This is a genomic window from Actinoplanes sandaracinus (assembly GCF_030009775.1).
GTDB lineage: Bacteria > Actinomycetota > Actinomycetes > Mycobacteriales > Micromonosporaceae > Actinoplanes > Actinoplanes sandaracinus.
In genome coordinates this window covers 83,309-139,138 of record NZ_JASCTH010000026.1, presented here as the reverse complement: position 1 = coordinate 139,138, position 55,830 = coordinate 83,309, and the positions used below count along the sequence as shown (strand labels likewise).

The following is a 55,830-nucleotide window of genomic DNA, read 5'->3' as shown; positions in this document are numbered from 1 at the left end:
TGCCCAGGCTGGGCGCGGCGATCGGCGCCAGACCGAAGATCAGCGTCAGGCTACTGAACAGTTTCGCCGCCGCCACGCCCGAGCTGACGTCGCGGACGACCGCCCGGGCGATCACCACGCCCACGCCGCCGGCGAGACCCTGCAGGAGGCGCAGGCCGGTCAGGACCGGCGCCGAGGGCGCCAGGGCGATCAGGAACGAGATGACGGCGTACGCCGCAAGCCCGATCACCAAGGGCCGGCGCCGTCCCCACCGATCCGACAGGGGACCGAAAAAGAGCTGGCCCAGCGCCATGCCGACCAGGCACGAGGTGAGCGACAACTGCACCTCGGAGGCGGAGACCTCCAGGTCACGGGCCATCTCCGGCAGCGCTGGAAGGTACATGTCGAGCGACAGTGGCCCGATCGCGGTGACCAGCCCGAGGATGACGACCAGGAGTGCCCGGCGGGGTGGCCCGGACGCGACCGGACCGGACTGGCGCTGGACGGGGGCTGCTGAGCTCACGAGCGTGAACGTACTTCGCGTCGGTGACGTTGACGCCGCGGTGTGACCAGCGACTCCGCCCTCCGGGTGTCCGGAAGGCGGGATGCGGACGGCCTGGTGCCGCACCGTCCCGGCGCCGTGCCAGACTGTTGCGGTGTTGCGCTGGCTGACTGCAGGTGAATCGCACGGACCGGCGCTCGTCGCGCTGCTGGAGGGTGTTCCCGCCGGCGTCGAGGTGACGAGCGCGGACATCACCCGTGACCTCGTACGCCGCCGCCTGGGCTACGGCCGCGGCGCCCGGATGAAGTTCGAGCAGGACGAGCTCGAGCTCATCGGTGGCGTCCGGCACGGGGTGACCCTGGGCTCGCCGGTGGCGATCCGGGTCGGCAACAGCGAGTGGCCCAAATGGGAGACCGTCATGGCGGCCGACCCGGTGGACCCGGAGGAGTTGGCCGCGCAGGCCCGCAACGCCCCGCTGACCCGCCCCCGCCCCGGTCACGCCGACCTGGCCGGCATGCAGAAGTACGGGCACACCGACGCCCGCCCGATCCTGGAGCGCGCCAGCGCCCGGGAGACCGCGGCCCGCGTCGCCGTCGGCGTCGTCGCGAAGAAGCTGATCAAGCAGGCGCTCGGCATCGACATCGTCTCGCACGTCATCGAGCTCGGCTCGGTCGCCGCGAAACCCGGCGTGATCCCCACGCCCGACGACTTCGACCGGATCGACGAAGACCCGCTGCGCTGCCTCGACCCGGAGGCCAGCGCCCGCATGGTGGCCGAGGTCGACGCCGCCAAGCAGGACGCGGACACCCTCGGCGGCATCGTCGAGGTCCTCGCCTACAACGTCCCGCCGGGCCTCGGCTCGCACGTGCAGTGGGACCGCAAACTCGACGCCCGCCTCGCCACCGCCCTGATGTCGATCCAGTCGGTCAAGGGCGTCGAGATCGGCGACGGGTTCACCCAGGCCCGCTCGCGGGGCTCGGTCGCGCACGACGAGATCGTCCCCACTCCGGACGGCGTGAAGCGGATCACCGACCGGGCCGGCGGCCTGGAGGGCGGCATCACCAACGGGGAGCCGCTGCGGGTCCGCGCCGCGCTCAAGCCGATCTCCTCGCTGAACCGGGCGCTGCAGACCGTCGACATCGTCACCGGCGAGCCGGCCACCGCGATCAACCAGCGTTCCGACGTCTGCGCGGTCCCGGCCGGCGCGGTCGTCGCGGAGGCGATGGTCGCCCTGGTGCTGGCCGAGGCCGCGACCGAGAAGTTCGGCGGTGACTCGGTCGCCGAGATCCGCCGCAACCTCGCGTCGTACCTCGACAACCTGATCATCCACTGATGGCTCCGGTCGCGGTCTTCGTCGGCGTGATGGGCGCCGGCAAGACCACCGTCGGCGCGGCCGTCGCCGCGGCGCTGGGCGTGCCGTTCGCCGACACCGACTCGATCATCGAGGAGCGGGCCGGGAAGCCGATCCCGGAGATCTTCGTCGACGACGGCGAGCCGGCGTTCCGCGCCATGGAGCGCCAGGTGGTCGCCGAGTCCCTGGAGACGTACGACGGGGTCCTCGCCCTCGGTGGCGGCGCCATCCTCGACGAGGGCACCCGCAAGCTGCTCGCCGGGCACACGGTCGTCTTCCTGTCGGTCGAGCTGACCGACGCGATCAAGCGGGTCGGCCTGGGCGCCGGCCGGCCGTTGCTGGCGATGAACCCGCGGGCCACCCTGAAATACCTGCTCGACCAGCGGCGGCCACTCTATCTGGAGGTGGCCACCCATTCGGTCGCCACCGACGGCCGCGACGAGGCCGACGTCGCCGCCGAGGTGCTCGGCCTGCTGCGCTGATCAGGCGGCTGCCTGCGGCGCTTTCTGCAGGGCCACCAGCTCCGACACGGTGGCGAAGCGGAAGCCGCGCGCCTTCAGGCCGGCGAACATGGCGGCGAGGCCGCGCAGCGAGACGAGACGGTGCTCCTTGCCGACGTCGTGCGCCAGGATGATCGACCCCGGGCGGACGTTGTCGACGATGTCACGGATCTGACCGTCGGGGTCGCTCTGGAAGTGCAGCTCCCGCATCAGGTGCGACCACAGCACGATGTCGTAGCCGATATAGTCCGCGGCCAGCACGGTGGACCCGCCGAGATGCCCGTACGGCGGGCGTAGCAGGGTCGCCTGGCGGCCGAACACGGCCTTGATCATGTCGTGGGTGCGGGACAGCTCGTCCATCACGCCGGCCCGGTCCAGCGTGGCGAGGTCGTCGTGCGACCACGAGTGGTTGCCGATCTCGTGGCGGCCCATCCGGTCGCGAACGAGATCGGCATGCGCTTCGAGGTTGCGGCCCACCATGAAGAACGTGGCCGGCACGGCCGCCTGGTCCAGGGCGTCGAGCACCATCGGCGTCCAGTTCGGGCCGGGGCCGTCGTCGAAGGTGAACGCCACCACCGGCTCGGTGGTCTCCACGTAGTAGCGGATGGCGAGGCCGGGGGTGCGCAGTTCGTCGGGCGCGTCCGCCGCGGCGGCGTATCCGCCGCTGAGCGGTGGCCGGTCCCAGCCGAACGCCCGTGGCAGCAGACCCATGCCGGCCGCGCCCAGGGCGGCGCCGCCGGTGGTGAGCAGCGCCGCTCGCATGGCGGCACGCCGGTTCATTCCCATGGACAACGATCCCCCCGCTTCGGACAGAGAGACTATCGGGCTGGAGCAAAACCCGGTACGCCCGATCAGTCCGGTTCAGTTCATCCGGCCCTCCAGCCTCTCGATGCGCTGGACGAGCGGGGCCAGTTCGGCGCGGAGCGCGTTCAGCAGGGCCGGGGGAGTGGCGGCCGGGTCGGCGGTGGTGGCGCGCAGGTGCGCGTATCCGGCGACGGCGGCGGCGACGGTGCGCCGGGCGGCTTTGCCGTCGACGGCGCGGGACCGGAGCAGGTCGCCCGCGGCGCCGTCAGGCTCGGCGGCGAGGCCGATGAGGAGGTGCTCGCAGCCGACGTAGTTGTGGCCGAAGCCGATCGCCTCACCGACGCTGAGCTCCAGGGCCACGGCCGCCGCGGCGCTGAAACGCAGCCCGCCGGGCGCGGCCGGCGTCTCGGAGGTGGACGGGGCGGTCAGCGACTCGGGGGCGACGTCCATCGCGCTGAGGATCTGCAAACCCAGGTTGTTGCCCTCGGTGAGGAGCCCGTGCAGCAGGTCGCCGGTGGTCACCGAGGCGGCTCCGGCCTCCCGGGCGCGGGAGGCGGCGAGGTTGAGCGCGGCGATCAGGCGCGCGGTGAAGCTGGGCAGCCGCTCGGCCGGCCAGGCCGGGTCGATGTCGCTGAGAACGGCCTGCCGGATCGTGGTGATGCGGCGGACCGCCTGCTCCAGAGCGCGCTGGCAGATCGGCGAGACGGGCAGGCCGGTCTCCCGGACAGCGTCGGCGAGGTCGTCCGGGAGGTACACGTTGATTTTCGGCATGCCTCAACATAACCCCCATGGGGTCATCTCTATATAACCCTATATCCGAGGAGTGGAACGTGGCCGTGGGGTCATGGCCCCGCCGCCGCCTGCCCCTAGGGTGTACCGCGTGGTGACGCGGATTCCGGTGACGGGTGACCGTCCATATGACGTGGTCGTGGGTCGAGGGCTGGCGGCCGAACTGCCGGCGATGATCGAGGGGGCGGCGCGGGTGGCCGTGCTGTACCCGCCGACGCTGCGGGAACGCGCGGAGGCGATCGCGAAGGCGGCCGGGGTCGGCACCGTCGTGCCGATCGAGGTGCCCGACGCGGAGCGGGGCAAGTCGATCGAGGTCGCGGCCCGGTGCTGGGACGAGCTCGGGGCCGCGGGCTTCACCCGTACGGACGTGGTCGTGGGCGTCGGCGGGGGAGCGACAACCGACCTCGCCGGCTACGTGGCGGCGGCCTGGTTGCGCGGGGTCCGGTGGGTGCCGGTGTCGACGTCGGTGGCCGGCATGGTCGACGCCGCCGTGGGTGGCAAGACCGCGGTCAACATCGCCGCCGGCAAGAACCTGGTCGGCGCCTTCCACCCGCCCGCCGGTGTGCTCTGCGACCTGGACGCGCTCGACACGCTGCCCGCCGAGGACCTCGCGGCCGGGCTGGCCGAGGTGGTCAAGGGCGGGTTCATCGCCGACCCGCGGATCCTGGAGCTGATCGAGGCCGATCCGGCGCGGGCCCTGGACCCGCGCGGTGACGTGCTGCGTGAGCTGGTCGAGCGCAAGATCCGGGTGAAGGCGCACGTGGTCGGCGTCGACCTCAAGGAGTCCGGGCTGCGGGAGATCCTCAACTACGGGCACACGCTGGCTCACGCGATCGAGCGACGCGAGAAGTACACCTGGAAGCACGGGCACGCCGTCGCGGTGGGCATGATCTTCGCCGCCGAGCTCGGCCGGCTCACCGGGCGGCTGGACGCCGCGACCGCCGCGCGCCACCGGACCGTCCTGGAGTCTCTGGGGCTGCCCACGGCGTACGACGAACAGGCCTGGACCGACCTGCTGCCGGCCATGCGCGTCGACAAGAAGGCGCGGGCCGCGACGTTGCGGTTCGTGGTCCTGGACGGCCTGGCGAAGCCGGGCATCCTGGCCGGGCCGGACGACGGCCTGCTGCGTGAGGCGTACGCGGCGGTGGCCCGATGATCTACGTGCTGAACGGGCCGAACCTGGGCCGGCTGGGCTTGCGTGAGCCGGCGGTGTACGGCTCGGCGACGTACCAGGACCTGGTCGAGGTGTGCCAGACCGTGGCCGAGGACCTGGGCCTGACCGTCGAGGTCCGTCAGACGAACGCCGAGCACGAGATGCTGGAGTGGCTCTACCAGGCCGCCGACGAGGGCGCTGACGTGGTGCTGAACCCCGGCGCCTGGACGCACTACAACTACGCCGTCCGGGACGCCTGCGCGATGCTCCGCGGCAAGCTCGTCGAGGTGCACATCTCCAACGTCCACAAACGTGAGGAGTTCCGGCACCATTCGGTGATCTCCCCGGTCGCCACCGGGGTGATCGCGGGTCTCGGATTCGACGGATATCGCCTGGCACTGGAGCACATCGCACGGTAGGCCCGATTCGCTCCGGGTGCCTCCGCGTCGGTAGAGTGGTTCGGTCACCGATACGTATCAAGATCAAGGCAGGACATGGCTTCCACCAACGACCTGAAGAACGGCCTGGTGCTCAACCTCGACGGCGAGCTGTGGGCCGTCGTGGAGTTCCAGCACGTCAAGCCGGGCAAGGGTCCGGCCTTCGTGCGGACCACGCTGAAGCACGTGCTCTCCGGCAAGGTGGTGGACAAGACCTTCAACGCCGGCACCAAGGTCGAGACCGCGACCGTGGACAAGCGCACGATGCAGTACCTGTACCAGGACGGAGACGACTACGTCTTCATGGACCTGGACACCTTCGACCAGATCCACGTTCCCGGCGGCACCGTCGGAGAGAACGCCAACTACCTGCTGGGCGAGGCTGAGGCGACCGTCGCGCTGCACGAGGGTGTGCCGCTCTACATCGAGCTGCCGACCAGCGTGTTCCTCGAGGTCACCTACACCGAGCCGGGCCTGCAGGGTGACCGCTCCACCGGTGGCACCAAGCCGGCCACGGTCGAGACCGGCGCGACCGTCAACGTCCCGCTCTTCATCACCACCGGTGAGAAGATCAAGGTCGACACCCGCGACGGCCGCTACCTCGGCCGCAGCTGATGGCGGAAGGTCCCAAGAAGGAACGGCTCGCGCGTCGCAAGGCCCGCAAGCGAGCGCTGGACGTCCTTTTCGAGGCCGACCTGCGTGACCTGTCGCCCAACCAGGTGCTGCTCACCTACCTGGAGCGGATCGCCAGGCCGCACCCCGAGCACCTGGAGTACTCGAAGACGCTCATCGAGGGCGTCGCGCAGCACCTCGACCGCATCGACGAGCTGATCGCGAGCTACGCCGAGGGCTGGACGATCGACCGGATGCCCGCTGTCGACCGCAACCTGGCCCGGATCGCCGTTTACGAGCTGATCTACGTGCCCGAGGTGGACGACCCGGTGGCGATCACCGAGGCGGTCGAGTTGGCGAAGGAGATGTCGACGGACGACAGCCCGCGTTTCCTGAACGGGCTTCTGGACCGGATCGCGGCATTCGCCACTCGTTGAGATGATGCTTAGCGGCCCGGACTCCGTCCAGTCCGCTAAGCATCCCCCACCCCCATGCGCCCGCAATCTTGCGGAGTTCGGGTGCGCCGCGCACGGGGAAGTCACCGACATCAGCGCTGCTGACAGCGCCGCATGGTGACCTTGCGGAATTTCGTCGCGCCGTGGTCGGTCAAATCCACAAGATTGGTCTGCCGGCCTGAAGACGGCTTCCGTGGCTGAGGGCGGGCTGCCTCGAGAGCGGCTCTGATCTGCGCCGCGACAATCTGAGGCCGCGCCCGCACGAGCCACGACGGGAACCGCAGGATCCGGTCGCCCGCGATCCACAGCTGGTTCTGGCGGAGCATGTCCGCACTCCAGTGGTCGACCTCCATGTGGTGTGCTCCGTCTATCTCCACCTGCAGCCCGTGGTCCGGCCAGTAGGCGTCGAGGTATCGATTGCGCCCGTCGACGTCTTGCCGCTGCCGCTGCAACTCAGGCAGCGGAAGCAGGTAAGTGCGACAGAGCTTCATCAAACTCGCCTCACCGAGCGTCATCGCGCTCACATCAAGATCGTCGAAGGTCTCCGTGAGCAGGCGATGACGACGGATCCGGGGGAACAGGGCGAGAGCCTCGCGCAACGCCGTGACGGTCACTCGCCGCTGCTGGCAGGCCCTCATGATCAGCACGCGGGCTCCGTTGTCGGTGCGGGCCCATGCCGCGGCGTCGATGACGGACCGTGGCATCGAGGTCCGTGTGGTCCGCCGGTCTGCTGATGGCCTGCCGGGAGGACGGTGGTCCGGTGAACGCTGACACCGGCCATGCCCGCCGGGAGGTCCGCGGCACGGATACTCCGAGAGCGCTGTCCCGGGATGAGCACGTGGATCGACTCGGGCTTGAAGCCGGTCACCCCGCCGATGGCCATCGCGGTGGCTCCAGCGAGATGCGCCCCATCACCCATGGTGAGGACGGCGGCCCACAGTTGCTGGTCGGGGTCGAGCCGTCCGTTGTGCGTCAGCAGAACGCCCCGGCACAGCCGGCGCCAGCGGCCCTGATCGAGGTGGCCGTCCACCTTGCGGCGGCCGAGGAGACCGACGGCTTGGCGCGTGGTCAGCACGCCTGCCTGTTCGAGAATCAACCATTCGTAGTCACCTGCGTCCTGGCCCGGAGGGTTCAGCGGCATCTCTCGACCCTGCCCGATTGCCGCGTCTGCTGCTGATCTTGGGCGCTTGCCTGTGGAAAACCTTCGATCTTGTGGATTTCTACGGGCACGGAGCACCCAAAGTTCACAAGATCGAGCGGTGGCAGCAGTGGTGGCAGCGGCGGCGGGGTGGGGTGGGGTGGGAAATGCGAAAGCCCGCGTCGGGGGGACGCGGGCTTTACGGGGGGCGCTACGGGGTGTTGCTGATTTTGTGCAGCTGGCTCAGCGGGTGAGCCGGCTTTCCGCTTGTGAATTCCTCAGCTGGCGAAGAATGCGCGCGGGTCGGCGACCAGGACGCCCTGCTCGGTCAGGCGCTCGATGAGGCCGGACGGCGAGATGTCGTAGACGATCGCGAGCGCGCGCAGGTCGTCGGCGCGGATGGAGAGGACGCGGCCGTTGTAGTCGCCGCGCTGCTGCTGGATCGCACGGGCGTACCGCGCCACATAGGCGAGGTCCTCGCCGGTGGTGTCGTACAGCTTCTCGAGGTCCAGAACGATCTTGTTAGTGGCCTCGAGTCGGATGCCACTGCCGTCGGGCAGCAGCTCGGAGACGGGCACACGGTAGAAATCGGCCAGTTCGGCAAGGCGCGAGACGGTTACCGCGCGGTCGCCCCGCTCGTATGAGCCGACCACGACCGCTTTCCAGCGGCCGTTGGACTTCTCTTCGACGCCCTGCAGGGACAGGCCCTGCTGCTGGCGGATGGAGCGCAGGCGAGCGCCCAGCGACTTCGCGTACTCAGACGGCATATGGACACTCCCGGTACTGTGCTGGCCCGGAGGGTTCTTTCCTCACGGTTCGCTACGCTGCGTGACGGTACGGAGTTTGCGACCGCCGGTCAAGTGTTGGTTACCGATGAGTCGCGCGGGCCGCACCAAAGTAACCGGCTGTATCCCTAGACGGTGGGATTTGTCCGGTGTGCTCCAGTCAGGCACGTCACCATGGTCAACGATCCGGCCACTGGTAACGTAGCGTCAGCCATCGGGTCTTTGTTCTTCCGGCCCGACCGACATCCTTTAACGACCCGTCCCGTGAGGCGGGGAAGGAGGTCCGCCGTGGCACAACCACGCGCAGACGCACCTAGCAAGATCATTCTGGCGGAGTCCGACCTGCACCGGGTCGTCGACCGGATCGCCCACCAGATTCTGGAGAAGACCTCCGGCGCCACCGGGACGGTTCTGCTCGGCATCCCGACCCGCGGAGTCCCGCTCGCGCACCGCCTCGCCGCCCGGATTCACGCCTTCGAAGGCGTCGACGTGCCGGTGGGCTCTCTCGACATCACGCTCTACCGCGACGACCTGCGGCTGAAAGCCACCCGCGCGCTGGGCAAGACCGAGCTGCCGCCCGGCGGCATCGACGGCCTGCGCGTCATCCTCGTCGACGACGTCCTCTTCTCCGGCCGGTCGGCGCGCGCCGCCCTGGACGCCCTCAACGACATCGGCCGGCCCAGCTCGGTGCAGCTCGCGGTCCTGGTCGATCGCGGTCACCGGCAGTTGCCGATCCGCGCCGACTACGTGGGCAAGAACATCCCGACGGCGCTCAGCGAGAGCGTCAAGGTGACTCTCACCGAGACCGACGGCGCCGACGAGGTCAAGCTGATCGGAGGCCTCACGTGATCAAGCACCTGCGCTCGGCCGCCGACCTGGACGCCGAGACCGCCACGCTCATCCTGGACACCGCCGCCGAGATGGCCGCCCTCTCCGGTCGTGAGGTCAAGAAACTGCCCGCGCTGCGCGGCCGCACCGTGGTCAACCTCTTCTACGAGGACTCGACCCGCACCCGGATCTCCTTCGAGGCGGCCGCCAAGCGGCTCTCCGCCGACGTCATCAACTTCTCCGCCAAGGGTTCCAGCGTGTCCAAGGGGGAGAGCCTCAAGGACACCGCGCTGACCCTGCAGGCGATGGGCGCCGACGCGGTGGTCATCCGGCACTCGGCCAGCGGCGCGCCGCACCGCCTGGCGAACTGGGTGGACGGGTCGGTCGTGAACGCCGGCGACGGCACCCACGAGCACCCCACGCAGGCGCTGCTCGACGCCTACACGATGCGCTCCCGCCTGGGCCGCCTCGACGGGCTGAAGGTCGCGATCGTGGGTGACGTGCTGCACAGCCGGGTCGCCCGGTCCAACGTCCTGCTGCTGACCACCCTGGGCGCGCAGGTCACCGTGGTCGGCCCGCCGACCCTGATCCCGCTCGACGTCGCCGCGGCGCTCTCCGAGAAGACCCAGGTCTCCTTCGACCTGGACGCGGTGCTGCCGGACAGCGACGTGGTGATGATGCTGCGCGTGCAGACCGAGCGGATGCAGGACTCCTACTTCCCGTCGGCGCGGGAGTACAGCCGCCGCTACGGGCTCGATGTGCCTCGTCTCCACAAGATGCCGGAGCACGCGATCGTCATGCACCCCGGCCCGATGAACCGCGGGATGGAGATCGCGCCCGAGGTGGCCGACTCGCCCCGCTCCACGATCGTCGAACAGGTCGCCAACGGCGTCAGCGTCCGGATGGCCGTCCTCTACCTGCTTTTGGGAGGCAAGTGATGGCGTACCTGCTCAAGGGCGTCTCGATCCTCGGCGCCGCGCCGACCGATCTGCACATCTCGGACGGCGTGATCTCCGCCGAGCCGGCCGGCCAGGACGCCGAGGTCATCGACGCGTCCGGCCTGGTCGCCCTGCCCGGCCTGGTGGACGTGCACACCCACCTGCGCGAGCCCGGCCGGGAAGACGCCGAGACCGTCGAGACCGGTTCCCGTGCCGCCGCCCTCGGTGGCTACACCGCGGTCTGCGCGATGGCGAACACCTCGCCGGTCGCCGACACCGCCGGCGTGGTCGAGCAAGTCTGGCGGCTGGGCCGCGAGGCCGGCCTGGTCGACGTGCAGCCGATCGGCGCCGTCACGGTCGGCCTGGCCGGCAAGCAGATGGCCGAGTTGGGCGCGATGGCCTCCTCCGCGGCAGGGGTGCGAATCTTCTCCGACGACGGTTTCTGCGTCGCCGACCCCAAGCTGATGCGCCGCGCTCTGGAGTACGTGAAGGCGTTCGACGGCGTCATCGCCCAGCACGCCGAGGAGCCGCGCCTGACCGAGGGCGCCCAGATGCACGAGGGCGAGGTCAGCACGCGGCTCGGCCTCACCGGCTGGCCGGCGGTCGCCGAGGAGGCGATCATCGCCCGCGACGTGCTCCTGGCCGAGCACGTCGGCAGCCGCCTGCACGTCTGCCACGTCTCCACCGCCGGGTCGGTCGAGGTGCTGCGCCAGGCCAAGGCACGCGGCGTCCGCGTGACGGCCGAGGTCACCCCGCATCACCTGCTGCTCACCGACGAGCTCGCGTCCGGCTACGACCCGGTCTTCAAGGTCAACCCCCCGTTGCGTACACGTAAGGACGTCGAAGCCCTGCGCCAGGCTCTGCTGGACGGAGTGATCGACGTGGTGGCCACCGACCACGCGCCGCACGCCGTGCAGGACAAGGAGTGCGAGTGGTCGTACGCGCGGCCCGGCATGCTCGGCCTGGAGACCGCGCTGCCGATCGTGCTGAGCGTCTTCGGCCCGAAGTGGGAGCTGATCGCCGACCGCATGTCGATCGCGCCGGCCCGCATCGCCGGGCTGGACTCCCACGGCGGCGACCTGACGCGGGCCGGCACGCCGGCCAACCTCACGCTGGTGGACCCGGCCGCCCGCTGGGTCGTCGACCCGGCGGAGCTGGCCAGCCGCAGCCGCAACACGCCGTACGCGGGTCACACCCTGCCCGGTCGCATCGTGGCGACCTTCCTCAGGGGCGAAGCGACGGTTCTGGACGGGAAGGCAGTCAAGTGACCTCGAAAGCGATCCTCGTCCTGGAGGACGGGCGCACGTTCCACGGCTCCGCCTACGGCGCGGTGGGCGAGACGTTCGGCGAGGCGGTGTTCACCACCGGCATGACCGGCTACCAGGAGACGCTGACCGACCCGTCGTTCCACCGGCAGGTCGTGGTGCAGACGGCGCCGCAGATCGGCAACACCGGCGTCAACGGCGAGGACGACGAGTCCGACCGCATCTGGGTCGCCGGCTACGTGGTTCGCGACCCGGCCCGCCGCCCGTCCAACTGGCGCTCCACCGGCGACCTGGGCGACCGTTTGGCCGCCGAGGGCGTCGTGGGGATCAGCGGTGTCGACACCCGCGCCCTCACCCGGCACCTGCGGGAGCGCGGCGCCATGCGGGCCGGCATCTCCTCGCTCGACCTCGACCCGAAAGAGCTGCAGCAGCGGGTCCTGGCCCAGCCGCAGATGCTCGGCGCGGACCTCTCCGCACAGGTCACCACCGGCGACCGCTACACGGTGAAGGCCGAGGGCGAGCACCGTTACACGGTCGCCGCCCTCGACCTGGGCATCAAGCGCAACGTGTCCCGCCGGCTCGCCGCGCGGGGCGTCACCACGCACATCTTCCCGGCGTCTTCCTCGATCGAGGACCTGCTCGCGGTCAGCCCCGACGCGGTCTTCTTCTCGCCCGGCCCCGGTGACCCGGCGACCGCCGACGGACCGGTCGCCCTCGCGCGGGAGGTCATGCGCCGCCGGGTGCCGCTGTTCGGCATCTGCTTCGGCAGCCAGATCCTCGGCCGGGCGCTCGGCTTCGGCACCTACAAGCTGGGGTACGGCCACCGAGGCATCAACCAGCCGGTGTTCGACAAGACCACCGGCAAGGTCGAGGTGACCAGCCACAACCACGGTTTCGCGGTGGACGCCCCGATCGGCGAGCGGATCGACACCGAGTTCGGTGGTGTCGAGGTCTCGCACGTCTGCCTGAACGACAACGTGGTGGAGGGCCTGCGGGGCCTCGAGGTCCCGGCCTTCACCGTCCAGTACCACCCCGAGGCCGCCGCCGGCCCGCACGACGCGGATTACCTGTTCGACCGCTTCGTTGACCTTGTGGAAAAGAAGGGCTGACGCGAGTGCCGAAGCGTGACGACATCAAACATGTGATGGTGATCGGGTCCGGCCCGATCGTCATCGGCCAGGCGTGCGAGTTCGACTACTCCGGCACCCAGGCCTGCCAGGTGCTGCGGGCCGAGGGCATCCGGGTCTCGCTGGTCAACTCCAACCCGGCCACGATCATGACCGACCCGGAGTTCGCCGACGCCACCTACGTCGAGCCGATCACTGGAGAGTTCGTCGAGCTGGTCATCGCCCGGGAGCGCCCCGACGCGATCCTGCCGACGCTGGGCGGCCAGACCGCGCTGAACACCGCGATCGCGCTGCACGAGAGCGGCGTCCTGGAGAAGTACGGTGTCGAGCTGATCGGCGCCAACGTCGAGGCCATCCGTAAGGGCGAGGACCGGCAACTCTTCAAGGACATCGTGGCCAAGGCGGGCGGCGAGACGCCGCGGTCCCGGGTCTGCCACTCCATGGACGAGGTACGGGAGACGGTCGCCGAGATCGGCCTGCCGGTCGTCATCCGGCCCTCGTTCACCATGGGCGGCCTCGGCTCGGGCATGGCGCACACGAGTGAGGACCTGGACCGGATCGCCGGCTCCGGCCTGGCCGCCTCCCCGGTGCACGAGGTGCTCATCGAGGAGAGCGTGCTCGGCTGGAAGGAGTACGAGCTCGAACTGATGCGCGACAAGCACGACAACGTCGTGGTCGTCTGCTCGATCGAGAACATCGACCCGATGGGCGTGCACACCGGCGACAGCGTCACCGTGGCCCCGGCCATGACGCTCACCGACCGGGAGTACCAGAAGCTTCGTGACCTGGGCATCGCCGTCCTCCGTGAGGTCGGCGTCGACACCGGCGGCTGCAACATCCAGTTCGCGATCAATCCGGACGACGGCCGGATGATCGTAATCGAGATGAACCCGCGGGTGTCCCGGTCGTCGGCGCTGGCGTCGAAGGCCACCGGCTTCCCGATCGCCAAGATCGCCGCGAAACTGGCGATCGGCTACACCCTCGACGAGATCCCCAACGACATCACGCTGAAGACGCCGGCCGCCTTCGAGCCGGCGCTCGACTACGTGGTCGTCAAGATCCCGCGGTTCGCGTTCGAGAAGTTCCCGGGCGCCGACAAGGAACTCACCACCACGATGAAGTCGGTCGGTGAGGCGATGAGCCTGGGCCGCAACTTCGCCGAGGCGCTCAACAAGGCCATGCGCTCGATGGAGACCAAGGCCGCCGGCTTCTGGACCGCGCCGACCTTCACCGACGTCGACGAGGCGCTGGAAGCCCTGCGCATCCCGCACGACGGCCGGCTCTACACGGTCGAGGCCGCGCTGCGGCTCGGCGCGACCGTCGAGCAGGTGCACCAGGCCAGCGGCCGGATCGACCCGTGGTTCCTGGACGAGATCCAGGCCCTGGTCGACCTGCGTGCCGAGATCCTGGCCTCCCCGGTCCTCGACGCCGAGCTGCTGCGCCGCGCCAAGCGGTCCGGGCTCTCCGACAAGCAGCTCGCGGCCCTGCGGCCCGAGCTGGCGGGTGAGGACGGGGTCCGGGTGCTGCGGCACCGGCTCGGCATCCGGCCGGTCTACAAGACCGTCGACACCTGCGCCGCCGAGTTCCAGGCGAACACCCCGTACCACTACTCGTCGTACGACGAGGAGACCGAGGTGGCGCCGAGCGACCGGCCCAAGGTGCTGATCCTGGGCTCCGGGCCGAACCGGATCGGCCAGGGCATCGAGTTCGACTACTCGTGCGTGCACGCTGTCCAGGCGCTCCGGGCGGTCGACTTCGAGACCGTCATGGTCAACTGCAACCCGGAGACGGTGTCGACCGACTACGACACCGCCGACCGGCTCTACTTCGAGCCGCTCACCTTCGAGGACGTCCTCGAGGTGTTCCACGCCGAGGACAGCTCCGGCAAGGCCGCCGGCGGCCCGGGCGTGATCGGGGTGATCGTGCAGCTCGGCGGTCAGACCCCGCTCGGCCTGGCGAACCGGCTCAAGGCGGCCGGCCTCCCGATCGTCGGCACCAGCCCGGAGTCGATCGACCTGGCCGAGGACCGCGGCCTGTTCGGCACGCTGCTGGCGGAGAACGGCCTGCGCTCGCCCGACCACGGCACCGCGACCAGCTTCGGCGAGGCCAAGGCGATCGCCGACTCGATCGGCTACCCGGTCCTGGTCCGCCCGTCCTACGTGCTCGGCGGCCGGGGCATGGAGATCGTCTACGACGAGCCCACCCTGAGGGGCTACATCGAGCGGGCCACCGAGATCTCGCCGGACCACCCGGTGCTGGTGGACCGGTTCCTCGACGACGCCATCGAGATCGACGTGGACGCGCTCTGCGACGCGACCGGCGAGGTCTACCTGGGTGGCGTCATGGAGCACATCGAGGAGGCCGGCATCCACTCCGGCGACTCGGCCTGCTCGCTGCCGCCGATCAACCTGGCCGCCCCGCACATCGCCGAGGTGCGCCGCTACACCGAGGCGCTGGCCCGGGGCATCGGCGTGCGCGGCCTGATGAACGTGCAGTACGCGCTCAAGGACGAGGCCCTCTACGTTCTGGAGGCGAACCCGCGCGCCTCGCGGACGGTGCCGTTCGTGTCGAAGGCGACCGCGGTGCCGCTGGCCAAGGCGGCCGCCCGGATCATGCTCGGCGCCACCATCGCCGAGCTGCGCGCCGAGGGCATGCTGCTGCCCTCCGGCGACGGCGGCGCCACCCCGCCCGGCGCGCCGATCGCGATCAAGGAGGCGGTGCTGCCGTTCAAGCGGTTCCGCACCCTGGCCGGCAACAACGTGGACAGCCTGCTCAGCCCGGAGATGAAGTCGACCGGCGAGGTGATGGGCATCGACGCCGGCTTCGGCCAGGCGTTCGCCAAGTCGCAGGCCGCGGCGTACGGCTCGCTGCCGACCAGCGGCAAGGTGTTCGTGTCGGTCGCCAACCGGGACAAGCGGTCGATGATCTTCCCGGTCAAGCGGCTCGCGGACCTGGGGTTCACCATCGTCACCACGTCCGGCACCGGTGAGGTGCTGCGCCGGTACGGCATCGAGTGCGAGATCGTCCCGAAGCACTACGAGGACCCGAGCAAGAAGAACGCGGTCGAGCTGATCCTGGCCGGCGAGATCGCGCTGATCATCAACACGCCGCAGGGCTCGGGCGCCAGTGCCCGCCTCGACGGCTACGAGATCCGCAGCGCCGCCGTCACCGCGGACGTGCCGAGCATCACCACCGTTCCGGGCGCCGCCGCCGCGGTGATGGGCATCGAGGCCCTCCGCGCCGGTGACATGACGGTCCGGCCGCTGCAGGAGCTGCACAAGCTGCTCAGGGGCGATCTCGCATGACCGTCACGACGAAGGTGGTCTAGGTGAACTTCTTCACCGACGTCGCCCGGCCGGCGCTGTTCCGGCTGGGCGGCGGCGACGCCGAGCACGCCCACGAGTGGACGCTGAACCGGCTCGCCCAGCTGCCCGCCCCGGCTCTTGCGGCCCTGCGCCGGCGGTACGCGTTCTCCGCCCCGGTCGACGTCTTCGGCGTCCGGTTCCCGAACCGGGTCGGCCTGGCCGCCGGCGTCGACAAGAACGGGGTCGCCCTGCAGGCGTGGCCGGCGCTCGGCTTCGGCTTCGTCGAGGTCGGCACGGTCACCGCGAAACCGCAGCCGGGCAACGACAAGCCACGCCTGTTCCGGGCCAAGGACAGCGAGGGCATCGTCAACCGGATGGGCTTCAACAACGCCGGCGCGGCCGCCCTGGCCGAGCGCCTGGCCGAGCTGGGCCCACCGGGGTCGGCCAAGCGGCCGGTGCCGATCGGTGTCTCCCTCGGCAAGTCGAAGGTGACGCCGTTGGAGGACGCGGTCGAGGACTACCTCGCCTCGTACCGCCTTCTGCAGTCCTACGCCGACTACATCGCGGTCAACGTGTCGTCGCCGAACACTCCCGGCTTGCGGACCCTGCAGGACAAGGACTCGATCGGGGCCCTGCTGCAGGCGCTGGCCGGTCCCGTGCCGGTGCTCGTCAAGATCGCTCCCGACCTGACCGAGCCGGCGATCGCCGAGCTGCTGGAGGTCTGCCTGGCGCACGGTGCGGCCGGCATCATCGCGACGAACACCACGCTGTCACGTGACGGGCTGGCCCCGGCCGACCGGCACCTGGCGAGCGAGGCCGGCGGCCTGTCCGGGGCGCCGCTGACCGCCCGGTCCCGCCAGGTGGTGCGGTTCGTGCACACCGAGAGCGGTGGCCGCCTGCCGATCATCGGGGTGGGCGGGATCATGTCGGCTGACGACGCGTCCCGGCTCCTCGACGCCGGGGCGTCGCTGGTCCAGCTCTACACCGGGTTCATCTACCGGGGGCCCGATCTTGTCAAGGCGGTCGCCCGCGGCGCCCGCCCGGTGCGGACCGCAGCCGCGCGGTGACCGCCACCGGGCGCGACGACGATCTCGCGCTCGACCACCTGTCCGGGCCGGCCGGCCCGGACAGGGGTGGCGCGGATGCCGCGTGGCGGGAGAGGCCCGGCCCGAGCGGGCCCAGCGCGGACGGGGCCGGCATGGACGGGGCCGGCGCGGCGCGGCTGCTGGCGCTGGACCGGGCGCACGTCTGGCATCCCTATGGGCCGATGCCCGGCCGCAGCGACCCCTACCTGGTGGAGAGCGCCGAGGGCGTGCGCCTGCGCCTGGCCGACGGCCGGGAACTGGTGGACGGGATGTCGTCCTGGTGGGCGGCGATCCACGGCTACCGGCACCCGGTTCTCGACGCGGCGCTGACCGGGCAGGCCGGCCGGATGAGCCACGTGATGTTCGGCGGGCTGACCCACGAGCCGGCGATCCGGCTGGCCGCCGAGTTGGTCGAGATCACCCCGCCGGGGCTGGAGCACGTCTTCCTCTGCGACTCCGGCTCGGTCGGGGTCGAGGTGGCGATCAAGATGGCGTTGCAGGCCCAGCGGGCCCTCGGCCGGCCGGGCCGGAGCCGTCTGGCCACCTGGCGTGGCGGATATCACGGCGATACTTTTCACCCGATGAGTGTCTGCGATCCGGTCGGCGGCATGCACAGCCTCTGGACCGGGGTGCTGCCTGCGCAGATCTTCGCGGAGGCGCCACCGGCGGAGTGGGACGACGGCTACGCCACCGCGCTGACCGACATGATCGAGCGGCACTCCGGCGAGATCGCCGCGGTGATCGTCGAGCCGGTGGTGCAGGGCGCGGGCGGCATGCGGTTCCACCATCCGGAATACCTGCGGGTGCTGCGCGAGGCGACCGCCGCGCACGGGATCTTCCTGATCTTCGACGAGATCGCCACCGGGTTCGGCCGGACCGGCCGGTTCTTCGGGGCCGATCACGCCGGTGTGAGCCCGGACATCATGTGCCTGGGCAAAGCGCTGACCGGCGGATACCTGACCCTGGCGGCGACGCTCTGCACCGGTGAGGTGGCGACCGCGATTTCAGCCGGGGAGGGCGGTGGACTGGCGCACGGCCCGACCTTCATGGGGAACCCGCTCGCGTGCGCGGTCGCCGGGGCCTCTCTGAGCCTCTTACGCGCCGGCGGGTGGGCCGAGCGCGTACCGATGATCGAAAAGGCCCTGCGAAGCGGCCTGGAGCCGCTACGCGGCGCGCGAGGGGTCGCTGACGTGCGTGTCCTGGGCGCCATCGGGGTGGTCCAGCTGGAGCACGACGTGGACGTGCCGGCGGCGACCGCGGCGGCGGTGGCCGAGGGCGTCTGGCTGCGGCCGTTCCGGGACCTGATCTACACCATGCCGCCGTTCGTCACGGACGACGCCGACGTGGCCCGCATTACCGCGGGAATCGCCGCCGCGGTGGCGGCTAGCTGACACGCGAGAGGGAATTGCTCATGGAGACCTTCGGTGAACGACTGCACGCGGCGGTAGCGGAGCGTGGCCCGCTGTGTGTCGGCATCGATCCGCACGCCTCTCTGTTGGCCCGTTGGGGACTCTCCGACGACATCGCCGGCCTGGAGCGCTTCGCCCGTACGGTGGTCGAGGCGCTGGCCGATCGGGTGGCCGTTCTGAAGCCACAGTCCGCATTTTTTGAGAGATTTGGGTCACGTGGCGTCGCTGTTCTTGAGTCAACTATCCGACAGTCGCGAGAGGCCGGCGCGATCGTCCTGCTCGACGTGAAACGGGGCGACATCGGTTCGACGATGGCCGCGTACGCCGACGCGTATCTGAATCCGGAGAGCACTCTCTGTTCCGACGCGATTACTGTGAGTCCCTATCTCGGAGTCGGATCTCTGCAGCCGGCGTTCGACCTGGCGGCCGCTCACGGGGGTGGCGTCTTCGTTCTCGCGCTGACTTCCAACCCCGAGGGCCCGGCCGTCCAGCACGCCGTCACGCCGTCCGGAAAAACTGTCGCGCAGACTGTGATCGATGAGATTTCCCAGGTCAACGCGGGTGCGGAGCCACTCGGCAGCCTCGGCCTCGTGGTCGGCGCGACGATCGGCGAGACCGGCCACGACCTCTCTGCGGTCAACGGCCCGCTGCTCGCGCCGGGCCTCGGAGCGCAGGGCGGGACGCCCGATGACCTGCGCGCGGTCTTCGGTGAGAGCCTTCACAACGTGTTGCCGTCGTACTCACGCGAGGTTCTCGCCGCGGGCCCCGGAATCGCCGATCTGCGGGCCGCCGCGGACCGAGTTCTGGCCGGCTGCCGCGCCGCCCTCGGGTGAAACGGCCTGCTTAGCAGCCTCCCGAAGAGCCGGACCGGGGGTACCCCCACGTTGCCGAAACCAGCTTTGACCGCTAGTTTTCCCGGCGCCGGGAACCACATGCCCCTTTGGTTCCCTGGCACACCACGTTTCACAGAAGCGCCGGTATTGAACCACCGCCGCGTAAGGGACCTGAGGAGAACTGGTGCCGCTCCCGTCACTGAGCCCCGAACAGCGCCAAGCCGCGCTGGAGAAGGCTGCGGAAGTCCGCAAGGCTCGGGCTGAGCTGAAGGAACAGCTCAAGTCCGGCAAGACCACCCTCGCCGCCGTGCTCGAGCGCGCGGAGGGCGACGAGGTCGTCGGCAAGCTGAAGGTCTCGGCCGTGCTTCAGGCGCTGCCGGGCATCGGCAAGATCCGTGCGACCCAGATCATGGAGAAGCTGAAGATCGCCGAGAGCCGCCGGCTCCGGGGTCTCGGCGACCAGCAGCGCAAGGCCCTCCTGGGGGAGTTCGCTGCGAACTGACTCATGGGCTCGTGTAGGAATGAGCCGTGAGCATGGATGACGACGCGCAGCCGGCAGCCCGCCTCACTGTCCTTTCCGGCCCCTCAGGGGTCGGAAAGGACAGTGTGATCGAGTTTGTCCGGCTGCGCTCGCCGTGGATCAAACTCTCGGTGTCGGTGACAACCCGCAAGAAACGCGACTACGAGACCGACGGCGAGCACTACCACTTCGTGACCAGGTCCGAGTTTCAGCGCCTGGTCGACGGCGGGCAACTGCTGGAGTGGGCGGAATTCGCGGGCAACCTCTACGGCACGCCCCGGGCACAGGTCGAGGGCTGGCTCCATCAGGGCCGGCCCGTTTTGCTGAAGATCGACCTTCAGGGCGCCCGGCAGGTGCGTGCGGCGATGCCGGAGGCGCAGCTGGTCTTCCTCGCCCCGCCGAGCGTCGAGGAGCTCCACCGCCGCCTGGTCGGCCGGGGGACCGACGACGAGGAGACGATCAAGCGCCGTCTGGCGCACGCGGACGAGGAACTCGCCGCGGAATCAGAGTTCGACCACACCGTCGTCAACGACTTCGTCGAACGTGCGGCTGACGAGCTGGTAGGATTACTCGGTTCGTTATACCTTGCACACGAGCATTAAGGATTTCACCACAGTGGGAACCATCGCGAACCCCGAAGGCATCACCAACCCGCCGATCGACGAGCTCCTCGACAAGACCTCGTCGAAGTACTCGCTGGTGATCTTCGCGGCCAAGCGCGCCCGCCAGGTCAACGCCTACTACAGCCAGCTCGGCGAGGGCCTGCTGGAATATGTCGGTCCGCTGGTGGAGACCACCCCGCAGGAGAAGCCGCTCTCCATCGCCATGCGGGAGATCAACGCCGGCCTGCTGACCGCCGAGGCGACTGACAACCCTTGATCTGTTTAGGCCTAGTGGTCCCGCGTCCCGCATCATGGGCGCGGGATCAATTGTTTATCCGAGGTGAATCCGTGCCGATGGTGATGCCGTGACCGAGATCGTGTTGGGTGTGGGCGGGGGGATCGCCGCCTACAAGGCGTGCGAGCTGCTGCGGCTGTTCACCGAGTCGGGGCACGGCGTGCGGGTGGTCCCGACCGATTCGGCCCTGAGGTTCGTCGGTGAGCCCACCTGGTCGGCGCTCTCCGGACGTCCGGTCGCCACCGGCGTCTGGGACGACGTGCACGAGGTGCCGCACGTGCGGATCGGCCGGTCCGCCGAACTCGTCGTGGTCGCTCCGGCCACCGCCGACCTGCTGGCCAAGGCCGCCCACGGGATCGCCGACGATCTGCTCACCAACACGCTGCTCACGGCGACCTGCCCGGTCGTGTTCGCGCCGGCCATGCACACCGAGATGTGGGAGAACCCGGCCACCCGGGCGAACGTGGCGACCCTGCGCGAGCGTGGGGCGATCGTGATCGAGCCCGCGGTGGGACGGCTGACCGGGAAGGACACCGGCAAGGGCCGGCTTCCCGACCCGGCGGCGATCTTCGAGATCGCGCTGCGCGTACACCGCAGGGGTGTTGATCTCGATCTTGCCGGCCGGCACGTGGTGGTCACCGCCGGTGGCACGCGGGAGCCGCTCGACCCGGTCCGGTTCCTGGGGAACCGCTCCTCCGGCAAGCAGGGCTACGCGCTGGCCAAGGCCGCCGTCGCGCGCGGCGCCAGAGTGACCCTCGTCTCAGCGAACGTGTCGCTGCCCGATCCCGCCGGGGTGGACATCGTCCGAGTCGGCACGACCGAGGAACTGCGCAAGGCCACCGTCGAGGCGGCCGCCTCGGCCGACGTCGTCGTGATGGCGGCGGCGCCCGCCGACTTCCGGCCCGCGACGGTCGCCGAGCAGAAGATCAAGAAGACCGAGGCGGGTGTGCCCGAAGCGATCACCCTGGTCACGAACCCGGACATCGCCGCCGAACTGGGTGCCAACAAGATGCCCGGCCAGTTGCTCGTCGCGTTCGCCGCGGAGACCCACGACGCCCTGGAGAACGCCCGCGGCAAGCTGGCCCGCAAGCGCGCGGATCTGATCGTCGTCAACGAGGTCGGTGTCGACCGCGTCTTCGGCCAGGACCGCAACACCGTCACCCTGCTGGGGGCCGACGGGTTCACCGCCACTCATGGGGAACTCCCCAAAGACGATGTGGCGGATATGATTTTCGATCAAGTCGCCTCGCGCCTGGATGCCCAGGACCCCTAACGCTCGGCGAGTCTGACTACACTCTCGCGTTACGCTGTATTCGACAAATCTGAGGAGCGCCGTGGCACGCCGCCTGTTCACCTCCGAGTCGGTCACGGAAGGCCACCCGGACAAGATCGCTGACCAGATCAGCGACGGGATTCTCGATGCCCTGCTCGCGCAGGACCCGCGCAGCCGCGTCGCGGTGGAGACCCTGATCACCACCGGTCAGGTGCACGTGGCCGGTGAGGTCACCACCCAGGCCTACGCCGACATTCCCAAGATTGTTCGCGACACCATCCTCGCGATCGGTTACGACTCGTCGAAGAAGGGTTTCGACGGCGCCTCCTGCGGCGTGAGCGTCTCCATCGGCTCGCAGTCGCCCGATATCGCCCAGGGTGTCGACACCGCCATCGAGGAGCGCCAGGGTGAGGCCGGCGACTCGCTGGACAGCCAGGGTGCCGGCGACCAGGGCATGATGTTCGGGTTCGCCTGCTCCGAGACGCCCGAGCTGATGCCGCTGCCGATCGCGCTGGCGCACCGCCTGGCCCGCCGGCTCTCCGCCGCGCGCAAGGACGGCACGATCCCCTACCTGCGTCCCGACGGCAAGACCCAGGTCACCATCGAGTACGACGGCCTTCGTCCCGTCCGCCTCGACACGGTCGTCGTCTCGTCGCAGCACGCCGCCGACATCTCGCTCGAGTCGCTGCTCACGCCGGACGTTCGTGAGCACGTCATCGGCCCCGAGCTGGAAGGCCTCGGCATCGACACCGAGGGTTACCGGCTGCTGGTGAACCCGACCGGCCGGTTCGAGATCGGTGGCCCGATGGGCGACGCCGGCCTCACCGGTCGCAAGATCATTGTTGACACCTACGGTGGTTACGCCCGGCACGGTGGCGGCGCGTTCTCCGGCAAGGACCCGTCCAAGGTCGACCGTTCCGCGGCGTACGCGATGCGCTGGGTCGCCAAGAACGTGGTCGCCGCAGGCCTCGCCGAGCGTTGCGAGACCCAGGTCGCCTACGCGATCGGCAAGGCTCACCCGGTCAGCCTGTTCGTCGAGACGTTCGGCACCGAGAACGTGCCGGTGGAGCGCATCGAGAAGGCCATCAAGGAGGTCTTCGACCTGCGTCCGGCCGCGATCATCCGCGACCTCGACCTGATGCGCCCGATCTACCAGCAGACCGCGGCGTACGGCCACTTCGGCCGTGACCTGCCGGACCTGCGCTGGGAGAGCACCGACCGCGCCCAGGACCTGAAGAACGCCGCGTCCTGAGCAACGGCTCGTTGCGGCCGGCGTCTCCTCGCGGGGACGCCGGCCGTTTTCATGCCGTCCGTCGAGATCGACCTCCGCGCCTCGACGGTGGCCCGCCTCACTCATTGACGCCGGCCTCTCCCTCCGCGCTGCGTACGTCGCGTTGCCGCGCCCGTCACGTGTGTGCTCGCATCCAGCGCGCTGGCCCGGCCCGCCGGCCATAGTTCCGGCGTGCTGCCGCGTCCGGATTTCGTGTGTGAGCGACGGCTTGGGGTGTCGGGCGTCGCTGGGCCGGGGCTTCGGTCGCTGGCAGATCTTGGTGACGAGCTGTGGTGATGGCTCGGAAGTCGGCAGTTGCTGCAGCTCACGCCTTGGTGGATGACGTTGTGCCGACCGGGATCACTGAACGGCTTTCGCGCATGGCCTGGGCGTCATAAAGGGGACCTATGGCTTCTCACCCCGCTCTTCACGGGCTCGGGGCGGCAGCCACAGCCAGTCGGGCTGTTGTGGGTCGCCGGGCGGGATCGGCTACGGGGCTCGGCGGAATGTCAGAGGGGGCGGGCAGAATGTTCGGCGATGGCAAGCAAGGGGATGCGCAGTGAGCGGGAGCCGGCGGAGCGGCTGCCCGTCGCCAGGGTGTGCGTCGACATGCCACTGGCGCATCTCGACCGGCCGTTCGACTATCTGATCTCCTCTGCCGATGACGAGGCGGCGCAGCCCGGCGTCCGGGTGAAGGTGCGGTTCGCCGGGCAGTTGGTGAGCGGGTTCCTGCTGTCCCGCGTTGAGGCCTCCGACCACGGTGGCAAGCTGGCCTATCTAGACAAAGTGGTCTCGCCCGAGCGGGTCCTCGATCCGGAGATCGCCGGGCTGGCCCGTGCGGTCGCTGATCGCTATGCGGGCAATCTCGCGGATGTGCTCCGGCTGGCAGTGCCGCCCCGCCACGCTCGGGTGGAGTCCCAGGCGGCGGCTGTGCGCGGGGCCGAGAGCGGCGTGGCGGCTGCGCGCGGGGCTGAGGGCGAAGCAGCGGCGGAGCGAGGGGCTGCGGCGGACGAGGCGGCCTTGCGGGGGGCCGAGGGCGAGACGGCGGCTGCGCTAGGGGCCGGGGGCGAGGCAGCCGCTTCGCAGAGGGCGGAGGGTGAGGCGGCGGCTGCGCGCGAGGGCGAGGCGGGAGCTGGCGATCCTGTCCCCGCCGACGCGGCTGGGCCGGTAGCCGACGAGGGCGGTTCGGTGTCTGGGGCGGCTGGGCCGGTAGCCGACGAGGGCGGTTCGGTGTCGGGAGCGGCAGGGGCGGTAATTGCGGAGGCTGGGGCGGATCTTGCAGGGATTCGGGAGCCGGTGGAGGGCGGTTGGGATGCCTATCCGGCCGGGAGCGCCTATCTGCGGGCGCTGACGGACGGACGGCCCGCCCGAGCCGTGTGGTCGGCGCTGCCGGGTGAGGACTGGCCGCTCCGGATCGCCGAAGCGGCCGCGGCCACCGTGCGCGGTGGACGTGGCGTGGTGATCGTCGTCGCCGACGCCCGCGATCTCGAGCGGGTCGACCACGCGCTCACCAGGGTGCTCGGGGAGGGGCGGCACGTCGCCCTGAACGCGGCGCTCGGGCCGGCCGAGCGCTACCGGCGTTTTCTGGCGGCCAGCCGGCATCAGGTCCCCGTGGTCGCCGGCACGCGAGCGGCGATGTGGGCGCCCGTCCCCGATCTGGGGCTCGTGGTGATCTGGGACGACGGTGACGACCTGCACGCCGAGCCGCGGGCTCCCTATCCGCACGCGCGGGACGTTCTGCTCACCCGGGCGCGCCTGGCGGACTGTGCGGCGCTGGTGGGCGGCTTCGCGCGTACCGGTGAGGGGCAGTTGTTGCTGGAGACCGGCTGGGCCCGGGAGATCGCCGCGGACCGTGCGACGCTGCGGCGGCGTTCGCCCGCGATCGCGCCGACCGGCGACGACTCGCAGTTGGCCCGCGACCCGGGTGCGGTGAGCGCCCGCCTGCCGAGCCTGGCCTGGCAGGCCGCGAAGCAGGCCCTGCAGGCCGGTGCGCCGGTGCTGGTGCAGGTGCCGCGGCGCGGCTACCTGCCGTCGGTGGCGTGTGCGGAGTGCCGCACCCCGGCGCGCTGCCCGAAGTGTTCCGGGCCGCTCGGGCTGCACGGGGCGCGGGATGTCCCGGTCTGTCACTGGTGCGGGCGGGGGTCGGCCGACTACAGCTGTCCCAACTGCCAGGATCGACGGCTGCGGGCGTCCGTTATCGGGGCTCGGCGCACCGCCGAGGAGATGGGCCGGGCGTTCGCGGGTTATCCGGTGCGTACCTCCGGGCGTGAAGATGTGCTGACCAGTGTGCCGGCCGAGGCCGCTCTGGTGGTGTCCACGCCGGGCGCTGAGCCGGTGGCCGAGGGTGGGTTCGGCGCGGTGCTGCTGCTCGACACCTGGGCGCTGCTCAGCCGGGCCGATCTGCGGGCCGCCGAGGAGACGATGCGGCGCTGGCTGAACGCCGCGGCGCTGGCCCGTCCCGCGCACGACGGCGGGCGGGTGGTCGTGGTCGCCGATGGGTCGCTGGCCCCGGTGCAGGCGTTGCTGCGGTGGGATCCGGGTTGGTTCGCGGCCCGGGAGCTGGCCGAGCGGCGTGATCTCGGGTTTCCGCCGGCCGCGCGGATGGCCAGCGTGACCGGGCAGGCCACGGCGGTGGCCGAGCTGTTGTCGCTGGCCCGGCTGCCGGACGGCGCCGAGGTGCTGGGGCCGGTCCCGGCGACCGAGGAACAGGAGCGGATGCTGCTGCGGGTGGCCCGGTCGCGGGCCGCCGATCTGGCACACGCGCTGCACGAGGCCGCGGGGGTGCGCAGCGCGCGCAAGGCCGCGCTGCCGGTCCGTATCCAGGTGGATCCGGCCGACTTGTTCTAACCCGCGACGGCTCGCGGCGGCCTGCGGCGTTGTGCGGCGGCTCGCAGTGGTCTGCGGCGGCTCGGGGCGGCTCCGGGCGGCTCGGCGCGGGCTGCGGCGGCTCGGGGCGGCTCCGGGCGGCTCGGCGCGGGCTGCGGCGGTGCGCATTCGGTCCGGGGCGGGCCGGGACGGGCCGGACGGGCTGCGGCGGTCCGCGGTTGTGGGTGCGATGGTCCACGGTTCTGATCCAGGACCGTCGCGGTTTCTGATTCATGACCGCCGTGACGGGGCGACCGCTGTCACCCTCAGCGTTGCGCGGGTCACTCCGTAGACTGGTCGTGTGCCGTCCACCAGAGTCAGGAGTCTCACCGCGTGACTGTTCAGTCCATCCGTCTCTTCGGCGATCCGGTGCTGCGCACGCCGGCCGATGCCGTCGTCGATTTCGACAAGGAACTGCGCAAGCTGGTGAAGGACCTGATCGAGACGATGCAGGACCAGGGTGGCGCCGGCCTGGCCGCCCCGCAGCTCGGTGTGGGCCTCCGCGTGTTCAGCTTCGACATCGATGACGTGGTCGGGCACATCGTCAACCCGGTGCTGTCCTTCCCCGACGAGGAGGAGCAGGACGGCCCTGAGGGCTGCCTGTCCATCCCGGGCATCTACGTCGACACCAAGCGCCGGCAGAATGTGATCGCCAATGGCTTCAACGAGCACGGCGACCCGGTCCAACTGGTCGGCACCGGCCTGATGGCCCGCTGCGTCCAGCATGAGACCGACCACCTCGACGGTGTCCTCTTCCTGGACCGGCTGGACGCCGCGGCCCGCAAGGACGCGATGAAGCAGATCCGTTCCGCGGAGTGGTACGACGCTGCCAAGCCCCCCACGATCAAGGACAGCCCGCACGGCCGGGGCGTCTTCGGGTCCGGTCTCTTCAGCCCGGGCCGGTGATCGGATGCGCCTGATCTTCGCGGGGACTCCCGAGGTCGCGCTGCCGAGCCTGGAGGCGATCGCCGCTTCCGGGCACGAGCTGATCGCCGTCGTGACCCGTCCGGACGCGCCGGCCGGCCGTGGTCGTCGCCTGGTCCGCTCGCCTGTCGGCGCCTGGGCGGACGAGCGCGGTCTGGAGGTGCTGACTCCGGCGAAGCCGCGGGAGCCCGAGTTCCAGGAGCGGCTGCGGCAGCTCGCGCCCGACTGTGTGCCCGTCGTGGCGTACGGCGCTCTGGTCCCGCCGTCCGCGTTGGAGATTCCCAAGCGCGGCTGGGTGAACCTGCACTTCTCGCTGCTGCCCTCGTGGCGGGGGGCCGCGCCCGTGCAGCATGCGGTGCTGCACGGCGACGAGGTGACCGGTGCGAGCGTCTTCGAGCTGGAGGCGGGCCTGGACACCGGGCCGGTCTACGGCACGCTGACCGATCAGATCCGGTTCAACGACACTTCCGGCACCCTGCTGGCGCGGCTGGCCGTCGAGGGCGCGGGCCTGCTGGTGGCGGTGCTCGACTCCATCGAGGCGGGCACGACGCGGGCGCATCCGCAGCCCGCGGACGGCGTCTCGTTCGCGCCGAAGCTGACCGCCGAGGACGCCCGGGTCCGCTGGGACGATCCGGCGTTCGCGGTGGACCGGCGGATCCGGGCGTGCACCCCGGCTCCCGGCTCCTGGACGACGTTGCGTGACGAGAGGCTGAAACTGGGCCCGGTGCGGCCGGTGGCGAACGCGCCGGCGCTGCGGCCGGGTGAGCTGCTGGTCGAGCGCAAACAGGTGCTGGCCGGCACCGCCACCACACCGGTGCAACTCGGTGAGGTGCGCGCGGCGGGGAAGAAGCCGATGTCCGCGACCGACTGGGCGCGTGGCATGCGGATCGAAGCAGGGGAGAAACTGGCGTGATCGACTGCACCGCAGCGAAGCAAGGGCCAGGAGAGCACGCCGAAAGGAACACAGCGTGATCGACTGCACCGCAGCGAAGCAAGGGCCAGGAGAGCACGCCGAAAGGAACACAGCGTGATCGACTGCACCGCAGCAAAGCGCGGAGCGGGAGCGCACGCCGAAAAGGAGCCCAGCGTGACTTCGCGGGGCGAGACTTCAGAAAGCGGGATTCAGGCGTGACGGAACACAGGGCGCCGCGTCCGCACGGCGGACGGCCGAGCCGGCCGAGCGGCCCCGGCCATCCCCGGGACGGGCGCAGCGGCACTGCCCCGCGTGCTGGCCGGCCTCCGGCGGACCCGGCCCGGCAGGCGGCGTACGAGGCGGTCGCGGCGGTACACCGCGATGACGCGTACGCGAACCTGGTCCTCTCCGACATTCTCAGCGGCATGGGCCTGCACGGGCGGGACGCGGCGTTCGCGACCGAGCTGACCTATGGCACGTTGCGTGCGCTCGGCACCCTCGATCTGATCATCGCCGCGGCCGCCGAGCGGGACGTGGCCCGGATCGACCCGCCGGCCCGTGACGCGCTGCGGTTGGGCGTCTATCAGCTTCTCTACACCCGGGTGCCGTCGCACGCCGCGGTGAACCAGACCGTCGACCTGGTCCGCTCGGTGGCGCCGGGCGCGTCCGGTTTCGCCAACGCGGTGATGCGCACGGTCTCGGAGACCTCGCTCGACAGCTGGCTGGAGCGGATCGCCCCGTCCTACGAGGCCGACCCGGTGGGCAACCTGTCGGTCATGCACCACCACCCGCAGTGGGTGATCCGGTCGTTCGCCGAGGCGCTCGGCGGTGACCTGGAGGAGACGGCCCGTCTGCTGATCGAGGACAACCAGCCGCCGGTGGTGCACCTGTGCGCCCGTCCGGGGCGGGTCGACGCGGTCGACCTGGCCGACGAGGTGGGCGGGGTGCCCGGCGCGTTCTCGCCGTACTCGGTCTATCTCAACGGTGGCGCGCCACGCGAGATGGCGGCCATCCGTGAGGGTCGCGCGCACGTGCAGGACGAGGGTTCGCAGCTGGTGGCCGCCGCGCTGCTGGCGGCCCCGATCGAGGGACAGGACACCCGCTGGCTCGACCTGTGTGCCGGCCCGGGTGGCAAGACCGGCCTGATGGGTGCGATCGCCGCGGGCCGGGGCGCCGAGGTGACCGCGGTCGAGGTGTCCGAGCACCGTGCCCGGCTGGTGGACAGCGCGTGCGAGGGCATGCCGGTGACGGTGCTGCCGATGGACGGCCGTTCGGTGGGCCGGGACCCGGACCTGCCGGAGGAGGCGTTCGACCGGGTGCTGGTCGACGCGCCGTGCACCGGGCTGGGGTCGCTGCGGCGCCGGCCGGAGTCGCGGTGGCGGCGGCAGCCGGCCGACCTGCCGCCGCTCACCCGGTTGCAGCGGGAGCTGCTGGTGGCGGCGTTGCGGGCGGTGCGCCCGGGTGGCGTGGTGGCGTACGTGACGTGTTCTCCGCACATGGTGGAGACCCAGGTGACGGTGAGCGAGGGGGCCCGGCGCAGCGGCGTCGAGGTCGACTTCGTGGACGCCCGGCCGCTGCTGCCGCCGGGCATGCCGGGGCTGGGCCCGGGGCCGACGGTGCAGCTGTGGCCGCACCGCCACGGCACGGACGCGATGTTCCTGGCCGTCCTACGACGGACGAGCTGAGCCGAGGGCGCAGACGGACGAGCTGAGCGGGGGCCGTACCGGCTGACGTGAAAGCCGTAGCAGCGATCGGGGCCGCCGGATGGAATGCCGGCGGCCCGGTCTCACGCGGTCGTTTGCTCTCGGGCGTCTTTCTCCCGCATCCCGAGCGACGCCTTTTCGAGTTTGGTCTTCAGGATCCGGGCGAGGGGTTTCTCCACGAGCCGGTGCAGCAGCCAGGCGAGGACCAGCAGGATGCCGATGACCCCGGCGAGCACCAGCAGCCGTGGCCGCAGCTCGTGGAGCCCGTGCACGAGCGAGAAGCCGACGGTCTGGTGGATCAGGTAGAACGGGTAGGTCAGTGCGCCGGCCCAGGTGAGCCATCGCCATTGGATGCGGGCGGTCCAGCCCACGGCGATGACCGCCATCACGACGAAGAACAACGTCACCACGACCATGGCGACCCGCGGGTCCAGGGTGGGGTCCTTGATGTCGGAGCTCATTGCCTTCAACCGGCCCACCGCGTTGTGCATCGCCAACGCCCAGGACAACCCGGCCAGGCCCCACAGTTGCAGGTCGGAGCCGAACCGGTGGATCAGGAAGAACGCGATGCCGGCCACGAAGAACGGGGCGTACTTCGGCTGGAACACCAGCGTGAGCAGCGGATCCTTCGACCCCTTGGCGAGCACGCCGAGCACCAGCCAGCCGTAACCGAACAGCACGGTGCGTTTCATGGTCAGCCCGCGCCAGAGCAGGACCACGGCGAACAGCAGATAGAACCGCATCTCCGCCCAGAGCGTCCAGTACGACCCGTCCACGTTCGGGATGCCCAGCGGCAGGTTGAGCATGGTCAGGTTGACGATCACCTGGTCCCACGGCAGCCGTGTGCCGACGACCGGCCAGAACGCCACCACGGTGGTGCTGATCAGGACGGCCGGCCAGAACGCGGGGAAGAGACGGACCACGCGGGACCGGAAGAACTGTCCGGGGCTGCGGCCCCAGGAGCTCATGCAGATCACGAAACCGCTGATCATGAAGAACAGTTCGACCCCGAGCCAGCCGTACGAGGCGACGGAGTAGAAGGCCGGGAACACGGTCGAGGGGCGGCCCTCCCACGCGTCGCGAGCGATGTAGGTGCCACCCAGATGGAAGAAGGCGACGGCGAGCGCGGCCAGCAGGCGGAGCCCGTCGATGACCGCGATCCGGCTGCCGCGGCGGGGCGGTGGACCAGTTGCCGACGAGGGCTGTTTGGGCAGGTGGCGCTGCTCCACCGTCGCTGTCATGGGGCGGAACCTTACCTACTCGCGCGGATTTGCCACAGCCGCGGTCTCAGGTCGCCTGCCACGGCATGGTTCCCGGGGTCATAAACTGCTCAGGTGACCGCATCGCCCATCATCGCGCCGAGCATTCTCGCCTCCGACTTCTCCCGCCTGGCGGAGGAGGTGCGGGCGATCGAGGGCGCGGCCGACTGGGCGCACGTGGACGTCATGGACAACCACTTCGTGCCGAACCTGACGATCGGCCTGCCGGTGGTGCAGAGCCTGCGCAAGGCGACGAGCATCCCGTTCGACGTGCACCTGATGATCACCGACCCGCAGCGCTGGGCTCCGGCGTATGCCGAGGCGGGGGCGTACAACGTCACCTTCCACGCCGAGGCCTGTGACGACCCGGTGGCGTTGGCGAAGACCTTGCGCTCGGCCGGCGCCAAGGCGGGCCTGGCGATCGACCGGGACACCCCCGTCGAGCCGTACCTGGAGTTGCTGCCCTACTTCGACACTCTCCTGATCATGACGATCAAGGCGGGATTCGGTGGTCAGGCGTTCATGCCGGAGATGCTCGGCAAGGTGCGTGACGTGCGCCGCCGGGCCGACGTCAACGAGCTGGAGCTCCGCATCGAGGTGGACGGCGGCATCGCGGCCGACACCATCGAGCAGGCCGCCGAGGCGGGGGCCGACGCGTTCGTGGCGGGGACGGCGGTTTACGGCGCGGCCGACCCGGCCGAGGCGATCCGGAAACTCCGCGGTCTCGCCGCGGCACGCATGGGACTGGCGTGAGGGGCCGGTCAGGGACCATCATCGAGCCTTACGTTCCGGCGTTTGCAGGAAGGTGCGATGAGCACGGCTGAGCCGCGACCCGAGATCGATCCCGAACTCGACCCCGACGAGGGTCCTGACCTCATCCTGGTGGTCGACGACGACAAGGACATCGCGAGCTTCGTCGAGTTCAATCTCAAGCTGCGGGGTTTCGAGGTGATCCGGGCGAAGGACGGCCAGGAAGCGCTCGAACTCATGGAGACGCACCGGCCGGACCTCGCCGTGATCGACTGGATGATGCCGCGGATGGACGGGGTCGAGCTGATCCGGCAGTTACGGGCCGAACCGCTCACCTCCGCGCTTCCGGTGATCATGCTGACCGCGAAGGGCCTGACCGGCGACAAGGTCTACGGCCTGTCCGCGGGGGCGGACGACTACCTGGTCAAGCCGTTCGACCTGGAGGAGCTGATCGCCCGAGTCTCCAACACGCTGCGCCGTCACAAGGACGCCCGTGAGGTGTCGCCGTTGACCGGCCTTCCCGGCAACGCCCGGGTGCGGCGGGAGATCAACGAGCGGATGCGCGCCGGTGGGGACTACTCGGTCGGCTACATCGACGTGGACCGGTTCAAGAGCGTCAACGACGTGTACGGGTTCGACCGCGGCGACGACTTCATCATCGCGCTGGCCCGCAGTCTGCAGCGGGCGGCCGGCCAGACCGGCAAGCCGTCGATCTTCCTCGGGCACATCGGCGGCGACGACTTCGTGTTCATCTGTGAGCCCGACCAGGTGCTGCCGCTGACCCAGCGGACGGTCACCGACTTCGAGCAGGCCGCCGACCGGTTGTACGAGCCGGGTGACGCGCAGCGCGGTTACATCGAGGTGCCCGACCGGCGCGGCAACAAGCAGAAGGCGGCGCTGGTGACCCTCTCCATCGGGGTGGCGCAGGCGACCGAGGACGGGCGCCGGTTCACCGACCCCCGGGTGGTGATCGCCGTGGCTTCGGAGATGAAGAAGGTCGCCAAGTCGCAGCCGGGTTCCTACGTCGCGATCGATCGTCGCCGCAGCGACGCCGAGTGATCCGCCGGGGCCATTCCCCACCCGGGCCGATTGTGAAGTAGGTCGCGGGGGAGGTGGCAAACTCCCGGGAAAGTGCAAGACTCTGGGGTGACCCACCACGCGCTGGCGGGACTCGGTGAAATTCCGAACCGGCGGTGATCCGACGCGCAAGCGACGGTAAGCCCGCGACCCGGACGACGTTCTTCGAAACGGCGGACGGTGGACCTGGTGAGACTCCAGGGCCGACGGTTGATCAGCTGGAGAGCTGGTCAGACAGTCCGGATGGGAGACAGCGCGCGGAATCGGACGGTCGTGCCTTCGACGGCACGATTTGACCGGGGTGCGCGAAGCGTACCCTCGTGTCTGATTCTCGGCGTTCTCTCCTCACCTCTCAGCGCGTGACCGCTCCGCGTGAGAGGACCACCAGATGGTGACCGAGGACGAGGCGATGCGCCGCGCTGTCGCGCTGGCCGCCCGGGGCCTCGGCACGACCAGCCCCAACCCGGTCGTCGGCTGCATCCTGCTCGGGCCAGCCGGCGATGTGGTCGGTGAGGGCTTCCACGCTTACGCCGGCGGCCCGCACGCGGAGATCGTCGCCCTGGCGCAGGCCGGGGAGCGAGCCCGCGGCGGGACCTGTGTGGTGTCGCTGGAGCCGTGCAACCACACCGGGCGCACCGGTCCCTGCTCGGAAGCGCTGATCAACGCCGGGGTGCGGCGCGTGGTCATCGCCGTGGACGACCCGACGCCGGTGGCCGCCGGAGGCGCGGCGACGCTGCGGGCGGCCGGCATCGAGGTGATCACCGGGGTGCGCCGGGCCGAGGCCGAGATGGGCAACGTGGCGTGGCTGACCGCGGTGCGACGGTGCCGGCCCTACGTGACGTGGAAGTTCGCGGCGACGCTGGACGGGCGGTCGGCCGCGGCTGACAGCACGAGCCAGTGGATCTCCTCGGCCGAGTCCCGTGCCGACGTGCACGTGCTGCGCAGCACCGTCGACGCGATCGTGGCCGGCGTCGGCACCGTGGTCGCCGACGACCCCCAGCTCACGGTGCGTGACCTGCGCGACGGCACGCTGGCGATCAAGCAGCCGCTGCGTGTGGTGGTGGACTCGTCCGGGCGTACCCCGAAAGACGCCCGTGTCCGCGACGCGGCCGCGCCCACCTGGATCGTCACCGCGGCCGAGGCCGGTGCCGGGCCGGACGGCCGCGTCGACCTGAACGCGCTGCTCACCACGCTGTTCCGGCGTGGCGTGCGCAACGTCCTGCTGGAGGGCGGCCCGACGCTGGCCGGGGGATTCCTGGCCGCCGGGCTGGTCGACCGGGTGATCGGCTACGTGGCGCCGAAACTGCTCGGCGCCGGCCGCGCCGCCCTGGTCGACGCCGGGATCAACACCATCGCCGACGCCGTCGACCTCGATTTCACCGACATCGCGCGGATCGGCGACGATCTGCGGTTCACCGCCATCCTGCGGCAGAAGCCGGCCGATTCGAGCCCGGATTGGAAACCGTCCGACCACCCTGAACGGAAGGCGCCTTAATGTTCACCGGAATCGTCGAGGAACTGGGCGAGATCGTCCGCCTGACCGAGGACGGCGCGGACTCCGCGGTCATCGCCGTGCGCGGTCCGCTGGTCACCTCGGACGCGAGGCACGGCGACTCGATCGCGGTGAACGGCGTCTGTCTCACCGTGGTCGACAACACCGGCGGGGTGTTCACCGCCGACGTGATGGGGGAGACGCTCCGGCGCAGCTCGCTCGGGGTTCTGAAGACCGGCAGCAACGTCAACCTGGAGCGGGCCGCCGCCCTGGGCAGCCGCCTCGGCGGGCACCTGGTGCAGGGCCACGTCGACGGGGTCGCGCGGATCATCGCCCGCGAGCCCGCCGACCAGTGGGAGGTGGTGCGTTTCTCGCTGCCTCCCGAGTTGTCGAGATACGTGGTGGAGAAGGGGTCGATCACCGTCGACGGGGTGTCGCTCACCGTCATGGAGGTCACCGCGGACAGCTTCGCGATCGGGATGATCCCGGCCACCTCGAAGCTGACCGTGCTGGGCAGCAAGGCCATCGGCGATCCGGTCAACCTCGAGGTCGACGTGATCGCGAAATACGTGGAGAAGATGCTGGGGAGCCGCAATGTCTGAGAACATCGAGCGCGCCATCGCCGATATCGCGGCCGGTAAAGCGGTGATCGTGGTGGACGACGAGGACCGGGAGAACGAGGGTGACCTCATCTTCGCGGCCGAGCACGCCACGCCGGAGCTGGTCGCCTTCATGGTCCGCTACACGTCTGGCTACATCTGCGTGCCTCTTCCCGAGGACGAGGCGGACCGCCTCGACCTGCCGCCGATGTTCCACACCAACCAGGACAAGCGGGGAACGGCCTACGCGGTCACGGTCGACGCCAAGCACGGCGTGAGCACCGGCATCTCGGCCGCCGACCGGGCGCGGACGATCCGGTTGCTCGCCTCGGCCGAGACCGTGCCCGGCGATCTGTCCCGTCCCGGGCACATCGTGCCGCTGCGCGCGAAGCCAGGTGGGGTGTTGCGCCGGCCTGGTCACACCGAGGCCTCCATCGACCTGGCGGTACTCGCCGGCTGCCGGCCCGCGGGTGTGCTCTGCGAGATGGTGAACGACGACGGCACCATGCAGCGCCGGCCCGACCTGGAGAAGTTCGCGGCCGAGCACGACCTGGTCCTGATCTCCATCGCCGAGCTGGTGGCATACCTGCGTGAGCGCACGGAGAAGCAGGTCGAGCGGGTGGTGGAGACCGTCCTGCCGACCGAGCACGGCGTGTTCACCGCGGTCGGTTACCGCACCGAGGCCGACAACGGCGAGCACGTGGCGCTGGTCTACGGCGATCTGACCGACGGCGAGGACGTGCTGGTCCGGGTGCACTCCGAGTGCCTCACCGGCGACGTCTTCGGCTCCCACCGCTGCGACTGCGGCCCGCAGCTGGACGCCGCCCTGGAGCGGGTGGCCGCGGCCGGGCGCGGGGTGGTGCTCTACATGCGCGGTCACGAGGGCCGGGGCATCGGCCTGCTGCACAAACTGCAGGCCTATCAGTTGCAGGACCGCGGTTTCGACACGGTCGACGCCAACCTGGAGCTCGGCCTGCCGGCCGACGCCCGCGACTACGGCACCGGGGCGCAGATCCTGGCGGACCTCGGCATCCGCTCGATGCGCCTGCTCACCAACAACCCGGCGAAGAGGGCAGGGCTCGAGGGGTACGGGCTCCGCGTGACCGGCCGTGAGGAACTGCCTGTCCGCCTGCACCCGGAGAACGTCCGGTACCTGCGCACCAAGCGTGACCGGATGGGCCACCTGTTCGCGGAGTTGGCCTGACCGCCCCCTACCGGGGTGAACAATGACGAAAAAGGGGGACACACATGGCCGGCTTCGGTGATCCGCACATGCAGACCGTCGACGCTGCCGGGTTGAGGCTCGGCATCGTCGGCTCCCGGTGGCACAACGACCTGGTCGATCACATGATCGCCCGGGCGCAGGCCGCCGCCGAGGCATGCGGCGTCACGGAGGTGATCACCACCCGGGTGGCCGGGTCGGTGGAGTTGCCGGTCGTGGCGCAGGCGCTGGCCCGCAAGGTCGACGCGGTGGTCGCGCTCGGTGTGGTGATCAAGGGCGAGACCCAGCACTTCGAGTATGTCTGCGACGCGGTCACCGCCGGTCTGACCCGGGTGGCGCTCGACGAGAGCACTCCGGTCGCGCACGGCGTGCTCACCGTGCACAGTCTCGGTCAGGCCCGCGACCGGGCCGGCCTGGAGGACTCGATCGAGGACAAGGGCTGGCAGAGCACCGTCGCCGTGCTGGACGCGGCGCTCGCCATCCGCGAGGTCGAGAAGGCCTGAGGCCCCTGAACGGAACCGGCCGAAGCCGGAACCGGCCGAAAACGAGGGCCGCCCGAGAATCGAGGTCGGCCGAGACTCAGAGTCGGCCGGCCTCGATGATGCGGGCCAGGAACTGACGGGTCCGTGCCTCGACGGGGTCGCCGAGCACCTGTGCCGGCGGCCCCTGCTCCAGCACCCGGCCGCCGTCGAGGAAGGCGACCCGGTCGGCGACCTGCCGGGCGAAGCCCATCTCGTGGGTGGCCAGCACCATGGTCATGCCCTCACCCTTGAGCTCGCGGATCATCGTGAGCACCTCGCCGACCAGTTCCGGGTCGAGCGCCGAGGTCACCTCGTCGAGCAGCAGCAGGCGCGGGTTGTTGACCAGGGCGCGGACGATGGCGACCCGCTGCTGCTGACCGCCGGAGAGCCGGTCCGGGTAGGCGCCGGCCTTACCGGCCAGCCCGACCCGGTCCAGCCACTGCATCGCCTGTGCCTTCGCTTCCGCGGGTGGGCGCTTGTGCACGCGTACCGGAGCCAGCGTGATGTTGTCCAGCACCGTCATGTGCGGGAACAGGTTGTAGGACTGGAAGACCAGGCCGATGCGCTGCCGTACGACATCGGGGTCGGCCTGGGGGTCGGTGATCTCGTCGCCGTCCAGGTGGATCGTGCCGTCGTCGATCTCGGTGAGCAGGTTGACGCAGCGCAGCAGGGTGGACTTGCCCGAGCCGGAGGCGCCGATCAGCGCCACCACCTCGTGCTCGGCCACGTCGAGGCCGAGACCGTCGAGGATGACGTGGTCGCCGAAGACCTTGCGGACGTTCTTGCAGGACAGCAGCACTAGTTCCCCGCGTTCTGGCGGCGGGCCGCCCGCAGCGTCACCCCGTCGGTGACCGCGATGAGCGGCAACGCGAGCAGGACGAAGAGGACCCCGGCGACGATGTACGGGGTGAAGTCGGCCTCCTGGGCCACCCCGATCTGGGCGGCCCGGATGGCGTCGATGGGACCGGCCAGCGAGATCAGCCCGACGTCCTTCTGCAGCGCCACGGTGTCGTTGAGCAGCGGCGGGGCGACCCGCCGCACCGCCTGCGGCAGCACCACGTGGCGCATCGCCTGCCGGTAGCTCAGCCCGAGCGAGCGGGCCGCCGCGATCTGGCTCGGGTGCACCGACTCGATGCCGGCCCGGAACACCTCGGCCAGGTAGGCGCCGTAGGTCACGATGATCGCCCCGGCGCCCAGCACCAGGACGTCCGGAGTGCCCTGCAGCCGCAGCCCGGGGATGCCGAACGCGAACAGGTAGATCACGATGATCAGGGGCAGGCCGCGGAACGAGTACGTGTATCCGGTGGCCAGGACCCGTACCGGGAAGAAGACCGGCCCCCGCAGGGTGCGCAGCACCGCCACCAGCAGACCCAGGGCGAGCGCCAGCGACGCGCAGACCACCAGGAGTCTCAGGTTGAGCCAGAGTCCTTCCAGGATCGCCGGCAGGTACTCGACGGCGGTGTCGGGATCGAAGAAGGACTCCTTCACCCGTGTCCAGCCGGGCGCTCCGGTGATGCCGACGGCGAGCAGGGTGCCGACGACCGCCGTCGATGCGGCGGCCAGCAGAACGGAACGGACCGCCCGTCCGCGACGGTAGGCGATCCGCTCCTGTTGCCGTGGACTCGGTGAGTACGTCACTGGAGCTCGGGGGCTCCGGCGGTGTCGGCGAGCCAGGTCTTCTCCAGCACGGTGAGGGTGCCGTCCTGGCGGAGTTGGTCGACCGCCTTGCTGACGCAGCCGGTCAGCGGAGAGCCCTTGTCGAGCACGATGCCGAACTGCTCGGGCACGCCGACCTGCGGCAGCTGGCCGACGATCACGCCGTTCTCGAGCTCGGCCGCGGTCATGTAGAACGCGGTCGGCAGGTCCACCACGATGCCGTCGACGATCCCGTTCTCCAGGGCCTTCTTGGCGTCGTCGTTGTTGTTGAACACCGACGGGTCGCCGTTCGGCTTGATCAGATCGGTGATGGCCTGGTAGCTGGTCGTGCCGACCTGGGCGCCGAGTTTCGCGCCCTTCAGGTCCGCCAGTGACTTGGCGCCGGCGATCTTCGAGCCCTTGGTGGTGATCACGGTCTGGCGCACCAGGTAGTACGGGGACGAGAAGTCCACCGCCGCCTTGCGTTCGTCGGTGATCGAGAACTGGTTGACGTCGATGTCGTACGCCTTGGGGCCGGGCGCGATCGCGTTGTTGAAGGTCACGCTCGTCCACACCACGTCGGCCTGCTGGTAGCCGAGACGCTCGGCGACCTCGTAGGCGACCGCGGCCTCGTACCCCTTGCCGTTGTCCGGCTTGTTGTCCTTGAACCACGGCTCGTAGGCCGGGTTGTCGGTGCCGACGGTGAGCTTGCCGGCGGTCTTGGTCTTCAGCGATGAGGGCGCGCAGGCCTGCGCGGCGGACGGCGCGCTGGTGGGGGTGGTGGACTGATCGTCCATGGGGGAGCAGGCCGTCACGGCGGCGAGCAGGAGTCCTGCGCCGCCCAGGGCCACGGGGGTGAGTCGGCTGACCATGCCCGGGAGCTTAGAAGACGTCCCACGGACTGGGGGCGTTCGTCGTCAAGCCGTGATGGGCTGCCACAATCGGTGCTCGTGAAGACGTTCGAGGAACTGTTCGCCGAGTTGCAACGCAAAGCGGCGGACAAGACACCCGGTTCGGGCACCGTCGAGGCGCTCGAACGAGGAGTTCACTTCATCGGCAAGAAGGTCGTCGAAGAGGCGGCCGAGTCGTGGATGGCCGCTGAGCACGAGGGGCCGGAACGCGCTGCCGAGGAGATCTCCCAACTGCTCTATCAGGCCCAGGTGCTGATGATCGCGACCGGGATCGAGCTGAAGGACGTGTACCGACATCTGTGACGCGCGTCCGTAGACCCGTTCACTGATCTCAAGGAGCACGTCCATGCTGCGCATCGCCATCCCGAACAAGGGCACCCTCTCCGCACCGGCGTCACAGATGTTGCGGGACGCCGGCTACCGCCAGCGCACCGACCCCAAAGATCTGATCTGCCGTGACGAAGCCAACAACGTCGAGTTCTTCTACCTGCGCCCGCGCGACATCGCGACGTACGTCGGCTCGGGTGACCTCGACCTCGGCATCACCGGCCGGGACCTGCTGGTGGACTCGGGGGTGCCGGCCGCCGAGCTGCTCGACCTGAACTTCGGCGGCGCCACCTTCCGCTGGGCCGCCCCGGCCGATGCGCTCACCTCCGCCGACGGGATCAGTGGACGGCGCATCGCCACGGCGTACCCCGGCGTGGTCGCCCGTTACCTGGCCGAGCACGACCTCAAGGCGGACGTGGTGCGGCTCGACGGCGCGGTGGAGAACGCGGTCCGGCTCGGCGTCGCCGACCTGATCGCCGACGTGGTGGAGACCGGTGCGACGCTGCGCCAGGCCGGGCTCGTCACCGTCGGGGACCCGATCATGCGGTCCTCGGCGATCCTGATCGGGCGGGAGGGACAGGAGCCGGCCGGCGCCGCTCAGCTGCTGCGGCGTCTGCAGGGCGTCCTGGTCGCCCGCAACTTCGTCATGCTGGCGTACGACGTACGTGCCGATCTGCTCGAACAGGCCACCAGCCTGACGCCTGGGATCGAGTCGCCGACCGTCTCCCCGCTGCACCGCGAGGGCTGGGTCGCCGTCGAGGCGATGGTCCAGCGCAGCGACGTGCACCGGATCATGGACGAGCTGTACGAGATGGGCGCCCGCGCCATCCTGGTCACCGCTATCGCGAACTGCAGGCTGTGATGGCAGCCATGACGCAGCCCGGCGTCCGGTATCGCCCGAAGAAGATCCGCTGGGTGGCCGGCCCGCTCGCCGCCGGGGTGGCCCTGCTGTTCACCGTGCTCAGCTTCGGCCTCACCGGGTCGGCCGGTTTCCAGAACTCGAAGGCCAGCTTCCAGCGCGGTGACCAGTTCGCCATGATCGGGCTGGGGGTGCTGCTCGGCCTCGGCATCCTGCTGTTCTGCCGGCCGCGGGTCACCGCCGACGCCGAGGGCGTGCACGTGCGCAACGTGATCGGTGGCTACGACCTGCCGTGGGGTGTGGTGCGCGCGGTCCGGTTCGACCGCAACTCGGCGTGGGCGCACCTGGAGCTGCACGACGACGAGCAGGTGCCGATCCACGCGCTGCAGGCGGTCGACAAGGACTACGCGGTGGACGGGGTGCGCACGCTGCGGTCCCTGCATTCGGCCGCTCAGGACGTCTGACCGGCGGCCCGCGGGCTCGTTGTCCGGCTGCTCAGGACGCCTGGTAGGATTGCCGAAAGTCGACCACGCCCTGCCTTTGATCAATTCGATCGAGCTCTGATCGAGCCTTGATCGAGGCGGAGCGCGAAAGAGGAGCCCGCAGGTTCCCACCCGAGTCACAACAGTGGCCGGGTCCGGTCTCCCACACAGGGATTTCCCTGTGTGGTGCGCGTCCTCCTTGTGGACGCCGATGACCGGTCGAGCGGGCCCCGGCACGCGCTGTTCGCAGTTTGATCTGCGAAGAGTGCTGACGGGGTCTTCTGCTTTCCCGGCGTCCCACCTCGGGACACTCGGGGCCGACCGACATTGGCATCACCCGTGCTGTTGAGGCGGGTGAGAGAACAACGTTCTGAGGAGGCCCCATCAGCGTCGAACCACGCGTGAACGAACAGATCCGGGCTCGTGAGGTCCGCCTGGTCGGTCCGGAGGGTGAGCAGGTCGGCATCGTGCCGGTCGAGCGCGCTCTCCAACTGGCCGCGGACGTCGACCTGGACCTGGTCGAGGTTGCTCCGATGGCGCGGCCGCCGGTGTGCAAGCTCATGGACTTCGGCAAGTTCAAGTACGAGAGCGCACTCAAGGCCCGCGAAGCGCGGCGCAACCAGCAGCAGACCGTCATCAAGGAAATGAAGCTTCGGCCGAAGATCGACCCGCACGACTACGCGACCAAGAAGGGTCACGTGGTGCGGTTCCTCAAGGCGGGCGACAAGGTCAAGGTGACGATCATGTTCCGCGGTCGCGAGCAGAGTCGCCCGGAGCTGGGTTTCCGGCTCCTGCGCCGGCTCAGCGAGGAGATCTCGGAACTGGGCTTCGTCGAAGCCAGCCCGAAGCAGGACGGCCGGAACATGATCATGGTTCTGGCGCCGCACCGGGCGACCAAGGCCGCAGCCGCCGCCACGCTCGCCGCCAACGCGCGCCCGCCGCGCGAACCGCGAGAGGGCGATGTCGTCGAAGGTGACGTCGCCGAGGGCGATGTCGCCGAGGCGGCGCCCGCGTCCGCCGAGGCCGACGCCACCACCGCAGAGTAGTCAGTATTTCCCCGCGTCCCCCCGGCCGCGGGGAAAGATCAGAAAGAGGCGTCAAGTGCCGAAGATGAAGAGCCACACCGGCATGGGCAAGCGGGTGAAGGTCACCGGCAAGGGAAAGCTCGTCACCGAGCAAGCCGGTAAGCGCCACCTGCTGGAGCACAAGAGCTCCCGGGTCACCCGCCGGATGACCGGCACGGTCACCGTGGCGAAGGCCGACACCGCCCGTGTGAAGAAGCTTCTGGGCCGCTGACGCGAGCCTTACCAGTTCCCCTGTAAGGAGTACTTGAAATGGCACGCGTCAAGCGGGCGGTAAACGCCCAGAAGAAGCGCCGCACCCTGCTCGAAACCGCGAGCGGGTACCGCGGTCAGCGCTCGCGCCTTTACCGCAAGGCCAAGGAGCAGGTGCTGCACTCGATGCAGTACTCGTACCGTGACCGCCGTGACCGCAAGGGCGACTTCCGTCAGCTGTGGATCACCCGCATCAACGCGGCGGCCCGGTCGAACGGCATGACGTACAACCGCCTCATCCAGGGCCTGAAGCTGGCCGAGGTCGAGGTCGACCGCAAGATCCTGGCCGACCTCGCGGTCAACGACGCCACCGCGTTCGCGGCCATCGTCGAGGTCGCTCGCGCGGCCGTCGCGGCCGAGGGCACCGGCGGCGCCGCCGCTCAGGCTGCCTGATATCGCGTAGCACTTTTCGAGGCGCCTCCCGGCACTTGTCGGGAGGCGCTTCGTCGTTCACGACGGCCGGCCCTCACAGCCGGCTCCACGGCTTCTCCCGGTGAGGCGTAGCTCCTGATGACATTCACACCCCGTACCCCCCGGATCGTCGCCGCCCGGCGCCTGCAGCGTCGCAGGGACCGGGACCAGAGCAGGCGTTTCCTGGCCGAAGGGCCGCAGGCCGTGCGCGAGGCGCTGGCCGCGGGTGCGGTGACCGAGCTGTTCGGGACCCCGGCGGCGTTGCAGCGATACGCCGACCTGGCCGCGCAGGCGCCGGAGGTGTCGCCGGTCACCGACGAGGCGCTGGCCGCGCTCGCCGAGACCGTGCACCCGCAGGGACTGGTCGCGGTCTGCGAGCAGGCCGACGTGCCGATCGGCGAAGCCCTCGCGAAGAAGCCCCGGCTGGTCGCGGTGGTCGCCGAGATCCGGGATCCCGGCAACGCCGGGACCGTGCTGCGCACGGCCGATGCGGCGGGCGCCAGCGCGGTGATCTTCGCCGGCGACGCCGTCGACCCCTACAACGGCAAGTGTGTACGGGCGTCCGCCGGCTCGCTTTTCCATGTGGATGTGGTCCGCGCCCCGCTCAGCGTGATCGATCTGCTCCAGGACAGCGGCCTTCAGGTGCTCGCCACCAGCGGAACCGGCGAGGACGACGTGGACTCGCTGCTCGACGGCGGGCAGTTGAGCGCACCGACCGCGTGGCTGTTCGGCTCGGAGGCGCACGGCCTGCCGTCCGATCTGATCGCCTCGGCGGACCGGCGGGTGCGGGTCCCGATCTACGGCGGCGCGGAGAGCCTCAACCTCGCCGCCGCGGCCGCGGTCTGTCTATATGCCTCGGCGCGCGCCCAGCGCTGAGCGTATGATGGCCGCATGTCAGGTCTGGAGTTTATTCGGCCCGCTGGTCGCGGGCGCCGGATCTGACCTTCCCGCGCGCACTCCCTGACCGGCGGGCGGCGGCTGAGCCGCGCCTCCGTAGACTGTGCCAGCTGAGTCGCCCTTTCGCGGCCCTCGCTGCGCTCGATTGCGACGAGCCGATGGCTCATCCGGTGTGAGGGAGTTCGCCCGACCATGTCCTACCGCAACGATCCGTACGATCCGAAGCAGGCCGTCCTGCTCGATCCATCGGCGCTCGAAGCCGCTGTCGCGGACGCCGAGAAGGCGTTCGCCGCGGCCGCCGACCTCGACGCGCTCCAGGTTCTGAAACCGGCGCACCTGGGTGACCGCTCGCCGGTGTCGCTGGCCCGCCGTGAGATCGGCTCGCTGCCGCCGGCCGCGAAATCCGACGCCGGCAAGCGGGTCAACATCGCCCGTCAGGCCGTGCAGGCCGCCTACGACGCCCGTCAGGCCGAGCTCGAGGTCGAGCGCGCCGCCCGGGTGCTGGTCGAGGAGCGCGTCGACGTCACCCTGCCGTGGTCGCGCCGCCCGCGCGGCGCCCGGCACCCGCTGACCACACTCATGGAGCACATGGGCGACATCTTCGTCGGCATGGGCTACGACATCGTCGACGGTCCCCAGCTGGAGCTGGAGTGGGCCAACTTCGACGCGCTCAACATCGGCCCGGACAACCCGGTCCGCGGCGCCAGCGACACGTTCTTCGTCGACCTGCCCGGCCTGGTGATGCGCACGCACACCTCGCCCGGCCAGGTGCGCACCATGCTCGACCGGCAGCCGCCGATCTATGTGGTCAGTCCCGGCCGGGTCTATCGCACCGACGAGCTGGACGCCACGCACAGCCCGGTCTTCCACCAGATCGAGGGCCTGGTCATCGACGAGGGCATCACGATGGCCCACCTGCGCGGCACCCTCGACCACTTCGCCAAGGCGATGCTCGGGCCGGAGGCGAAGACTCGCTGGCGGCCGCATTACTTCCCGTTCACCGAGCCGTCCGCCGAGTTCGACGTCTGGTTCCCCCAGCACCGTGACGGCGCCCGCTGGGTCGAGTGGGGTGGCTGCGGCATGGTCAACCCGCGGGTGCTGACCGCCTGCGGCATCGACCCGGCGGTCTACTCGGGCTTCGCCTTCGGCATGGGAGTCGAGCGGACCCTGATGTTCCGCAACGGCGTCTCCGACATGCGCGACATGGTCGAGGGCGACGTGCGGTTCACCACGAACTTCGCCAATGGAGGCATGAAGCGATGAAGACGTCACTGTCGTGGCTGCGCGAGTTCGTCGAGCTGCCCGCGGAGATCACCGCTTCGGAGCTGGACACGGCGCTGACCAACCTCGGCATGGAGGTCGAGGGCATCGTCGACCAGGCTGGCACGATCCTCGGTGACCTGGTCGTCGGCCGGGTCCTGACGATCGAGGAGCTGACCGGCTTCAAGAAGCCGATCCGGTTCACCACCGTGGACGTCGGCCGGGACGCCCCGCAGGAGATCGTCTGCGGCGCCCGGAACTTCGCCGAGGGGGACCTCGTCGTGGTCATCCTGCCGGGTGGCGAGCTGCCCGGTGGATTCAAGATCGGTGCGCGGAAGACGTACGGGCGGAACTCGCACGGCATGATCTGCTCGGCCGCCGAACTGGGGCTCTCGGGTGACCACTCGGGCATCATCGTGCTGCCCGCCGGCACCGCCGCCCCCGGTGTGGACGCGCGGCCCGTCGTCGGTCTCGACGACGTGCTGATCGAGGTCGAGATCACGCCGGACCGCGGCTACGAGATGAGCGTCCGCGGTATCGCCCGGGAACTGGCCACCTACTTCGGCGTGCCGTTCACCGATCCGGCCTCCCGGTCCGTGGCGGGCGCCACGGCTGAGGTCCCGTGGCCGGTCACGGTCGAGGACACCGTGGGCTGTGACCGGTTCGCCGCCCGCGTGGTGCGCGGCATCGACCCGGCCGCGCAGTCTCCCGAGTGGATGCAGCGGCGCCTGATCGCGGCCGGCATCCGGGCCATCTCGCTGCCCGTCGACATCACCAACTACCTGATGCTCGAGTTCGGCCAGCCGATGCACGTCTTCGACCTGCAGCGCCTCCGCGGCGGCCTGACCGTCCGGCGGGCCCGGGCCGGCGAGAAGCTCACCACCCTGGACGGTGTCGTGCGCGTGCTCGACGCCGAGGACATGGTGATCTGCGACGAGACCGGGCCGATCTCGCTCGCCGCCGTGATGGGCGGCGAGACCAGCGAGTGGCAGGAGGGCACGGTCGACGTGCTCCTCGAAGCCGCCCACTGGGATTCGGTCATGGTCGGCCGCACCGCGCGGCGGCACAAGCTGTTCAGCGAGGCGGCCAAGCGGTGGGAACGGGGCGTCGACCCGTCGCTGCCCCTCGCCGCGCTCCAGAAGGCCGTGGACATCCTGGTCGAACACGCCGGCGGTGTGGTCGACGAGCATGTCCTGGACATCGACCACGTGGTCGCGCCGGTCGCGCTGACGCTGCCCGCCGACGCGCCGGCGCGCCTGATCGGGCTGCCCTACTCGTCGTCGGACGTCGCCTCGCTGCTGCGCAAGGTCGGCTGCGAGGTCACCGGCGACCAGGTGCTCAGCGTCGTGCCGCCGACCTGGCGGCCCGACCTGGTGGCGCCGATCGACCTGGTCGAGGAGGTGGCGCGGCTCGGCGGTTACAACGAGATTCCGAGCGTGCTGCCGCCGGCCGGCAGCAGCAACGGCCTCACCCCCGCGCAGAAGCGGCGCCGGTCGGTCGGCCGGTCGCTCGCCGAGAACGGCTACGTCGAGGTCCTGTCGTACCCGTTCGTCTCGCCCGGCACCGCCGACGCCCTCGGCCTGCCCCCGGCGGACCCGCGCCGCAGCGCGGTGCGGCTCACCAACCCTTTGTCCGAGGAGGAGCCGCTGCTGCGCACCACGCTGCTCGGCCCGCTGCTCGGCATCCTCAAGCGCAACCTGGGCCGCGGCCGTCGCGACGTGGCGCTCTTCGAGGCCGGCACGGTGTTCCTGCCGCACCTGACCTCGACCGCCCCGCCGGAACTGGGCGTCGACCGGCGCCCCGACAACGCCGAGTGGTCGGCCGCCAACGCGATCGTCCCCGAGCAGCCGTGGCACCTCGCCGTCGTGCTGACCGGTGACATCGAACCGGCCGGCTGGTGGGGTCCGGGCCGGGCCGCGACGTGGGCGGACGCCATCGAGGCGGCGCGCGTCACGCTGTCCGCGGCCGGCGTTCCCGACGGCCTCGTCACGGTACGGGCAGCCGAACACGCCCCGTGGCATCCCGGCCGCTGCGCCGAGATCCTGGTGGACGGAACGGTCGTCGGCCACGCGGGTGAACTACACCCGGCCGTGCTCGCCGCGTTCGAGCTGCCCAAGCGCACCTCGGCCGCCGAGATCGACCTGGACGCCCTGCCGGACGCCCCGGTCGTCGACGCCCCGAAGATCTCCACCTTCCCGCCGGCGCTGATCGACGTCGCCCTGGTCCTGGACCGGACCGTTCCGGCGGCCGAGGTGCAGGCGGCCCTCGCCGAAGGTGCGGGCGCCCTGCTGGAGTCGGTGGCGCTCTTCGACGTCTACGAGTCGGAGCAGGTGGGGGAGGGGAAGCGGTCGCTGGCGTACAAGCTGACGTTCCGTGCCCCCGACCGCACCCTCACCTCGGAGGAGACCATCGCCGCGCGTGACGCCGCGGTGGCGGTGACCGCGTCCCGCTTCGGCGCCGTCCTCCGCGGCGCCTGACGTCTCTCGAGGGTGACCGGGCCGGTGGGCGATCCACCGGCCCGGTCCCGTTCCCGGCTTCCCTCAGGACATCTCGGATCCGGAGGTGAAGCGCAGCGAGAGCAGGCGGACGGTGTTGCCGAAGATGAACGGCGCGATCAGGCAGAGAGCCAGCACGATGCCGATGACCAGTGCCAGTTCGGTCTCCTGACGCTGCAGGAGGCCGATCGTGACAGTCACGACAGCCCCCGCGATCCCGGTGATCTGCGCGGCCAGCGCCAGGACGCCGGACGAACCCATGACTCCCAGCGAGACCTCGTCGTCGGCGACGGCGGCACGTCCCCGGAGTATCGAGGCGATCAGCAGGCCGAAGGCGACCACGACCGCCGCTGTGCCGACCGTGACTGTCGTGATCGCCTCGTCCTGCGCCATCCGGGAAGCCCCGACGACCGGCAGGGCGATGACGAACGCCAGAAAGAGCGACACGATGACCAAGAGTTGGCTGTAGCCGCGACGCATCCGTGCTCCGGAGCCGGCCGCTATCCTCCTCTTCTCAGTCGACATTCATCCGCCAACCGGTCGTGTCGCCGTCGGCCAGGCTGCCGTCGTTGAAGTCGGAAGGGTTGGAACGAGGCCATCCGCCACCGGGAAACGGCGCGTTCGAGTACAGGGCCTGCCGCAACGCGGACAAGCTGTCGAACACCAGCGCCGTGTAGGTCGAGAAGGCCAGGATAACGGCGCTGACCAGGGCGATGAACTTGGCGGTGGATGCTCCGGCCGCCGCCGCGGCCGGAGGGGCGCCGACGCCGGTCTGCGCTGCGGCCGCCTCGACGACCAGTTCGGAGACATAGCTGGCGAAGGGAATCGCGAGACCCACCCAGAACGCGACGATGCCTCCGGCGACTTTCGTGAGATTGGCGTCCAACGTGTCTGCGGCAGCCTCGATGGCCTCGATGGCCTTCTGCTGTGCCGGAAGTGTCGCCGCGTACGCGTCGGCTGCTGGTCCGGTCCAGAAATTGTCGATGCGTAGCTGCTCCGAGGAGATCTGTCCGGACATCGCGCTGATCGGGCCGCCGACCTTCGTGGTCCACTCCCCGGCTGTCGCGAACAGCTTCAGTGGATCTCCTGGATTCGCGAGGAATTTGACGATGATCTCGCCGAGTTCGGTGATCTGGCGACCGAGTTCCTCGAGAGCGGACCGCAGGCCGTCGCCCAATCCGGCGGGCAGGAGAAACAGGGCTCTGTTGCTGTGCTCGAAGATCTTCGCAACGCTGCTGTTGACGCTGTCGAGTCCCGCATGGATGTCGCCGAGAGCTTGCTGGAATTCGCGTGCGGATATCGGCCCGCTGACGGGGAAGGTCATCTCCGCCGCCTAATAGGTGTTCTTGATCGCGTGCATGTTCCGGTCCTCTTCGCGCTGGTACGCGTCCGCCGCCGACTTCAGTGCCTGTGCGGTGGCGGTGAAGTTGGCGGCCGCCTGTTCCAGCAGCCGGGCGATTCGTTCCTGAAGTTCCAGGTAGATGCTGTCCAGGCCGGTCGCATACCCCAGCGCGGAGAAGTCGAAGGTGCTCAGTGACAGGCTGCGGGTGGCGCCCGTCATCGCCTCGGTCTGCGTCGCCATGGTGGCCCAGACGTTGCTCTCCTCATGGAGGGCGTCGATGGCCACCGTGACTTGTTGTTCCGATGGTTGGGTCATTTCGCTCCCCGTCGTTCGAGCGGCCACTATTCGATGAGGCCCACCTCGCGCAGCAGCGCCTCGGGCGACTCGGTCAGCCTTCGCAGCCGGGCAAGAGCAGGTGTGCCGTTGACGGCTTCGTCCTGCCGGTCGGACGCCAATCGCTGTGCGGCTGTCAGAACTTCGACGATCGCGTCAGCGAGTTGTTGGTCGGGAATGCGACGCAGCCAGTCCCCATCGACGTTGATAGATGTGACCGTATCGTTCTGTACGCTCACTCGCACTGTCCGGTTCACGTTTGTCGCGGTCGACGGCCGCGTCCGGGCGGCCTCCGCTCGCTCGGTGAGGCCGGGAAGCGCTTCGTGGACCTGAGTGAGCATGTCGAGAAGCTCGCGGAGTGCGTGCGCGGACTGTCGTGAGGTCGGATCGCCGGGAGTTGCATGGCTGAGCGGGTCAGGTGTGGCGGGGGGCGGGGTCGGGTCGGTTTCGGCGGTCATCGCGGCGGCCCATGAGGTGATTCGCTGCTGTCCCGCGTTGCTCATCGCCGCGATGACGGCCGTGCCCAAGTGAGCCTCGCCGACCTCCTCGCGCCAGCCGTCGTGGAGGCCGAGCCGGATCAGCCGGCCGTCGGGGGCCACGGTCGCCTCCACGCACTGCGTTTCGTCGAGGCCTGTGACGGTTTCGGTGGGGACGGCCCGGCTGAATCGTCGGGCCAGTGCGTCGGCTTTGTGGTGCACATCCCGCAGGTCTCGAAAATAGTCCTCGAACTCGAACTGCATGGCGCCCCCGCGGTGTCGGCGTGCCGGAGCAGTTCGATCGTCGCATGCGGGCCGTCGGCGCCGTCGCGCTCCGGTTCTCTGCAGCGCAACGGTGTCAAAGTGGTCGCCAGGTCGGCAATCGATGTGGCGGATGTGCGCATTGAGCCAAGGGTGTTCTCTTGCACGTGCACGATGGGAGATTGGCGGTGGCCGGCCCGTCACCTGGCCGCCTCGTGCCACGGTGGTGCGGGAGTGGCTGCGCGAGGCTGTGTCGAGTCGGAGTTTCGATGCGTCGGCGGCTCGTCGCGCAACCCAGGCGAGGTGGTGACAGGGTCATGCCGCATGAATATAGTCGCTCAGCAAGGGAATGCGCGACTATGTGGGCGGCGGCCTCATCGCTTACCTCGCGGCGGGATCGGTGAGGTACCGCTGGATGGTGGGGCCGAGCCAGGCGACCGCTTCGTCCGGGTCAAGGGTGACCACCGGCGGTAAGCGCAGCACGAACCGGCACAGGGCGAAGCCCAGCATCTGCGTGGCGACCAGCCCGGCGCGTGTGGCCGCCTGGGCCGGGTCGGGCGCCAGCCGGGCCGCGACCGGCCCGATCTGGGCGGCGAAGAGAGAGCGCATCCGCTCGGCCGCCACCTCCTTGGTGACCGCCGCGCGCAGCAGGGCCATCAGGGTCTCGTCGCCCTCCCAGCGGTGCAGGAAGTGCCTGGCCAGGGTGATCCCCACCGTGTCGCGGGGGGTCTCGCGCAGATCGGGCAGGCGCAGGTCGAAGTCGGCGGCGGCGGCGAACAGGGCCTCCTTGTTGCCGTAATAGCGCATGACCATCGATGGGTCGATGCGGGCGTCGGCGGCGATGGCGCGGATCGTGGCGCGGTCGAAGCCGTCGCTGGCGAAGCGCTCCCGGGCGGCGGCCAGGATGGCGGCCCGGGTGGTGTCGGAGCGTCGGGTCGTCATGGGGGCCAGTTTATGCCAACAACTGTTGGCCAACAACTGTTGACTTGATCTTGCAGTGATGCCTATCGTTTTGCCAACAACTGTTGGCAAACGAGTGGAGGAAGCCATGCACACCACCGTCGCGATCATCGGCGCCGGGCCCACCGGACTGTTGCTCGCCGGTGACCTGGCCCGGGCCGGGATTCCGGTGACCCTCTTCGAGCGCCGTTCCGAGACTTCCAATCTGACCCGCGCCTTCGGGGTGCACGCCCGCACCCTGGAGCTCCTCGACGCTCGCGGGCTCGCCGACGGCATCGTGGCCGGCGGAGCCCGGGTCGAGCGCCTACGCCTGTTCGACCGGATCCGGCTCGACCTCACCGTGCTGCCGTCGCGTTACCCGTTCCTGCTGATCACCCCGCAGTTCCGGGTGGAGGACGCGCTGGCCGCCCGCGCCCGCGAGGCCGGCGCCCGGATCGAGCGCGGCGCCCGCCTCACCGGCCTGCGACAGGACGGCGACCGGGTCACCCTCGAATTCTCCGACCGCACGGTCACCGCCGACTATGTGATCGGCACCGACGGCGTCAACAGCACCGTCCGCCAGTCGCTGGGCCTGCCCTTCCCCGGCCGCGCCGTGCTCACCTCGATCATGCTGGCCGACGTGCGCCTGGCCGCGCCGCCGGAGGACGTGCTCGCCGTCAACGCGGTCGGCGACGCGTTCGCGATGGTCGCCCCGTTCGGCGACGGGTGGTACCGGATCTTCGCCTGGGACCGCCGCCACCAGGTCGCTGACGACACCCCGGTGACGCTCGACGAAATGCGCGAGGTCACTCGCCGGGTGCACGGCACCGATTTCGGGATCACCGAGGCACGCTGGCTCTCCCGCTTCCACAGCGACGAGCGGCAGGCGCCGCGATACCGCGTCGGCCGGGTGTTCCTCGCCGGCGACGCCGCGCACGTGCACTCGCCGGCCGGCGGCCAGGGCATGAACACCGGCCTCCAGGACGCGGCGAACCTCTCCTGGAAACTCGCCGCCACCATCCAGGGCTGGGCGCCGGCGGGCCTGCTCGACTCATACGAGACCGAGCGTCACCCCGTCGGCAAACTGGTTCTGCGCAGCAGCGGCGCCCTGATCCGGATGGCGATGATCCGCACCGCTCCGGTCCGCTGGGTGCGCAACACGCTGGGCTCCCTGCTCATGTCGCTTCCTCCGGTGGTCCGCCGGGCCGCCGGCGTCATCTCGGGCATCGGCGTCACCTATGCCGGTGCGCCGCGCGCCGCGGACGTCACCCTCCGCGGCGGCGGCCGCCTCTACGAGGCGCTTCGCGAGGGCCGCCATGTCCTTCTCACCTCACAGGCCCTTTCGGGGTACGGCGACCGCCTGCTGGTGACGGCCCCGGAGCAGGACACCGGTGAGGCGTCGCTGATCCGGCCGGACGGCTATGTGGCATGGCGCGGCCCCGCCCGGGAAGCGGCCACCGTGGTCGGCCGTTTCCTCGGGCCCGAGCAGGTCTCGCACCCGGTCGGGCGCTGACCGGCGCGGAGACCGGCCCGGGAAGCGAGCTCCGGCCGGACGCTGATTGCGGAGCGGTGAATGGGGTCGTTGGATCCCGGTCCGTCAGATCCCACCGCGGGTCTCCGCGCGGGACCACCACGCACCGTGGGTCTCAGTTGGGGTCCGAGCCCATCGCGGGTCTCCGCTCCGGGCCCGCCCCGGCTGGGCGGGCGGAGCCCGGCGCCCGGAGTGCTGCCTCACTGATCGCGCAGGCGCGACCTGTTCCGCCAGGCCCAGGCCAGGTAAGCCAGGCAAATGATCACCATGACCGCGCCCACCGCGATCCAGGCCCACCGGTCGAAGGCCGCGTCCACCCGAGCGGCCTTGGCGAACGACAGCACCGCGACGACCAGGGGGCCGCCGGTGAAAGCGAGGTTCGACAGGGTGAGGTCGCGCACGATACGTCCGAACATGTCTCACATGCTAGTTACGCCAATCAATCCCACCAGAACGACCAGAGTGGGGCGTTGACCAGCTCCTCCGCGTATTCCGTCAGGGACCCGCAACCCTGCCAGACGTTGTCGGGACAGAAGGCGTGATGCTCGGCGGCGACCTCCGTCGCGTGCTCCAGGTCGGCCGGCGGGGCCGCGACACTCAGGTAGAGGATGTCGAAGCCGGCCGCGACGACCCGCACGCCGAAGCGGTCCTCCCAGTTACGCAGGACGCACGAGATCTTGGCGGTGTCGTTCTCGTGGTTGGCCGGGCCGGTCCACGCGGCGTCGGTCAGGGCGTCGGCGCCCCGCGCCGACGGGACCAGGCCGAGCCGGGGCACGGTGAGCCAGCCCTTGGCCAGGATCAGGTCGGCGACCTCGGCCGCGCGCTCGGTGGGATCGGCCTGCGGCTCACCGCGGCGGGCCAGGCCGGGCCAGCCGTCGCGGTAGGGGCCGACGGTGTCGAGATCGTCCTCCTCCTCGGGCTCGACCGACGACCACCAGTTCCCCAGCACCGCGCCGGGATAGTGGTCGCCTGGACGGGAGCGGATCTGGTCCGGACGGAGATCGCCATCGCTGCGCCATGGCCGGTCCGGGTCGCTCTCGGAGAGGCTGCCGAGCAGCAGCGGCCACAGGCCGGTGCTGCCGTGCTGCTCGTGCAGCGCTGACCACCAGCCCGGACTCGGTGGGCCGGAGCTGACCCACAGCAGGCCGAGGGACTGCTCCCAGCCGCCATCGGTGGGATCGGTTTTCAGGCTGAGGGGCGCGAGGCGAGAACCTGACATGGACCCGACGGTAGACGCCGGGTACGACATTTCTCATCGATGATCACGACCCGTGACCGGGCAGCGCTGCCGGTGCTCGGCCGATGGTCTCGGCCGGTGTCCGGCTGCGATCGCCTCGCCTCAGCCGACGATCTCGACCGGTGTCCCGGCTGCCGGGTGGCCGAAGAGCTGGGCGGCGTCTCCACCCCGGGAGAGCAGTTCGTACCACGTACGCCGTCCGTTGCCGTCGCCGCGTGGCCAGCCGGAGCTGCCCGGTGCGAAGGACATCGTCCCGGCGCGCACCTCGAAGACGCCGTCGCTGACGGTGGCCTCGGCGACCACCTCGCCGACCCGCACCCGGACCGTCTCGCCGGCCGGCGCCGGCGCGGTGTCCCAGGTCGTCTTGATGTTGCCGTAGCCGTCGGTCCAGGCGACCGCCTGCTTGGGTGGCGGGACCACCGCCAGCTCATCGCCGAGCAGGTCGTCCGCACCGCGGGCGAGTCCGGCGAGCGCCGACGGGAACACGTCGCGGGAACGGAACTGGGAGCCGTGGTCGGCCACGTCCACGGCCCGGACCGGCACACCCTCGGCGGCCAGGAACGACAGGCTCGCTCCGGAGGCCACCCCGACGACCAGGACCCCCGAGGCCAGGCGTGCGGCGGCGAGACGCTCTCCGGCGTTGTTCGCGCGCGGCTCGTTCCGGTCCTGGCGGGGCGCGACGTTCGCGTACACGATGCGGTCCGGAGGCCCTTCGCCGAAGGCGAGCTGGGCCACGCAGAACCCGGCGCCGACCGTGTCGAAGGCCGGCACCGGCACCGCGGTGACCTCCGCCTCCGGCAGGAGCTGGGCGATCCGTTGCCGGACCTCGGCGAAGGCGAGGTCCCCGGTGCCGTAATCGGCGACGACGGTGACGAGCATGCCCGAAGACTACGATCCCGCCGGCCCGCTATCAGCCGTTCCGCGGAGCAGGCGGCGTCCGTGCGGCCGCTCCGAGGGATCGAGGCGGGCGCAGCCGGAGTCGATCAGCCGCCAGTCACCGCCGGTGAGTGCCGCGTCGATGCGGGCGCGCACCTCGGCCACCCGGCCCGGCTCGGTGGCGAAGAGGATACGCAGCCGGGACTCGTCGTCCTCGGTGGTGACGGCGGTGTGGTGCGGCGCGAGTGGGCACGGTGGCTCGTGCTCCCAGTGACCGCAGAGAGCGACGGTGATCGCCGCTCCCGGAGCGCCCGGATCGGTCCCCGGCGCGAGAATCAGCCTCGCCTGATGGACGTAGACCTGCCGCACGGGTCAGCTCCGGCGCGGCAGGAGCACCACGTCGGCGATCACCGAGCCGTCCGCGCCGAGCCGCACCGCCGCCGGACTGTCGTAGACGACCAGCACGCGGTCGTCACCCAGCAGACTCAATCCTTCGGCGTGGTCATCGCCCTCGCCGTAGGTCAGCTCCAGCTCGCGGGAGATCAGATCGTGCCGCACGATCGTCGGGACCTCCGCCCGGCAGGCCTCGTGCCAGCGGTAGACGCGCACCGGCCCGTCCAGGTCCATCGTCGGCCCGGCCAGCACCAGCAGGTCGTCGCCGGCCGGGCACAGGTCCCGGACACCGAGTCCATCAAGATCAAGGACATGTTTGCGGTACGGCAGCCCGTCCTCGAACCGGTGCAGCCGCAGCCGTCCCGGTTCCTCGTCCAGTACGTACGGCCGCAGTTCCAGCACGAACGCCCACCCGCGCAGCACCGGACCCCTAAGCCCGAGGAAGACCCGGTCGTCCCGTACCGCGATCCCCTCGATGTCGAGGCCGTTGTCCTTGCCCGGAATCGGCAGGAACGGCGCCAGATGCTCGTCGTACCTCAGCAGCCGCCGCAGGTCGTCGCGCGCGCTCAGTGCGGCCGCCCGGTGCCGGACTCCCTCGACCTCCAGCTCGCGGACCGGCGTGGGCACCCCGTTCACGGCCGTGACCGGCAGCCGGACCAGGATCTGCCGGTTGCCCTGTCCCTCGACCCGGGCCAGCCGGCGCAGAGCCTTCGGGCCCTCGTGGCGGTCCTTGATCTGCTTGCGGCGCAGGCTGTGCGAGCCGACCGCCCAGAGGAAGTGGCCGTTCCGGGCCAGCCCCTCCACGTCCGCCTCCTCGTCGGCGTCGGCGCCGGGCAGTTCGACGAAGTCGGCGAGCCGGTACCGCGTCTCCTCACCGAACTCCTTGGGCCGCGCCGGGTCGTCGGCGAGCAGCCGCTCGATGGTCGCTGTCTCGTCACCGGCGATCCAGAGGGCCCGGCCGTCGAGCCGGACCGCCGAGAGGTTGGTGTGGGTGGCCGCGGCCCGCGACTCGTCGGAGAACCGCAGCCGCACCGTGTAGTCGACCGTCATGGTCGACATCGTCGCACCATCGCGCATCCGGCCAGGTCGAACATAGAGCCTTGTCGTGGTGGCCCTTCGGTTCGGTGGCACGGCCCGGGGCACACCGGTGGCCGGCCCTTCCCGGCCGGCCTGTCGGGGCCACCGTTCGCGGCCGGCCCCGGGGCGCCGCCCCCCCCGGGGGGGGGGCGCCCCGCGGTGTTGATGGGGGGG

59 protein-coding genes and 1 riboswitch (1 of these 60 running past the window's edge) are annotated in these 55,830 nt (G+C 70.3%); of the genes, 40 read left to right on the top strand and 19 right to left on the bottom strand.

Annotated features, from left to right (window positions below; translation table 11 throughout):
• A protein-coding gene (locus QLQ12_RS33835) for a multidrug effflux MFS transporter (RefSeq protein WP_282764794.1) crosses the window boundary here: on the bottom strand, positions 1–502 show its beginning. 722 nt of this gene lie to the left of the window's left edge; the window shows 502 of its 1,224 coding nt (coding positions 1–502); its start codon is at positions 500–502; its stop codon lies off the left edge, out of view.
• A gap of 133 nt (positions 503–635) precedes the next feature.
• Between QLQ12_RS33835 and aroC the strand changes: the two genes are divergently transcribed.
• Positions 636–1,814 (top strand): chorismate synthase, encoded by a 1,179-nt coding sequence (aroC, locus tag QLQ12_RS33830; RefSeq protein ID WP_282764793.1) that lies wholly within the window; start codon positions 636–638, stop codon positions 1,812–1,814.
• A complete protein-coding gene (locus tag QLQ12_RS33825; RefSeq protein WP_282764792.1) occupies positions 1,814–2,314 on the top strand; it encodes a shikimate kinase in 501 nt (166 codons plus the stop codon). Before aroC ends, QLQ12_RS33825 begins: the two co-directional genes overlap by 1 nt.
• Here QLQ12_RS33825 and QLQ12_RS33820 read toward each other — a convergent pair whose 3' ends face one another.
• Together QLQ12_RS33820 and QLQ12_RS33815 are read right to left on the bottom strand one after the other, a co-directional pair.
• Entirely contained in the window at positions 2,315–3,118 is an 804-nt protein-coding gene (locus QLQ12_RS33820; protein ID WP_282764791.1) for a polysaccharide deacetylase family protein, read from the bottom strand.
• Positions 3,119–3,193: 75 nt separating this feature from the next.
• Positions 3,194–3,907 (bottom strand): Clp protease N-terminal domain-containing protein, encoded by a 714-nt coding sequence (locus QLQ12_RS33815; RefSeq protein ID WP_282764789.1) that lies wholly within the window; start codon positions 3,905–3,907, stop codon positions 3,194–3,196.
• Between the two features lie 73 nt (positions 3,908–3,980).
• Here QLQ12_RS33815 and aroB point away from each other — a divergent pair, with 73 nt between their 5' ends.
• From aroB to nusB, 4 genes are all read left to right on the top strand, one after another.
• A complete protein-coding gene (gene aroB / locus QLQ12_RS33810) occupies positions 3,981–5,081 on the top strand; it encodes a 3-dehydroquinate synthase (protein WP_282764837.1) in 1,101 nt (366 codons plus the stop codon).
• Positions 5,078–5,497, top strand: coding sequence for a type II 3-dehydroquinate dehydratase (gene aroQ / locus QLQ12_RS33805; RefSeq protein ID WP_282764788.1), 420 nt, complete (start codon positions 5,078–5,080; stop codon positions 5,495–5,497). The genes aroB and aroQ overlap by 4 nt, the downstream gene beginning before the upstream one ends.
• 75 nt (positions 5,498–5,572) lie before the next feature.
• Entirely contained in the window at positions 5,573–6,130 is a 558-nt protein-coding gene (gene efp, locus QLQ12_RS33800) for an elongation factor P (RefSeq protein ID WP_282764787.1), read from the top strand.
• Entirely contained in the window at positions 6,130–6,564 is a 435-nt protein-coding gene (gene nusB / locus QLQ12_RS33795) for a transcription antitermination factor NusB (RefSeq protein WP_282764786.1), read from the top strand. The genes efp and nusB overlap by 1 nt, the downstream gene beginning before the upstream one ends.
• Before the next feature lie 110 nt (positions 6,565–6,674).
• On the opposite strand, the gene QLQ12_RS33790 is transcribed toward nusB, so the two are convergent.
• Entirely contained in the window at positions 6,675–7,220 is a 546-nt protein-coding gene (locus tag QLQ12_RS33790; protein ID WP_282764835.1) for an endonuclease domain-containing protein, read from the bottom strand.
• Between the two features lie 122 nt (positions 7,221–7,342).
• Between QLQ12_RS33790 and QLQ12_RS33785 the strand changes: the two genes are divergently transcribed.
• A complete protein-coding gene (locus tag QLQ12_RS33785) occupies positions 7,343–7,759 on the top strand; it encodes a hypothetical protein (protein ID WP_282764785.1) in 417 nt (138 codons plus the stop codon).
• 239 nt (positions 7,760–7,998) lie between these two features.
• On the opposite strand, the gene bldD is transcribed toward QLQ12_RS33785, so the two are convergent.
• Positions 7,999–8,487, bottom strand: coding sequence for a transcriptional regulator BldD (bldD, locus tag QLQ12_RS33780; protein WP_014446326.1), 489 nt, complete (start codon positions 8,485–8,487; stop codon positions 7,999–8,001).
• A 306-nt stretch (positions 8,488–8,793) separates the two neighbouring features.
• Here bldD and pyrR point away from each other — a divergent pair, with 306 nt between their 5' ends.
• From pyrR to QLQ12_RS33695, 17 genes are all read left to right on the top strand, one after another.
• Positions 8,794–9,354 carry a bifunctional pyr operon transcriptional regulator/uracil phosphoribosyltransferase PyrR gene (gene pyrR, locus QLQ12_RS33775; protein ID WP_282764784.1) on the top strand — a complete coding sequence of 187 codons (561 nt, stop codon included), beginning with the start codon at positions 8,794–8,796 and terminating at the stop codon, positions 9,352–9,354.
• Complete coding sequence (locus tag QLQ12_RS33770) at positions 9,351–10,271, top strand: aspartate carbamoyltransferase catalytic subunit (protein WP_282764783.1); 921 nt, start codon at positions 9,351–9,353, stop codon at positions 10,269–10,271. Before pyrR ends, QLQ12_RS33770 begins: the two co-directional genes overlap by 4 nt.
• Positions 10,268–11,539, top strand: a complete 1,272-nt coding sequence (locus QLQ12_RS33765) for a dihydroorotase (RefSeq protein ID WP_282764782.1) — start codon at positions 10,268–10,270, stop codon at positions 11,537–11,539. Before QLQ12_RS33770 ends, QLQ12_RS33765 begins: the two co-directional genes overlap by 4 nt.
• Positions 11,536–12,645 carry a glutamine-hydrolyzing carbamoyl-phosphate synthase small subunit gene (gene carA / locus QLQ12_RS33760; RefSeq protein ID WP_282764781.1) on the top strand — a complete coding sequence of 370 codons (1,110 nt, stop codon included), beginning with the start codon at positions 11,536–11,538 and terminating at the stop codon, positions 12,643–12,645. The genes QLQ12_RS33765 and carA overlap by 4 nt, the downstream gene beginning before the upstream one ends.
• A gap of 5 nt (positions 12,646–12,650) precedes the next feature.
• Positions 12,651–15,968: a carbamoyl-phosphate synthase large subunit gene (gene carB / locus QLQ12_RS33755; RefSeq protein WP_282764779.1), complete on the top strand. Its 3,318-nt coding sequence runs from the start codon at positions 12,651–12,653 to the stop codon at positions 15,966–15,968.
• Positions 15,969–15,991: 23 nt separating this feature from the next.
• Positions 15,992–17,035 carry a quinone-dependent dihydroorotate dehydrogenase gene (locus QLQ12_RS33750; RefSeq protein ID WP_282764778.1) on the top strand — a complete coding sequence of 348 codons (1,044 nt, stop codon included), beginning with the start codon at positions 15,992–15,994 and terminating at the stop codon, positions 17,033–17,035.
• 131 nt (positions 17,036–17,166) lie between these two features.
• Complete coding sequence (locus QLQ12_RS33745) at positions 17,167–18,444, top strand: adenosylmethionine--8-amino-7-oxononanoate transaminase (RefSeq protein WP_282764833.1); 1,278 nt, start codon at positions 17,167–17,169, stop codon at positions 18,442–18,444.
• Positions 18,445–18,464: 20 nt separating this feature from the next.
• Positions 18,465–19,295 (top strand): orotidine-5'-phosphate decarboxylase, encoded by an 831-nt coding sequence (gene pyrF, locus QLQ12_RS33740; protein WP_282764777.1) that lies wholly within the window; start codon positions 18,465–18,467, stop codon positions 19,293–19,295.
• Between the two features lie 184 nt (positions 19,296–19,479).
• Complete coding sequence (gene mihF, locus QLQ12_RS33735; RefSeq protein WP_043528493.1) at positions 19,480–19,797, top strand: integration host factor, actinobacterial type; 318 nt, start codon at positions 19,480–19,482, stop codon at positions 19,795–19,797.
• Between the two features lie 32 nt (positions 19,798–19,829).
• Positions 19,830–20,417 carry a guanylate kinase gene (gene gmk / locus QLQ12_RS33730; RefSeq protein WP_282764776.1) on the top strand — a complete coding sequence of 196 codons (588 nt, stop codon included), beginning with the start codon at positions 19,830–19,832 and terminating at the stop codon, positions 20,415–20,417.
• 13 nt (positions 20,418–20,430) lie between these two features.
• Positions 20,431–20,694 (top strand): DNA-directed RNA polymerase subunit omega, encoded by a 264-nt coding sequence (rpoZ, locus tag QLQ12_RS33725; protein WP_015623990.1) that lies wholly within the window; start codon positions 20,431–20,433, stop codon positions 20,692–20,694.
• A gap of 88 nt (positions 20,695–20,782) precedes the next feature.
• The gene (gene coaBC / locus QLQ12_RS33720; RefSeq protein ID WP_282764775.1) at positions 20,783–21,985 is read left to right on the top strand and encodes a bifunctional phosphopantothenoylcysteine decarboxylase/phosphopantothenate--cysteine ligase CoaBC; all 1,203 of its coding nucleotides are present in this window, start codon (positions 20,783–20,785) and stop codon (positions 21,983–21,985) included.
• 61 nt (positions 21,986–22,046) lie between these two features.
• Positions 22,047–23,237 carry a methionine adenosyltransferase gene (gene metK / locus QLQ12_RS33715; protein WP_282764774.1) on the top strand — a complete coding sequence of 397 codons (1,191 nt, stop codon included), beginning with the start codon at positions 22,047–22,049 and terminating at the stop codon, positions 23,235–23,237.
• A gap of 555 nt (positions 23,238–23,792) precedes the next feature.
• A complete protein-coding gene (locus QLQ12_RS33710) occupies positions 23,793–26,102 on the top strand; it encodes a primosomal protein N' (RefSeq protein ID WP_282764773.1) in 2,310 nt (769 codons plus the stop codon).
• A 351-nt stretch (positions 26,103–26,453) separates the two neighbouring features.
• Positions 26,454–27,026 (top strand): peptide deformylase, encoded by a 573-nt coding sequence (gene def, locus QLQ12_RS33705; RefSeq protein WP_282764772.1) that lies wholly within the window; start codon positions 26,454–26,456, stop codon positions 27,024–27,026.
• A gap of 4 nt (positions 27,027–27,030) precedes the next feature.
• Positions 27,031–27,957: a methionyl-tRNA formyltransferase gene (gene fmt, locus QLQ12_RS33700; RefSeq protein WP_282764771.1), complete on the top strand. Its 927-nt coding sequence runs from the start codon at positions 27,031–27,033 to the stop codon at positions 27,955–27,957.
• A 215-nt stretch (positions 27,958–28,172) separates the two neighbouring features.
• Complete coding sequence (locus QLQ12_RS33695; protein ID WP_282764770.1) at positions 28,173–29,642, top strand: RsmB/NOP family class I SAM-dependent RNA methyltransferase; 1,470 nt, start codon at positions 28,173–28,175, stop codon at positions 29,640–29,642.
• Between the two features lie 101 nt (positions 29,643–29,743).
• Here the strand turns inward: QLQ12_RS33695 and QLQ12_RS33690 are convergent, their stop codons facing one another.
• A complete protein-coding gene (locus tag QLQ12_RS33690; protein WP_282764769.1) occupies positions 29,744–30,901 on the bottom strand; it encodes an acyltransferase family protein in 1,158 nt (385 codons plus the stop codon).
• A 93-nt stretch (positions 30,902–30,994) separates the two neighbouring features.
• Here QLQ12_RS33690 and rpe point away from each other — a divergent pair, with 93 nt between their 5' ends.
• The 6 genes from rpe to ribH all read left to right on the top strand — a co-directional run bounded on the left by rpe (position 30,995) and on the right by ribH (position 36,562).
• Entirely contained in the window at positions 30,995–31,672 is a 678-nt protein-coding gene (gene rpe, locus QLQ12_RS33685) for a ribulose-phosphate 3-epimerase (RefSeq protein WP_282764768.1), read from the top strand.
• 57 nt (positions 31,673–31,729) lie between these two features.
• The gene (locus QLQ12_RS33680; protein WP_282764767.1) at positions 31,730–32,728 is read left to right on the top strand and encodes a GGDEF domain-containing response regulator; all 999 of its coding nucleotides are present in this window, start codon (positions 31,730–31,732) and stop codon (positions 32,726–32,728) included.
• 97 nt (positions 32,729–32,825) lie between these two features.
• A riboswitch (FMN riboswitch) is annotated at positions 32,826–33,005 on the top strand.
• A 129-nt stretch (positions 33,006–33,134) separates the two neighbouring features.
• Positions 33,135–34,241, top strand: a complete 1,107-nt coding sequence (gene ribD / locus QLQ12_RS33675; protein ID WP_282764766.1) for a bifunctional diaminohydroxyphosphoribosylaminopyrimidine deaminase/5-amino-6-(5-phosphoribosylamino)uracil reductase RibD — start codon at positions 33,135–33,137, stop codon at positions 34,239–34,241.
• Positions 34,241–34,840: a riboflavin synthase gene (locus QLQ12_RS33670; protein ID WP_282764765.1), complete on the top strand. Its 600-nt coding sequence runs from the start codon at positions 34,241–34,243 to the stop codon at positions 34,838–34,840. The genes ribD and QLQ12_RS33670 overlap by 1 nt, the downstream gene beginning before the upstream one ends.
• Positions 34,833–36,041, top strand: coding sequence for a bifunctional 3,4-dihydroxy-2-butanone-4-phosphate synthase/GTP cyclohydrolase II (locus tag QLQ12_RS33665; protein WP_282764764.1), 1,209 nt, complete (start codon positions 34,833–34,835; stop codon positions 36,039–36,041). The genes QLQ12_RS33670 and QLQ12_RS33665 overlap by 8 nt, the downstream gene beginning before the upstream one ends.
• A 44-nt stretch (positions 36,042–36,085) precedes the next feature.
• Positions 36,086–36,562 (top strand): 6,7-dimethyl-8-ribityllumazine synthase, encoded by a 477-nt coding sequence (gene ribH, locus QLQ12_RS33660; protein ID WP_282764763.1) that lies wholly within the window; start codon positions 36,086–36,088, stop codon positions 36,560–36,562.
• Between the two features lie 76 nt (positions 36,563–36,638).
• Here ribH and QLQ12_RS33655 read toward each other — a convergent pair whose 3' ends face one another.
• From QLQ12_RS33655 to QLQ12_RS33645, 3 genes are read right to left on the bottom strand one after another with little or no spacing between them, the layout of a single operon-like run.
• On the bottom strand, positions 36,639–37,379 hold the full coding sequence (locus QLQ12_RS33655) for an amino acid ABC transporter ATP-binding protein (protein ID WP_282764762.1): 741 nt from the start codon (positions 37,377–37,379) through the stop codon (positions 36,639–36,641).
• Complete coding sequence (locus tag QLQ12_RS33650) at positions 37,379–38,218, bottom strand: amino acid ABC transporter permease (RefSeq protein ID WP_282764761.1); 840 nt, start codon at positions 38,216–38,218, stop codon at positions 37,379–37,381. The genes QLQ12_RS33655 and QLQ12_RS33650 overlap by 1 nt, the downstream gene beginning before the upstream one ends.
• The gene (locus tag QLQ12_RS33645) at positions 38,215–39,087 is read right to left on the bottom strand and encodes an ABC transporter substrate-binding protein (protein WP_282764760.1); all 873 of its coding nucleotides are present in this window, start codon (positions 39,085–39,087) and stop codon (positions 38,215–38,217) included. The genes QLQ12_RS33650 and QLQ12_RS33645 overlap by 4 nt, the downstream gene beginning before the upstream one ends.
• Before the next feature lie 78 nt (positions 39,088–39,165).
• Between QLQ12_RS33645 and QLQ12_RS33640 the strand changes: the two genes are divergently transcribed.
• The 9 genes from QLQ12_RS33640 to pheT all read left to right on the top strand — a co-directional run bounded on the left by QLQ12_RS33640 (position 39,166) and on the right by pheT (position 47,173).
• Positions 39,166–39,429: a phosphoribosyl-ATP diphosphatase gene (locus tag QLQ12_RS33640; protein WP_282764759.1), complete on the top strand. Its 264-nt coding sequence runs from the start codon at positions 39,166–39,168 to the stop codon at positions 39,427–39,429.
• Positions 39,430–39,472: 43 nt separating this feature from the next.
• Positions 39,473–40,315, top strand: a complete 843-nt coding sequence (hisG, locus tag QLQ12_RS33635; RefSeq protein WP_282764758.1) for an ATP phosphoribosyltransferase — start codon at positions 39,473–39,475, stop codon at positions 40,313–40,315.
• An 8-nt stretch (positions 40,316–40,323) separates the two neighbouring features.
• The gene (locus QLQ12_RS33630) at positions 40,324–40,776 is read left to right on the top strand and encodes a PH domain-containing protein (RefSeq protein ID WP_282764757.1); all 453 of its coding nucleotides are present in this window, start codon (positions 40,324–40,326) and stop codon (positions 40,774–40,776) included.
• Positions 40,777–41,195: 419 nt separating this feature from the next.
• Positions 41,196–41,840 carry a translation initiation factor IF-3 gene (gene infC, locus QLQ12_RS33625; RefSeq protein WP_282764756.1) on the top strand — a complete coding sequence of 215 codons (645 nt, stop codon included), beginning with the start codon at positions 41,196–41,198 and terminating at the stop codon, positions 41,838–41,840.
• 55 nt (positions 41,841–41,895) lie between these two features.
• The gene (gene rpmI / locus QLQ12_RS33620; protein WP_282764755.1) at positions 41,896–42,090 is read left to right on the top strand and encodes a 50S ribosomal protein L35; all 195 of its coding nucleotides are present in this window, start codon (positions 41,896–41,898) and stop codon (positions 42,088–42,090) included.
• Positions 42,091–42,128: 38 nt separating this feature from the next.
• Positions 42,129–42,521 carry a 50S ribosomal protein L20 gene (rplT, locus tag QLQ12_RS33615; protein ID WP_282764754.1) on the top strand — a complete coding sequence of 131 codons (393 nt, stop codon included), beginning with the start codon at positions 42,129–42,131 and terminating at the stop codon, positions 42,519–42,521.
• 117 nt (positions 42,522–42,638) lie between these two features.
• Positions 42,639–43,415 carry a TrmH family RNA methyltransferase gene (locus QLQ12_RS33610; RefSeq protein ID WP_282764753.1) on the top strand — a complete coding sequence of 259 codons (777 nt, stop codon included), beginning with the start codon at positions 42,639–42,641 and terminating at the stop codon, positions 43,413–43,415.
• A gap of 213 nt (positions 43,416–43,628) precedes the next feature.
• Positions 43,629–44,699, top strand: coding sequence for a phenylalanine--tRNA ligase subunit alpha (locus QLQ12_RS33605; RefSeq protein WP_282764752.1), 1,071 nt, complete (start codon positions 43,629–43,631; stop codon positions 44,697–44,699).
• Positions 44,696–47,173 (top strand): phenylalanine--tRNA ligase subunit beta, encoded by a 2,478-nt coding sequence (pheT, locus tag QLQ12_RS33600; protein ID WP_282764751.1) that lies wholly within the window; start codon positions 44,696–44,698, stop codon positions 47,171–47,173. The genes QLQ12_RS33605 and pheT overlap by 4 nt, the downstream gene beginning before the upstream one ends.
• Positions 47,174–47,236: 63 nt before the next feature.
• On the opposite strand, the gene QLQ12_RS33595 is transcribed toward pheT, so the two are convergent.
• From QLQ12_RS33595 to QLQ12_RS33575, 5 genes are all read right to left on the bottom strand, one after another.
• Positions 47,237–47,638, bottom strand: coding sequence for a hypothetical protein (locus QLQ12_RS33595; protein WP_282764749.1), 402 nt, complete (start codon positions 47,636–47,638; stop codon positions 47,237–47,239).
• 67 nt (positions 47,639–47,705) lie between these two features.
• Positions 47,706–48,515, bottom strand: a complete 810-nt coding sequence (locus QLQ12_RS33590; RefSeq protein ID WP_282764748.1) for a hypothetical protein — start codon at positions 48,513–48,515, stop codon at positions 47,706–47,708.
• 9 nt (positions 48,516–48,524) lie between these two features.
• Positions 48,525–48,848: a hypothetical protein gene (locus QLQ12_RS33585; RefSeq protein ID WP_282764747.1), complete on the bottom strand. Its 324-nt coding sequence runs from the start codon at positions 48,846–48,848 to the stop codon at positions 48,525–48,527.
• A 26-nt stretch (positions 48,849–48,874) separates the two neighbouring features.
• The gene (locus QLQ12_RS33580; protein ID WP_282764746.1) at positions 48,875–49,606 is read right to left on the bottom strand and encodes a hypothetical protein; all 732 of its coding nucleotides are present in this window, start codon (positions 49,604–49,606) and stop codon (positions 48,875–48,877) included.
• Between the two features lie 378 nt (positions 49,607–49,984).
• A complete protein-coding gene (locus QLQ12_RS33575) occupies positions 49,985–50,545 on the bottom strand; it encodes a TetR/AcrR family transcriptional regulator (RefSeq protein WP_282764745.1) in 561 nt (186 codons plus the stop codon).
• A 106-nt stretch (positions 50,546–50,651) separates the two neighbouring features.
• Here QLQ12_RS33575 and QLQ12_RS33570 point away from each other — a divergent pair, with 106 nt between their 5' ends.
• Positions 50,652–52,055 (top strand): FAD-dependent monooxygenase, encoded by a 1,404-nt coding sequence (locus QLQ12_RS33570; RefSeq protein ID WP_282764744.1) that lies wholly within the window; start codon positions 50,652–50,654, stop codon positions 52,053–52,055.
• 218 nt (positions 52,056–52,273) lie between these two features.
• On the opposite strand, the gene QLQ12_RS33565 is transcribed toward QLQ12_RS33570, so the two are convergent.
• The 5 genes from QLQ12_RS33565 to QLQ12_RS33545 form a co-directional block, all read right to left on the bottom strand.
• Positions 52,274–52,489, bottom strand: a complete 216-nt coding sequence (locus QLQ12_RS33565; protein ID WP_282764743.1) for a hypothetical protein — start codon at positions 52,487–52,489, stop codon at positions 52,274–52,276.
• A gap of 23 nt (positions 52,490–52,512) precedes the next feature.
• Positions 52,513–53,292 carry a DUF4253 domain-containing protein gene (locus tag QLQ12_RS33560; RefSeq protein WP_282764742.1) on the bottom strand — a complete coding sequence of 260 codons (780 nt, stop codon included), beginning with the start codon at positions 53,290–53,292 and terminating at the stop codon, positions 52,513–52,515.
• Positions 53,293–53,412: 120 nt separating this feature from the next.
• Positions 53,413–54,189, bottom strand: coding sequence for an SAM-dependent chlorinase/fluorinase (locus QLQ12_RS33555; protein WP_282764741.1), 777 nt, complete (start codon positions 54,187–54,189; stop codon positions 53,413–53,415).
• A gap of 9 nt (positions 54,190–54,198) precedes the next feature.
• A complete protein-coding gene (locus QLQ12_RS33550; RefSeq protein WP_282764740.1) occupies positions 54,199–54,555 on the bottom strand; it encodes a hypothetical protein in 357 nt (118 codons plus the stop codon).
• Between the two features lie 3 nt (positions 54,556–54,558).
• Entirely contained in the window at positions 54,559–55,638 is a 1,080-nt protein-coding gene (locus QLQ12_RS33545) for a DUF3616 domain-containing protein (RefSeq protein ID WP_282764739.1), read from the bottom strand.
• Between the last annotated feature and the right edge of the window lie 192 nt (positions 55,639–55,830).

Coding starts and splice junctions, on each gene's coding strand:
- QLQ12_RS33825 (WP_282764792.1), top strand. CDS start 1,814: ATGGCTCCGGTCGCGGTCTTCGTCGGCGTGATGGGCGCCGGCAAGACC.
- QLQ12_RS33820 (WP_282764791.1), bottom strand. CDS start 3,118: ATGGGAATGAACCGGCGTGCCGCCATGCGAGCGGCGCTGCTCACCACC.
- QLQ12_RS33815 (WP_282764789.1), bottom strand. CDS start 3,907: ATGCCGAAAATCAACGTGTACCTCCCGGACGACCTCGCCGACGCTGTC.
- aroB (WP_282764837.1), top strand. CDS start 3,981: ATGGCCCCGCCGCCGCCTGCCCCTAGGGTGTACCGCGTGGTGACGCGG.
- aroQ (WP_282764788.1), top strand. CDS start 5,078: ATGATCTACGTGCTGAACGGGCCGAACCTGGGCCGGCTGGGCTTGCGT.
- efp (WP_282764787.1), top strand. CDS start 5,573: ATGGCTTCCACCAACGACCTGAAGAACGGCCTGGTGCTCAACCTCGAC.
- nusB (WP_282764786.1), top strand. CDS start 6,130: ATGGCGGAAGGTCCCAAGAAGGAACGGCTCGCGCGTCGCAAGGCCCGC.
- QLQ12_RS33790 (WP_282764835.1), bottom strand. CDS start 7,220: ATGAGGGCCTGCCAGCAGCGGCGAGTGACCGTCACGGCGTTGCGCGAG.
- bldD (WP_014446326.1), bottom strand. CDS start 8,487: ATGCCGTCTGAGTACGCGAAGTCGCTGGGCGCTCGCCTGCGCTCCATC.
- QLQ12_RS33745 (WP_282764833.1), top strand. CDS start 17,167: ATGGACGGGGCCGGCGCGGCGCGGCTGCTGGCGCTGGACCGGGCGCAC.
- pyrF (WP_282764777.1), top strand. CDS start 18,465: ATGGAGACCTTCGGTGAACGACTGCACGCGGCGGTAGCGGAGCGTGGC.
- gmk (WP_282764776.1), top strand. CDS start 19,830: ATGGATGACGACGCGCAGCCGGCAGCCCGCCTCACTGTCCTTTCCGGC.
- QLQ12_RS33710 (WP_282764773.1), top strand. CDS start 23,793: ATGGCAAGCAAGGGGATGCGCAGTGAGCGGGAGCCGGCGGAGCGGCTG.
- fmt (WP_282764771.1), top strand. CDS start 27,031: ATGCGCCTGATCTTCGCGGGGACTCCCGAGGTCGCGCTGCCGAGCCTG.
- QLQ12_RS33690 (WP_282764769.1), bottom strand. CDS start 30,901: ATGACAGCGACGGTGGAGCAGCGCCACCTGCCCAAACAGCCCTCGTCG.
- QLQ12_RS33680 (WP_282764767.1), top strand. CDS start 31,730: ATGAGCACGGCTGAGCCGCGACCCGAGATCGATCCCGAACTCGACCCC.
- ribD (WP_282764766.1), top strand. CDS start 33,135: ATGGTGACCGAGGACGAGGCGATGCGCCGCGCTGTCGCGCTGGCCGCC.
- QLQ12_RS33670 (WP_282764765.1), top strand. CDS start 34,241: ATGTTCACCGGAATCGTCGAGGAACTGGGCGAGATCGTCCGCCTGACC.
- QLQ12_RS33665 (WP_282764764.1), top strand. CDS start 34,833: ATGTCTGAGAACATCGAGCGCGCCATCGCCGATATCGCGGCCGGTAAA.
- ribH (WP_282764763.1), top strand. CDS start 36,086: ATGGCCGGCTTCGGTGATCCGCACATGCAGACCGTCGACGCTGCCGGG.
- QLQ12_RS33645 (WP_282764760.1), bottom strand. CDS start 39,087: ATGGTCAGCCGACTCACCCCCGTGGCCCTGGGCGGCGCAGGACTCCTG.
- hisG (WP_282764758.1), top strand. CDS start 39,473: ATGCTGCGCATCGCCATCCCGAACAAGGGCACCCTCTCCGCACCGGCG.
- QLQ12_RS33630 (WP_282764757.1), top strand. CDS start 40,324: ATGACGCAGCCCGGCGTCCGGTATCGCCCGAAGAAGATCCGCTGGGTG.
- rplT (WP_282764754.1), top strand. CDS start 42,129: ATGGCACGCGTCAAGCGGGCGGTAAACGCCCAGAAGAAGCGCCGCACC.
- QLQ12_RS33610 (WP_282764753.1), top strand. CDS start 42,639: ATGACATTCACACCCCGTACCCCCCGGATCGTCGCCGCCCGGCGCCTG.
- QLQ12_RS33605 (WP_282764752.1), top strand. CDS start 43,629: ATGTCCTACCGCAACGATCCGTACGATCCGAAGCAGGCCGTCCTGCTC.
- pheT (WP_282764751.1), top strand. CDS start 44,696: ATGAAGACGTCACTGTCGTGGCTGCGCGAGTTCGTCGAGCTGCCCGCG.
- QLQ12_RS33590 (WP_282764748.1), bottom strand. CDS start 48,515: ATGACCTTCCCCGTCAGCGGGCCGATATCCGCACGCGAATTCCAGCAA.
- QLQ12_RS33585 (WP_282764747.1), bottom strand. CDS start 48,848: ATGACCCAACCATCGGAACAACAAGTCACGGTGGCCATCGACGCCCTC.
- QLQ12_RS33580 (WP_282764746.1), bottom strand. CDS start 49,606: ATGCAGTTCGAGTTCGAGGACTATTTTCGAGACCTGCGGGATGTGCAC.
- QLQ12_RS33575 (WP_282764745.1), bottom strand. CDS start 50,545: ATGACGACCCGACGCTCCGACACCACCCGGGCCGCCATCCTGGCCGCC.
- QLQ12_RS33570 (WP_282764744.1), top strand. CDS start 50,652: ATGCACACCACCGTCGCGATCATCGGCGCCGGGCCCACCGGACTGTTG.
- QLQ12_RS33565 (WP_282764743.1), bottom strand. CDS start 52,489: ATGTTCGGACGTATCGTGCGCGACCTCACCCTGTCGAACCTCGCTTTC.
- QLQ12_RS33560 (WP_282764742.1), bottom strand. CDS start 53,292: ATGTCAGGTTCTCGCCTCGCGCCCCTCAGCCTGAAAACCGATCCCACC.
- QLQ12_RS33555 (WP_282764741.1), bottom strand. CDS start 54,189: ATGCTCGTCACCGTCGTCGCCGATTACGGCACCGGGGACCTCGCCTTC.
- QLQ12_RS33545 (WP_282764739.1), bottom strand. CDS start 55,638: ATGTCGACCATGACGGTCGACTACACGGTGCGGCTGCGGTTCTCCGAC.